This window comes from [Clostridium] citroniae WAL-17108 (assembly GCF_000233455.1).
GTDB classification, from domain to species: domain Bacteria; phylum Bacillota; class Clostridia; order Lachnospirales; family Lachnospiraceae; genus Enterocloster; species Enterocloster citroniae.
Genome location: NZ_JH376434.1, coordinates 57,672 through 102,786 on the forward strand (window position 1 = coordinate 57,672; position 45,115 = coordinate 102,786).

The 45,115-nt window shown below is 48.8% G+C and carries 43 protein-coding genes (1 of these 43 running past the window's edge); 32 read left to right on the forward strand and 11 right to left on the reverse strand.

Annotation, left to right across the window (positions count from 1 at the left end; all coding sequences use genetic code 11):
• The 10 genes from HMPREF9469_RS29370 to HMPREF9469_RS29415 form a co-directional block, all read left to right on the forward strand.
• On the forward strand, nucleotides 1-1,102 hold the 3' portion of the coding sequence (locus HMPREF9469_RS29370; protein ID WP_040417781.1) for a hypothetical protein. The gene continues 179 nt to the left of window position 1, outside the view; only the last 1,102 of its 1,281 coding nucleotides appear in the window; its start codon lies off the left edge, out of view; it ends in the stop codon at nucleotides 1,100-1,102.
• 47 nt (nucleotides 1,103-1,149) lie between these two features.
• Nucleotides 1,150-1,329, forward strand: coding sequence for a Flp1 family type IVb pilin (locus HMPREF9469_RS29375; protein WP_007871233.1), 180 nt, complete (start codon nucleotides 1,150-1,152; stop codon nucleotides 1,327-1,329).
• Nucleotides 1,329-3,353 (forward strand): DUF5702 domain-containing protein, encoded by a 2,025-nt coding sequence (locus HMPREF9469_RS29380; protein WP_007871235.1) that lies wholly within the window; start codon nucleotides 1,329-1,331, stop codon nucleotides 3,351-3,353. Before HMPREF9469_RS29375 ends, HMPREF9469_RS29380 begins: the two co-directional genes overlap by 1 nt.
• A 193-nt stretch (nucleotides 3,354-3,546) precedes the next feature.
• Nucleotides 3,547-4,263 (forward strand): hypothetical protein, encoded by a 717-nt coding sequence (locus HMPREF9469_RS29385; RefSeq protein WP_227161383.1) that lies wholly within the window; start codon nucleotides 3,547-3,549, stop codon nucleotides 4,261-4,263.
• Between the two features lie 2 nt (nucleotides 4,264-4,265).
• Entirely contained in the window at nucleotides 4,266-4,790 is a 525-nt protein-coding gene (locus HMPREF9469_RS29390) for a hypothetical protein (protein ID WP_007871239.1), read from the forward strand.
• Nucleotides 4,787-5,185 (forward strand): hypothetical protein, encoded by a 399-nt coding sequence (locus tag HMPREF9469_RS29395; protein ID WP_007871241.1) that lies wholly within the window; start codon nucleotides 4,787-4,789, stop codon nucleotides 5,183-5,185. The genes HMPREF9469_RS29390 and HMPREF9469_RS29395 overlap by 4 nt, the downstream gene beginning before the upstream one ends.
• Entirely contained in the window at nucleotides 5,175-6,797 is a 1,623-nt protein-coding gene (locus tag HMPREF9469_RS29400; RefSeq protein ID WP_007871243.1) for a DUF6382 domain-containing protein, read from the forward strand. Before HMPREF9469_RS29395 ends, HMPREF9469_RS29400 begins: the two co-directional genes overlap by 11 nt.
• A 181-nt stretch (nucleotides 6,798-6,978) precedes the next feature.
• A complete protein-coding gene (locus HMPREF9469_RS29405) occupies nucleotides 6,979-7,599 on the forward strand; it encodes a rhomboid family intramembrane serine protease (protein ID WP_007871244.1) in 621 nt (206 codons plus the stop codon).
• Nucleotides 7,600-7,641: 42 nt separating this feature from the next.
• Nucleotides 7,642-8,058, forward strand: coding sequence for an HIT family protein (locus HMPREF9469_RS29410; RefSeq protein WP_007871245.1), 417 nt, complete (start codon nucleotides 7,642-7,644; stop codon nucleotides 8,056-8,058).
• A 13-nt stretch (nucleotides 8,059-8,071) separates the two neighbouring features.
• Nucleotides 8,072-8,620 carry an RNA polymerase sigma factor gene (locus HMPREF9469_RS29415; protein ID WP_040417761.1) on the forward strand — a complete coding sequence of 183 codons (549 nt, stop codon included), beginning with the start codon at nucleotides 8,072-8,074 and terminating at the stop codon, nucleotides 8,618-8,620.
• Here the strand turns inward: HMPREF9469_RS29415 and HMPREF9469_RS29420 are convergent.
• Nucleotides 8,617-9,687 carry an undecaprenyldiphospho-muramoylpentapeptide beta-N-acetylglucosaminyltransferase gene (locus HMPREF9469_RS29420; RefSeq protein ID WP_007871247.1) on the reverse strand — a complete coding sequence of 357 codons (1,071 nt, stop codon included), beginning with the start codon at nucleotides 9,685-9,687 and terminating at the stop codon, nucleotides 8,617-8,619. The genes HMPREF9469_RS29415 and HMPREF9469_RS29420 overlap by 4 nt on opposite strands.
• Before the next feature lie 138 nt (nucleotides 9,688-9,825).
• Between HMPREF9469_RS29420 and HMPREF9469_RS29425 the strand changes: the two genes are divergently transcribed.
• Nucleotides 9,826-10,653 (forward strand): hypothetical protein, encoded by an 828-nt coding sequence (locus tag HMPREF9469_RS29425; RefSeq protein WP_007871248.1) that lies wholly within the window; start codon nucleotides 9,826-9,828, stop codon nucleotides 10,651-10,653.
• A 15-nt stretch (nucleotides 10,654-10,668) separates the two neighbouring features.
• Nucleotides 10,669-11,187 (forward strand): DUF6147 family protein, encoded by a 519-nt coding sequence (locus HMPREF9469_RS29430; protein WP_007871249.1) that lies wholly within the window; start codon nucleotides 10,669-10,671, stop codon nucleotides 11,185-11,187.
• A 64-nt stretch (nucleotides 11,188-11,251) separates the two neighbouring features.
• Here the strand turns inward: HMPREF9469_RS29430 and HMPREF9469_RS29435 are convergent, their stop codons facing one another.
• Nucleotides 11,252-11,494 carry a TIGR03905 family TSCPD domain-containing protein gene (locus HMPREF9469_RS29435; protein ID WP_007871250.1) on the reverse strand — a complete coding sequence of 81 codons (243 nt, stop codon included), beginning with the start codon at nucleotides 11,492-11,494 and terminating at the stop codon, nucleotides 11,252-11,254.
• Nucleotides 11,495-11,834: 340 nt separating this feature from the next.
• Between HMPREF9469_RS29435 and HMPREF9469_RS29440 the strand changes: the two genes are divergently transcribed.
• The 4 genes from HMPREF9469_RS29440 to HMPREF9469_RS29455 all read left to right on the forward strand — a co-directional run bounded on the left by HMPREF9469_RS29440 (nucleotide 11,835) and on the right by HMPREF9469_RS29455 (nucleotide 16,082).
• Complete coding sequence (locus HMPREF9469_RS29440) at nucleotides 11,835-12,527, forward strand: 5'-methylthioadenosine/adenosylhomocysteine nucleosidase (RefSeq protein WP_007871253.1); 693 nt, start codon at nucleotides 11,835-11,837, stop codon at nucleotides 12,525-12,527.
• A gap of 123 nt (nucleotides 12,528-12,650) precedes the next feature.
• Entirely contained in the window at nucleotides 12,651-13,505 is an 855-nt protein-coding gene (locus HMPREF9469_RS29445) for a hypothetical protein (RefSeq protein ID WP_007871254.1), read from the forward strand.
• Between the two features lie 344 nt (nucleotides 13,506-13,849).
• Entirely contained in the window at nucleotides 13,850-14,599 is a 750-nt protein-coding gene (locus tag HMPREF9469_RS29450) for a hypothetical protein (RefSeq protein ID WP_007871257.1), read from the forward strand.
• A 133-nt stretch (nucleotides 14,600-14,732) separates the two neighbouring features.
• On the forward strand, nucleotides 14,733-16,082 hold the full coding sequence (locus HMPREF9469_RS29455) for a glucose-6-phosphate isomerase (protein WP_007871259.1): 1,350 nt from the start codon (nucleotides 14,733-14,735) through the stop codon (nucleotides 16,080-16,082).
• A 117-nt stretch (nucleotides 16,083-16,199) separates the two neighbouring features.
• Here HMPREF9469_RS29455 and HMPREF9469_RS29460 read toward each other — a convergent pair whose 3' ends face one another.
• The 4 genes from HMPREF9469_RS29460 to HMPREF9469_RS29475 all read right to left on the reverse strand — a co-directional run bounded on the left by HMPREF9469_RS29460 (nucleotide 16,200) and on the right by HMPREF9469_RS29475 (nucleotide 19,708).
• Nucleotides 16,200-17,573, reverse strand: coding sequence for an MATE family efflux transporter (locus HMPREF9469_RS29460; RefSeq protein WP_007871261.1), 1,374 nt, complete (start codon nucleotides 17,571-17,573; stop codon nucleotides 16,200-16,202).
• Nucleotides 17,574-17,621: 48 nt separating this feature from the next.
• Nucleotides 17,622-18,467, reverse strand: a complete 846-nt coding sequence (locus HMPREF9469_RS29465; RefSeq protein ID WP_007871263.1) for a MerR family transcriptional regulator — start codon at nucleotides 18,465-18,467, stop codon at nucleotides 17,622-17,624.
• Nucleotides 18,468-18,470: 3 nt separating this feature from the next.
• Entirely contained in the window at nucleotides 18,471-18,737 is a 267-nt protein-coding gene (locus tag HMPREF9469_RS29470; protein WP_007871264.1) for a hypothetical protein, read from the reverse strand.
• A 92-nt stretch (nucleotides 18,738-18,829) separates the two neighbouring features.
• Complete coding sequence (locus HMPREF9469_RS29475) at nucleotides 18,830-19,708, reverse strand: helix-turn-helix transcriptional regulator (RefSeq protein ID WP_007871266.1); 879 nt, start codon at nucleotides 19,706-19,708, stop codon at nucleotides 18,830-18,832.
• A gap of 191 nt (nucleotides 19,709-19,899) precedes the next feature.
• On the opposite strand from HMPREF9469_RS29475, the gene HMPREF9469_RS29480 reads away from it, so the two are divergent.
• The 3 genes from HMPREF9469_RS29480 (at nucleotide 19,900) to HMPREF9469_RS29490 (ending at nucleotide 23,600) form a co-directional block, all read left to right on the forward strand.
• Entirely contained in the window at nucleotides 19,900-21,309 is a 1,410-nt protein-coding gene (locus HMPREF9469_RS29480) for a family 4 glycosyl hydrolase (protein ID WP_007871267.1), read from the forward strand.
• A gap of 251 nt (nucleotides 21,310-21,560) precedes the next feature.
• Nucleotides 21,561-22,331 (forward strand): SDR family NAD(P)-dependent oxidoreductase, encoded by a 771-nt coding sequence (locus tag HMPREF9469_RS29485; RefSeq protein WP_007871269.1) that lies wholly within the window; start codon nucleotides 21,561-21,563, stop codon nucleotides 22,329-22,331.
• Nucleotides 22,332-22,502: 171 nt separating this feature from the next.
• Nucleotides 22,503-23,600, forward strand: a complete 1,098-nt coding sequence (locus HMPREF9469_RS29490) for a hypothetical protein (RefSeq protein ID WP_007871271.1) — start codon at nucleotides 22,503-22,505, stop codon at nucleotides 23,598-23,600.
• 144 nt (nucleotides 23,601-23,744) lie between these two features.
• On the opposite strand, the gene HMPREF9469_RS29495 is transcribed toward HMPREF9469_RS29490, so the two are convergent.
• Nucleotides 23,745-23,930 (reverse strand): hypothetical protein, encoded by a 186-nt coding sequence (locus tag HMPREF9469_RS29495; protein ID WP_007871273.1) that lies wholly within the window; start codon nucleotides 23,928-23,930, stop codon nucleotides 23,745-23,747.
• Between the two features lie 176 nt (nucleotides 23,931-24,106).
• Here HMPREF9469_RS29495 and HMPREF9469_RS29500 point away from each other — a divergent pair, with 176 nt between their 5' ends.
• From HMPREF9469_RS29500 to HMPREF9469_RS29525, 6 genes are all read left to right on the forward strand, one after another.
• On the forward strand, nucleotides 24,107-24,298 hold the full coding sequence (locus HMPREF9469_RS29500) for a hypothetical protein (protein WP_007871275.1): 192 nt from the start codon (nucleotides 24,107-24,109) through the stop codon (nucleotides 24,296-24,298).
• A gap of 37 nt (nucleotides 24,299-24,335) precedes the next feature.
• Nucleotides 24,336-25,727 carry an ABC transporter substrate-binding protein gene (locus HMPREF9469_RS29505; RefSeq protein ID WP_007871277.1) on the forward strand — a complete coding sequence of 464 codons (1,392 nt, stop codon included), beginning with the start codon at nucleotides 24,336-24,338 and terminating at the stop codon, nucleotides 25,725-25,727.
• Between the two features lie 31 nt (nucleotides 25,728-25,758).
• Complete coding sequence (locus tag HMPREF9469_RS29510) at nucleotides 25,759-26,733, forward strand: carbohydrate ABC transporter permease (protein WP_007871280.1); 975 nt, start codon at nucleotides 25,759-25,761, stop codon at nucleotides 26,731-26,733.
• Nucleotides 26,730-27,569 carry a carbohydrate ABC transporter permease gene (locus HMPREF9469_RS29515; protein WP_007871284.1) on the forward strand — a complete coding sequence of 280 codons (840 nt, stop codon included), beginning with the start codon at nucleotides 26,730-26,732 and terminating at the stop codon, nucleotides 27,567-27,569. The genes HMPREF9469_RS29510 and HMPREF9469_RS29515 overlap by 4 nt, the downstream gene beginning before the upstream one ends.
• 70 nt (nucleotides 27,570-27,639) lie before the next feature.
• A complete protein-coding gene (locus tag HMPREF9469_RS29520) occupies nucleotides 27,640-29,637 on the forward strand; it encodes a right-handed parallel beta-helix repeat-containing protein (protein ID WP_007871286.1) in 1,998 nt (665 codons plus the stop codon).
• Nucleotides 29,637-30,581: an AEC family transporter gene (locus HMPREF9469_RS29525; protein WP_007871288.1), complete on the forward strand. Its 945-nt coding sequence runs from the start codon at nucleotides 29,637-29,639 to the stop codon at nucleotides 30,579-30,581. The genes HMPREF9469_RS29520 and HMPREF9469_RS29525 overlap by 1 nt, the downstream gene beginning before the upstream one ends.
• A 96-nt stretch (nucleotides 30,582-30,677) precedes the next feature.
• Here the strand turns inward: HMPREF9469_RS29525 and HMPREF9469_RS33230 are convergent, their stop codons facing one another.
• Entirely contained in the window at nucleotides 30,678-31,274 is a 597-nt protein-coding gene (locus HMPREF9469_RS33230) for a class II aldolase/adducin family protein (protein WP_007871290.1), read from the reverse strand.
• Between the two features lie 33 nt (nucleotides 31,275-31,307).
• Nucleotides 31,308-32,594, reverse strand: coding sequence for a 3-oxo-tetronate kinase (gene otnK, locus HMPREF9469_RS29535; protein ID WP_007871291.1), 1,287 nt, complete (start codon nucleotides 32,592-32,594; stop codon nucleotides 31,308-31,310).
• 254 nt (nucleotides 32,595-32,848) lie between these two features.
• Between otnK and HMPREF9469_RS29540 the strand changes: the two genes are divergently transcribed.
• The 4 genes from HMPREF9469_RS29540 to HMPREF9469_RS29555 all read left to right on the forward strand — a co-directional run bounded on the left by HMPREF9469_RS29540 (nucleotide 32,849) and on the right by HMPREF9469_RS29555 (nucleotide 38,508).
• On the forward strand, nucleotides 32,849-34,759 hold the full coding sequence (locus HMPREF9469_RS29540) for a sigma 54-interacting transcriptional regulator (protein ID WP_007871295.1): 1,911 nt from the start codon (nucleotides 32,849-32,851) through the stop codon (nucleotides 34,757-34,759).
• Between the two features lie 212 nt (nucleotides 34,760-34,971).
• Complete coding sequence (locus HMPREF9469_RS29545; protein WP_007871298.1) at nucleotides 34,972-35,928, forward strand: 2-keto-3-deoxygluconate permease; 957 nt, start codon at nucleotides 34,972-34,974, stop codon at nucleotides 35,926-35,928.
• 11 nt (nucleotides 35,929-35,939) lie between these two features.
• Nucleotides 35,940-37,097 (forward strand): amidohydrolase family protein, encoded by a 1,158-nt coding sequence (locus HMPREF9469_RS29550; RefSeq protein ID WP_007871301.1) that lies wholly within the window; start codon nucleotides 35,940-35,942, stop codon nucleotides 37,095-37,097.
• 40 nt (nucleotides 37,098-37,137) lie between these two features.
• On the forward strand, nucleotides 37,138-38,508 hold the full coding sequence (locus tag HMPREF9469_RS29555; RefSeq protein WP_007871304.1) for a hypothetical protein: 1,371 nt from the start codon (nucleotides 37,138-37,140) through the stop codon (nucleotides 38,506-38,508).
• A gap of 112 nt (nucleotides 38,509-38,620) precedes the next feature.
• On the opposite strand, the gene HMPREF9469_RS29560 is transcribed toward HMPREF9469_RS29555, so the two are convergent.
• The gene (locus HMPREF9469_RS29560) at nucleotides 38,621-41,104 is read right to left on the reverse strand and encodes an alpha-L-arabinofuranosidase C-terminal domain-containing protein (RefSeq protein WP_007871308.1); all 2,484 of its coding nucleotides are present in this window, start codon (nucleotides 41,102-41,104) and stop codon (nucleotides 38,621-38,623) included.
• 527 nt (nucleotides 41,105-41,631) lie between these two features.
• Here HMPREF9469_RS29560 and HMPREF9469_RS29565 point away from each other — a divergent pair.
• The 3 genes from HMPREF9469_RS29565 to HMPREF9469_RS29575 are packed head-to-tail and all read left to right on the forward strand — an operon-like array spanning nucleotide 41,632 to nucleotide 44,509.
• Nucleotides 41,632-41,946 carry an AEC family transporter gene (locus HMPREF9469_RS29565; protein WP_147329403.1) on the forward strand — a complete coding sequence of 105 codons (315 nt, stop codon included), beginning with the start codon at nucleotides 41,632-41,634 and terminating at the stop codon, nucleotides 41,944-41,946.
• 11 nt (nucleotides 41,947-41,957) lie between these two features.
• Complete coding sequence (locus HMPREF9469_RS29570) at nucleotides 41,958-42,572, forward strand: YesL family protein (protein ID WP_007871313.1); 615 nt, start codon at nucleotides 41,958-41,960, stop codon at nucleotides 42,570-42,572.
• Complete coding sequence (locus tag HMPREF9469_RS29575; RefSeq protein WP_007871315.1) at nucleotides 42,569-44,509, forward strand: sigma 54-interacting transcriptional regulator; 1,941 nt, start codon at nucleotides 42,569-42,571, stop codon at nucleotides 44,507-44,509. The genes HMPREF9469_RS29570 and HMPREF9469_RS29575 overlap by 4 nt, the downstream gene beginning before the upstream one ends.
• 335 nt (nucleotides 44,510-44,844) lie before the next feature.
• On the opposite strand, the gene HMPREF9469_RS29580 is transcribed toward HMPREF9469_RS29575, so the two are convergent.
• Nucleotides 44,845-45,115: transposase (locus HMPREF9469_RS29580; RefSeq protein ID WP_007871316.1), on the reverse strand; the 271-nt coding region annotated here is incomplete at its 5' end.

Here is a 45,115-nt window from a genome sequence, read left to right on the forward strand (position 1 = left end):
CAACTCTTATGGGCAGGGGGATACGCCATATCAGCTTCTGGTAAGGGGACTTGAAGCGGATGAGGTGGCGCTGGATCTCAACCTGTCGGAACGCACTTATACAAGGGAAGAAGCCCACAGGGTTTATGAAGCCATTATGGAGCAGCTTCCCGGGTATATACTGGCTGATAACGGTTCGCTGAAGGATGTAAGGAGCAACTTGGATCTGATCACATCCCTGAATCAATACGGCGTCCGTCTCAGATGGGAGTCCGACAGTCCGGAGCTTGTTAATTCCTTTGGGGAAGTAAATAATGAGAGCCTGGATGATGAGGGGAACCAGGTATGCCTGAGAGTCCGCATGACAGAGGGGCGGTGGCCGGAAGAATACGCTGTATCCATAGAAGTAAAACCGCCTTTGCTCACAGAGCAGGAACAGGTCCGCAAGGCCTTCTTAAATTTACTGTATGATGAGGATGAACGTCAAAATACCCGGGAGACAATGAAATTGCCGGATTCATTCCAGGGCAGGAGCCTGAGCTACAGCAGCAGGAAGGAATCCTCCTTTTTCTCTATGACAGGCCTGGGGGCAGCGGCAGCATGCATGTTCAGTTTAAAAGAGAAAAGGGATATCAAAAAAAAGGAAGAAGTAAGGAAGCAGCAGATGACGCTGGACTATCCGGAAATCCTGTCCCGTCTCATCATATTTCTGGGTGCCGGAATGAGTATAAGGACGGCATGGGATAAGATCGCATTCGAGTATCAGGACATGGTTGCATCGGGAAGAAGAACGCCGAGGCATGTATACAGGGAAATGTATGAGACCAGCTGCCAGATCAGGAGCGGTGTATCTGAGGGGAAGGCGTTTGTGGAATTTGGCAGACGGTGCGGCCTGCAGTCCTATATTAAGCTCAGCGGACTTTTGGAGCAGAACAGGAAGAATGGTTCAAAGAACCTGAGGGATACATTAAAGCTGGAGATGGCAGAGGCATTTGAGCAGAGAAAACACCAGGCAAGAAGACTGGGGGAGGAGGCCGGAACCAGGCTGTTGCTGCCGCTGTTCATGCTGTTATCTGTTGTAATGATCATGATCGCGGTGCCCGCATTAATGGAATTTGGGTAGGGCATATGGGGAATGAGAACAGTTCATAGGAGGAGAGAGGTGAGTGTATGGAACTTAGAGAGCAGCTGAGGGCATTTTTCAGGGAAGAGCAGGGAGTTGGAGTGATCGAGCTGGTGCTTGTACTGGTGGTGCTCATCGGTCTTGTGATCATTTTTAAGAAACAGATCATAACGCTTTTGGAAAATATTTTTAAGGAGGTCAACAGCCAGTCGAAAGAGGTGTATTAATGGGGGAGAAGGGTGAGATCACCGTATTTCTCGCCATGATCCTGGTAAGTGTCTGCGCCCTGCTGTGCGGGATGGCGGAATCCGTCCGGACAGCAGGGGCCAGATGCTATCTCAGGATGGCGGTGGATTCGTCCATGGATTCCCTTATGGCTCAGTACCACAGGGAATTGTGGAAGCAATACAGGATCCTGGGGTTAGAGTATGACAGTCCCCAGACCCTGGAATGGGAGCTGGGGGAATTTCTTACCCCTTATATGAACGCACAGAACTGGTATCCCATGAAGATATCCTGCACGGAGGCAAAGGATATCATTGCCCTTACAGAGGGAGAGGGACGGTATCTGGAACAGGAAATCCTGGACTATATGAAATATGGCCTGCTGGATACGGATTGGGATGAGCTGGATGAATCAGGGGCGGATGCACTCTTTAAGACATGGAAAGAGGGAGGAAGTGTAAGCCGGGTATCCGGCCTCTATACAGCCCATTCCAAAGAAGCGGTCCAGCTGGAGAAGGCTCTGGAAAAGATAGATGACGGACTGAAATCCCAGAGTGAATGCTGGTCCCGGGCCGGACAAGCGTTGGAATGGCTGGATGGTTCCGGATTTATTTCCCAGGCGGAGCGCATGTGCAGGGAGCTGGAAAAGCTGCCCGCACTGGTGGGAGTTTATGAAAAAAAGGCGGATCAGCTGGCTGAACGCTTGGGGGAAAGCCGCAAACAGTTTGAGAATGAGAGACAGGAATTAAGTTCCGGGGTTCAGGCTGCATTTGAGGATGAGATCGCTCAGTATGAATCCTACGTATCCCATGACGGGCAGCGCCGCCGGGAGGTGGTGCGTCTCAGGGAATACGGACCTGACCGGATCCAGTGGATCAGAGGAGCCATTTCCATGGCCGGGGATGTGATGGACTATATAGACAGCTGGGAGCCGGAGGATGAAGATGACGAACTGGATGAGGCGGCGCTGTGGCGGCCTGTGGCGGCTCATTGGAGCGGATACGCCATGCTTTCCCTGGGAATTGAGTTTGGAGTTAAGGATAAAGAAAAGGAGGATTTCCTGGAGCAGGTGGGGAGACTGGTATCAGGAGGGATCCTGGAGCTGGTCCTGCCGGAAGGGACGGTGGTTTCAGGCAGGAAGCTTTCGCTGGACACAGTGCCCTCAGCATCAGTAATGAGGGAAGATGAAGCCGGCAGGGAGGGACTTTTGATCGGGGCAGAAAACCTGCTGCAGCGCCTTCTGGTAGGTGAATATGATATACGGTTTTTCAAGGGCTTTCAAAAGGAAATGCAGGACCAGGGATTTTATGAACTGGAATATATTGTCCATGGGGCAGACGGGGACAGGGAGAACCTGGCCGGAGTTATCTCGCGTCTGGTGGCATTAAGGGAAGGCATGAACCTGATCCACATTTTCTCCGATCCCGGTAAGCGCCAGGAAGCGCGTAGTCTGGCGCTGGCTATTGTGGGAGGAAGCGGTGTGCTTCCCCTTGTCTCGCTGACTGCATTTTTAATCATGTCCGTATGGGCGTTGGGGGAAGCTCTCATGGATGTGAGATGCCTGTTAGACGGCGGAAAAGTACCTGTGTTAAAAACCAGGGAGGACTGGAGACTGAGCTTGGATGAGCTGCTTTCCATAGGTAAGAACAGAGGTCTGGGAGATATGGGATCATGGGATGGAAAAACAGGAGGACTGAGTTATAAGGGATATATGCGTATTCTTATATTCGGCAGTTACAAAGCGGATCTGGTGTACCGCATGATGGATGTCATGGAGATTAATATAGGAAAGAAGCAGAGCGGGTTTTCCATGGAGCGCTGTGCATGTAATGTGGAAATGAAAGCCACGGTCAGTGGAAAACATGTATTTTTTTCAGCAGGGTTGTGGAAAAGCCAAATGGGGGACAGGGGACCCGGGTATGAAACGCGTATAGGCGTATCAGACAGCTATCTGAACGATCCAAAATCCGGAAAGGAGGCCTATGATGATGCCCTTTTTTCAAGCAGCCTTTTATTCAGCGCATAATTCCTTTAAGAAACAAACAGAATTCGCACCTCTCCAAGTACGAAACAATAGAAGAATCCTTGTATATGAAGCTCTATGCTGTGAAAAAAGGGCATTATCATGGGCCTCCGGTTTTGAGGCCGGAAGTCTTACCCTGGAAGCGGCCATGTGCCTTCCCCTGTTTTTGTTCGTGTGTATCTGCATGATGATGCCTATGAAAATGATAAACCGGCAAAGGCAGATACAGGCCGTGGTGGAATCCGTGGGGGAGGAACTGAGCCAGTATGCGTATGTGGAGTACTGCCTTTTATCAGGGGATGAGGATCAGGTGGATACAGAACGGACGGATGGGGAGGAAGTGACCGCCCTTCTGGCATCCGGGTATGCGGCTATGAAAATCCTGGGACAGATCGACAGAAATTGGGTGGAATCAGTATCATTTGATGGGACCGATATTGGGACAGATGATATGGTGCACATTATGATGAAGTACAGGATGAAGCTTCCTTTTTCCGTATTGGGTCTGGACAGCGTTCCGGTGCAGCATGTGTGCAGCCGCAGGATGTGGAATGGAGCGGACGGAGGACGAAACAAAGATGGGGGAATGTCCGGCGGACAAGAGGATGAAACGGTTTATATTGGCAAAAACTCTACCCGCTTTCACAGGAGGAGGACATGCCATTATCTTTATAATGATCTTAAGGCAGTGGCGGCCGGTGAGGTGGACTCCCTGCGCAACCAGTCGGGGGCAAGGTATGCACCGTGTAAGACATGTAAAACAGGATCGGAGGGGGGGATGGTATATGTCATGCCCTATGGAACCAGTTACCATTTATCAAAGACATGCGCTTCCATTATAGCATATGTTCAGGCGGTTCCCCTTTCACAGGCGGAGCATCTGGGGGCGTGTTCATATTGCGGAGGAGAATAGATATGGATGGAATATCAAATGGGATGAGGGCAGTTGAGATCATGCTCAGAAGCGGCTTCTTTATGGTTTTGGCAGTTACGGCTTTTCAGGACTGCAGAGAGCGCAGGATACGGGTCAGCGTGTTTGTTATATTTGGAACAGCGGGCATTGTACTGAGGGGAGTGGAGCTGTTCCTGGAAATTAATGCCCTTTCCGGGGATTGGGAGTCAGTGGATCTATGGGGATTTGCAGCAAGGCGCATCTTGGACGTAGGAGCGGCAATGGCAGTGGGAGGGGGGATGCTTCTCTTGTCAGCAATGACCCGGGGAGCTATTGGGAGAGGTGATGGATTGTTTTTTTCCGTATCAGGGCTATATCTGGGATTTTTCAGAAATTTTATTCTTTTGATGGGAGGATTAACATGCTGCTTTTTGGTATGCGGTATATTGGTCATAAAGGGAGTTTGTGCAGGGCAGAATGTCCGCAGACGCTCCGTTCCCTTTTTGCCGTTTTTGGTTCCTGGCGGAATCGGGGTGATGTTTCTATGAACCGGCTGGGGGAATGGGTTGAGGGAAGTTTTACAGTGGAAGCAGCATGTATTATGGCCATGGTGCTTCTTTCCTTATCCGTTATGATCCGGCAGGCCGGGTATATGCGGGATGAGACCGTGGGTATGATAAGCCTCCATGAAGCGGTAGAAAAGGGGCGGCATGAAAAAGGATTGGATTTGGATGGGGCGGCATCCGCGGCGGAGGGGTATATGGGGAACCCGATGACATTTTTAGAATATAAGATTGGGCTGAGCCAGCGGGGAATACGGGTGTCGGGCAAAGGACAGGGCGGGCGCTGGAGTTATGAAATCCAGGGAAAGAGGTTCAGGCCGGAGATGTTTTTGCGAAAGATCACCTTGATCGAGGGTCTGGGGGAAGAGGATGGAAATTAGCTACAGGCGTGAGATAAAGTACAATTATCTGGTGGTCACTCCCGATATGGGAGCAGAGGCTGGATATGAGGCAAAAATGCTGGCAGGCAATGAAATCCGGGGGCTGATGCATATGCATATCAGGTATCAGGATGGAACCCCCCTCTACTATTATGATATTACTTCCAGGCAGCCCCTGAGCCGTTTGCTGGAAACCCGTTCCATCACCAGAGATGAGATATGCCAGATTGTGATACAGCTGCATGTAACCCTGATGAGGATGGAGGAATATCTGCTGAGTGACGGGGGGATTTTGTTAAATCAGGATCTGATCTACGTGGAACCGGAACTTTTTGGCATCAGCCTGTGCCTGGTTCCGGGACACAGGGGAGATTTTCCGGAACAGTTAAGCCGTTTTTTACAGTATATTCTCAAATGTGTGAACCACAAAGACCGCGAATGTGTGGTTCTCGCCTACGGCATGTATCAGGAGAGCCTGAAGGACAACTACGGCATAGAGGACATATTAAAATTTATTTCCCTGGACGGAGAAAATAGGGATGGAACATCCTCTCAGGAACTGTCCGGGCAAGGTCAGAGGCAGCCAGAAGGCGGGAACGGATGGGGAAATCAGACAGACTGGGTAAAACAGGAGCGAAAAGGGGAGAAGAACAGCAGGGAGGGGACAGTAGATTTTGGGACAGCAGATTTTGGGACGCCAGACATTGGAATGTCAGATTCTGAATGGTCGGCAGGTTTTGGAAGAGCATCAGGCTTTGGAGGAGCATTGGGTTTTGGAAAGAAGGCAGGGGCAGGATGGGAAGAAAGCCCAGGACAGAAGGAGTGTAATAGAGGATATGAACGGGATAATAGAAAGAAAATTCCAATTGCGAAGCAGGTTATCATTTGGATGTCTGTTGTTGTCCTGATTCCGGCTGCCCTGTGGCTGCTCAGGGGACCAAATGCAGTAAGGGAGCTTCGTTTTATCCTTATCTGTGGGGACGGGGGGCTCCTGTTTGCAATTGCGGCAATGGATTTGGCGTTCTGGCTGGTTGGGGGGAGGAAAAAGGGACGGAACGAACAAATGAGGGAGATACAGCCGGTTCAGGAGGCGGTAAAGCCAAGGAGGCAGAAAGACGAGGCTGATGAAGGGATGTGGAGGATCCTATATGAGGATGAATCAGATCCCTTATCCGGGACAGACCAGAGGACAAGTGGGGAGGATGAAACCATGAATGCCTGCAGTGGAAAGCAGCCCGTGGAATATTCCAATACTTTCCCTGGTCATGACAATGAGGAAACCATGCGCACAACTCTTCTCACAGGCCGCAGGACGGAGGACGAATTGCGGCGATTGACTTCCATAGAAGGCGAAGAGGATGAAATAGTCATCTCATATTACCCCTTTGTCATAGGCAAAAATAAAAATCTGGCGGATTATGTCCTTCAAAAGGATACGGTCAGCCGTTTTCACCTGAGAATCGATAAGGATGGAGGGACATATACGGTCACGGACCTTAATTCCACCAATGGGACCAGGGTCAGAGGAAAACTTTTAGATGCCAATGAGACTGCCGTGATCGAGGTTGGAGATGAGATCATTATTGCTGATATAGGATATATATTTACCTGAATAATCAATTTTATATACAATTCCAATAATTATGATGGAAAATAATGGTAATATTAGCTGCAGATCATAGAAAAAACGTATGGAGGGGGATTATAAATCTAATTAATATGCAATGTACCCACTTAACAAGACAATGAAAGTATGTTAAGATAAGATATCATTGATGATGTGAGGAAAACCGATGGGTGCATACAGGGAAAGGGATAAGGCATATGTTAATATTGCATTAATTGCAGTTAATGTAATGGTCTTTCTTTTGTTTGAATTAATCGGTGACACGGAAGACACTATGTTCATGATGAAGCACGGAGCTGTTTATGAACCTCTGGTTGTCATGCGTGGAGAGTATTACAGGCTACTTACTTCCATGTTCCTGCATTTTGGGGCCAGCCATCTGATGAACAATATGCTGGTCCTATTTGTGTTGGGAGAGAGAATGGAGCAGGTCCTTGGTCATGTGAAATATTTCTTTTTTTACATGGCCAGCGGCATTTTCGCAAATATCATTTCCATAGTTGTTCATATGGAAAAAGGATACGCGGCAGTGTCGGCCGGGGCTTCCGGCGCGATTTTCGGGGTGGTAGGCGGCCTGGTCTATGTGGTTGCAGTTAATCATGGACAGCTGGATGGACTTACTAACAGACAGCTGGGCTTTATGATCCTTCTAACCCTGTACCACGGCTTTACGGCCACGGGTATAGATAACTGGGCACACATAGGAGGGCTGATTTCCGGCTTCATCTTAAGTATTCTTTTGTATCGGAGGCCTCGTGCTGCCAGGGGCTTTTATATGGAAGAATAGAAACAAAGCTGTGCGGATCACAGCAGAAGGAGGACTTTCAATATGACAGATGACAATTGTATTTTTTGTAAAATAGCAAACGGGGTAATTCCATCAACTACCCTGTACGAGGATGAGCAGTTTCGGGTGATCCTGGACCTGGGTCCGGCTTCCAAAGGACATGCACTCATTCTGCCGAAACAGCATTTTGCAGATGTATGTACCCTGGATGAAGAAACTGCTTCAAAGATACTTCCGTTGGGTGCTAAGATTGGCGCTGCAATGAAGAAGTCCCTTGGTTGTACCGGATTTAATCTGGTTCAGAACAATGGAGATTCGGCCGGACAGACTGTATTTCATTTCCATATGCATGTGATTCCCAGGTACGAGAATGGCCCATCGATCGTAAGCTGGACACCCGGCAATGCAACACCGGAAGAACTGGTTCAGACTGCGGAACAAATTAAGAGCGGGCTGTAAAGATTAATAGAGTATGGATAAGAAGATGGATGCTGAAGATAAAAAGAAGTTTGAGGAAATGTATCTGAAATTCCAGTATGTTCTGAGAAAGATAGCCTATCTCAATGAAATTCCTTTTGATTACATTGATGATGTGGTGCACGATACATTTATCTCGTATGCCCGTTATGATTATTCCCTTGATTTGCCGCCGGAAAACCTGAAGATGCTGCTGATCAAGATCCTCAAAAGCCGTTGTATGGATTATCACCGCAGAATGAAGCGGAGAAGCTATGGGGAGTTGGATGAGGAAGCCTACAATACTGAAGACTTTCCGTCCCATGACAAGGCCGCGAACCTATCGGATTTTGTGGTAAGTAAAGAGCGATGTCAGGCACTTTTGGTGGAAATTGAAAAGATGCCTGAAAACTGGCGTCAGGTTGCTGCTTTAAAGTTGATTGAAGGGCGGCCGACCAAAGAAGTATGCGAGATCCTGAACATTACGGAAAAGGCATGCTATTCCCGGGTCAGCCGTATTAGGAAATACCTGGAAACCCTACTGCAAGATGAAAACTGGCCTTAAGATGATTTAACACATGATTCAATGAGGGAAGTAACAGTCTCCACTGCATTGTTGAGACTGCTTTGTTCCATGGCTTGTATATAGGTACTGCGTTGTTGATACAAATCGTCAATGGCCTGATACAAGGTATTATCAGAGATAGCCTCCTCTTCCAGAACCTTGCTGAATCCCTGCTTTGCAAAGGAATTGGCATTGAGGATCTGGTCTCCGCGGCTGGCAGAAGCGGAAAGGGGAATTAAAAGATTGGGTTTGCGCAGTGCCAACAGCTCACAGATAGAGTTAGCTCCGGCTCTGGAGATGACAATATCGGCAGCTGCGAACAGATGCTTTAATGGGGCATCTACATATTCATATTGTACATATCCGGCGGTACCGATCAGACTTTCGTCCAGGTTGCCTTTGCCGCAGATATGTATTACCTGATAGTCGGCGAGAAGGCGGGGAAGGATGCTGCGGACAGCCTGATTGACAGTTACAGATCCAAGGCTTCCGCCGATGATCAGGAGAACAGGCTTATCTGCGCCAAGATGTGCATAGGACAGCCCTGACAGCCGGTCCCCCTGCAACAGTTCCTTGCGGATTGGTGAACCTGTAAGGACGGCTTTGTCTTCCGGAAGATATTTTAAAGTCTCAGGAAAGTTACAGCATACTTTGGCAGCGGAGGGAATGCAGATTTTATTTGCCAGTCCGGGAGTCATGTCTGATTCATGGATAATGGTGGGAATCTTATAGTGTTTGGCAGCCAGCACCACAGGGACTGCCACAAATCCTCCCTTGGAGAAAACCACGTCCGGTTTATAACGCTTTAACAGACGCAGGGCTTCGCCATAGCCTTTGATCACACGGAATGGATCGGAGAAATTTTTAATGTCAAAGTACCTGCGCAGCTTTCCGGAGGATATGCCATTATAAGGTATGCCTGCATTTTCAATGAGTTTACGCTCCATGCCCTGATAGGAGCCGATATAGCTGATTTCGTAGCCAGCTTCCCTGAGAGAGGGGATCAAAGCCAGATTGGGAGTGACGTGTCCGGCAGTACCGCCGCCGGTTAATACTATTTTTTTCATAAAAACCTCCTGAAGGTTATATTATGATGGGGAAAAACCCTGATCATAAACGTCTACTATTATAGTAAGCATTAAATGCAAAAAGTCAACCCTAAAGGCCAAGGGAACTTTAGGAGATTTGGTAAACAGAGGTGTCACGTGGGAGATTATAACAAAGATTCAGAACAGGACAAGTTCATAGACAACCTGCTTCAGGAAATTTCTGGATATTCAGACCAAGATCTTTTGGATGAATTTGAAGCGGCCTGCAATTTAAATGTTCCCCAGCTCAGTTCAGAGCCGTCCCCGGACGAGTTTGAGAAAATTTGGGCAAGGATCCAGGAGGAACGCGCTGAGGCAGAGAATTCAGATGAAAGGACAGAACCCGCGGATTCAAGGCACAATAAGATTATTAAAGGCAGGTTTGGCTGGAAACGCCTGGCTGCCATTGGGCTGATTGCTTGTTTGATGGCTGGCGGCGGTTGTATGGTGGCAATGGGGACGAAGTCTTATTTTTATCGGGAGCGGAAGGATACGCTGGCAGGTGATGGGGTTATATTTAATAATGATATGAATAAGGTGGCTGTTAATGGGGAAGAAGAGGCATATGCTTTGGTTGAAAAAGAATTAAATATTAAACCCCTTAAGATAAATTATATGCCTGTGGATATGACCTTTGCGGATGTTCAAATAGGAGAGGGATATGTGTTCATAGTATTTTTTTATGAAGATAACACGGTATATTTAATTGAATCTAAATATGGAAAAGAGGTTTCATATAACTATAAATCCGATTCTAAAATTGTCAATGATGATGATGTCTATAATAAATGGTTAGGACAAGATATAACAATGAAAAGAGAAATTCATGCGGATGGTATAGAGACATATGAGGCATCTGTAATAACTGGTGGCGCGTGTTATAGATTAATAGGAACTATGGATAAGACAACTTTTATAAAGATGGTGGAAGGATTATCTTTTTAAACTACGGAGGACAAAATGAAAAGAATACTATATACTTCTATAGCTTCGGTAATGATTGCAATATTTTTCACACTAAATATATTTGCGATGCCTATTAATCCGAATCAATATACTTCTGTTGATGAGGTTTCAGCGTTATTGCCGGTGGGAGTAAAACAAAGTAAGGTAACAGAATCGGCTAGAGCACGTGGCGAATTCTTTCTTAATGCTGATTTAATTATTAAGAATAATGGAGATGGAACAATAGGAGCACTTGCGGTAGGGTATACTAGATTTCCAGTGGATGAAGCATACATAACATTGTATTTAGACAAATGGGATGAAGCATCCGAAAGATGGCGTCAAGTTAATTATTACGAACAGGAATTTTATGCTAAAGATTATCCGGATGGTTTAATAACGCCCACTGTTGATGTCTCTTTTATAAATCAGCCTAAAGGTTATTACTATCGTCTAAGAGGTGTATTTGCCGTAGTTTACAATGGCGAAGTTGAAGCATTCAGCCCAACCACAGACGGCGTTTTACTAGACTAACACAACAAACCCAACCAAAAAAGGCAGGTCCGCGCGACCTGCCTTTCCCATATCCACAAACTTATTACTGTCCCTTATACTGCTTCAAGGCCCTGGCCAGCTGGTCCGGACAGGATGTGGGCCTTGGGCCGCAGTGAATGCCATCCAGCCGTTGGATGGCTTCATCTACATCCATACCTTCAATCAGCCTGGACAGACCCTGGGTATTGCCTGAACAGCCGCCGAAAAACTGGACATTGGTAAGCTTGTTATCGTTTACTTCAAAGGATATCTCCCGTGAACAGACTCCTTGAGTTTTATATCGCATGTGTATTGCCTCCTGAAAATCAATTATGTATATCAGATTATGCCTTATGAACTGTGGAATGTCAAGTGTGAATAAGCTTGGCCCTTGAAAAACTGTACACTTTCGGTATAATAAAGGAGAGGTGCCCATCAGGGGACAAGTATTGTACTGCATAAGTTTCGGTAATGACCACATCTGCTATCCAACCGGGATCAGATCTGTTAAGGTGGTTTGTGAATTGCTATGCCGTTTCTGTACAGAAACAATTCCGGCAGGGATATCATGCATGTGAATTTATGCATGTGGATTTATGCATGTGGATTATGAAAACTTACGCACTATAGTACCAGAAGGAGGTTTTATGTTAGGTATCATTGGAGCCATGGATGAGGAAGTGGCTAAGATTAAGGAACAGCTTACAGATGTAGAGGTGGAGACAAGGGCTGCCATGGACTTTTATAAGGGCAGGCTGGGAGGAAAGGACGTGGTCGTGGTCCGGTCCGGTATTGGAAAGGTCAATGCCGCTATGTGTACCCAGATATTGGCGGATATATATAAGGTGGAGGGCGTTGTAAATACCGGAATAGCCGGTTCGCTGAAGGCGGAGATCGATATAGGGGATATTGTGCTTTCCAGCGATGCGCTGCAGCATGATATGGATGCAACCGGATTTGGATATGCAGTGGGACAGATCCCACGTGTGGATACCCTGTCGTTTAAGGCGGATGAGAGACTGATACAGCTTGCCCAGGAATGCTGCGCTAAGGTGAATCCAGATATCCATACCTTTGTGGGGCGCATTGTCACCGGAGACCAGTTTGTCTCAGGAAAAGAGAAAAAGCAGTGGCTGGTGGATACATTTGCAGGGTTTTGTACGGAAATGGAGGGAGCGGCCATTGCCCAGGCATGCTATCTGAATTCCATACCGTTTTTGATTGTAAGGGCTATATCAGATAAGGCGGATGACAGCGCCACTGTAGATTATCCGGTATTTGAAGCCAAGGCAATCACACATTCCGTAAACCTGCTGACGGAAATGATCCGTTCCTTCTAAAATTATGTGGACCTCTGGGATGCAATTCCGGGAGGTCCCTTTTTTGCTTAAAGCATGTTTACTGTTGTGGACCTATAGTATAGTATTGGTGAAAATATTGGAACAAAAGGGGAACCGTTTACTATGGACAAAAAGAAAAGAAAGAATCTGATCATTGCAGGAGTGGCAGGTGTTATTCTGTTAGCTGCCATTGTGGCCGTTTTACTCCTCCATGTATTCCGCCTGATCACAGGTGAAATAAAATCAGATACCAGGTCTGACCAATATCTGGAACAGATGATAGGCGCAGCGTCCGCCGGGGACCGGAATGCCATGGACGCCCTGTGTTTGTCCCAGGGGGTATCAAAGAAGAGTATGGAAAAGGACATGCAGACTCTTTTGGAAGTGTGGGACGGTGAACAGGAATTTACTTATAAGAAAACAGGATATAATAGGAAGACAACAATTTCTAACGGTAAAAGGATAAAGACAATAACAGCTAATTATAAGATCACCACAGCAAGCGGGGAAAAGATGTCGGTCGTCCTCCGGCATGTTGAAGGAGATAACGGGGACAGCGGTCTTACGAATTTTGTTATCAGAACTGAGGAGTCATTAAAGCCAATTGGAACATTGGGAAGCATGGGAAAATGGAATGTAGTCCAGTGGTTTCTGTTTGTTTTTTCCATGGCAGTGTTTGGGGCAGCAGTGGTGTCTGCGGCCGATTGTTATAGGAATAAAATCAGATACCGGTGGGGGTGGATTGCCCTGATCATGCTTGTTTATGTTGCTCCGGGCTTTTCCTTGATGCTGGAGGATAGGAGAAAAGTACTGCGTTTTACATGTTCCGTTGCCTTGATGGGATTGAGTAAATATGTAGTCTACCCTGAGAATGGAGTGATGTTCAGCTTGTGTTTGCCCGCGGGTATGGGAATTTACTGGGTTATGAGAAAGCACCTTTTGGAAGAAAGATCCAATCAGGGGAACATTCACCTGTGAGATGCGGTGCCCGGCCAATCGGCCTAATCCGGCTGCCCAGGAAATTAGCCTAATCCAGCGGCCGGGACATCCGGTCTCCCCCAAAATCCCCCATCCCATCCCCCTTAAGAGAGGCTTAAACCATCAGCTTGTTCAAGAAAAATCTTACCTCTCAGAATCGATTTTTAGGAGAATTTGGCGAACGATTCTAGGGGTTCTCAACTTCCCAAATGAAAATCCGTTGCTATAATAGACCTTACCGGGAAACGCCTGACTGCAGGGGCATTTCCCAAACAACGGCCGCAGCCGTGAATAATATATAGAGTAACTGGAAGGAATCCGGGAAGAAGAAAGGGGATTTTACTATGATTAGCTTTTTACAAACAGGAAAGGCACTATACGTGCTGGCAGCAATCTGTCTGGCGGGGGTATTCAGCCGTCTGATAGCGGGGAGCTTTTACAAACGACTTATTAAAGAAAGTACCAATATGGCATTGACTAAGAACAAGTGTCTGCGTGGTTTGAAACAGAATGCAGAGGATACATATAGAATTAATCAGGGAATGAGCAATACACGTGTTTATCTGGAGCGCCAGATGTATGGCCTTCGCATGGCGGGAATGTCCGTCAGAGGGCTGGACAACCTGTCGGGGCAGCTTACACTTCTCTGCTTCCTGGCTGGCGGAACAGCAGCATTTCTCTCTTATTGGTATAGAAGTGATAATTATTATATAGTACTCTACGGCACCATCGGTATCCTGGCAGGAATGTTCACCATGCTGGTGGACTATGGGGTGAATCTGGAGGCCAAACGCCAGCAGCTTCTTACCTGTATGCAGGATTATATGGAAAATGTGATGTGGCCGAGAATGAACCGTGAAGGCGGCGCAGAGCATGTGCCCGCTGTTACAGCAGAGGAGGAGCACAGGGATCCGGCGCCTGTACGCTCCATTACAAGAGACCGCCGTTCAAATAATAATAACAGGCGCGGGCTGGACCAGACCGCGGCAAGCAGGGAGAGACAGGAGGACAAGTCCAAGGACAACTGGCTGCAGGATTTGAATCCGGAACAAAAACGGATGTTGGGAGAATTGCTAAAGGAGTTCATTTCCTGAAATTAGGTCAGGGGGGTCAGAAAAAAATAGTAATATAAGTCAAAATATGTTATAATTTAAACGATAAGCGGCTTTACCGCAATAGATAGAGGCATGGTTTATCCATGGACATAAGAAAAGGAGAGCGCAAACTATGGGAAAGGAAATAACATTTGATTATTCCAAGGCAGCAGGATTTATTTCTGCAGAGGAGATGGCCAACTTTAAGACCACAGTAATGAGTGCAAAGGAGACCTTGCTCAATAAATCTGGAGCAGGCAACGATTTTCTGGGATGGATTGATTTGCCGGTGGATTATGACAAGGATGAGTTTGCGAAGATTAAGAAAGCGGCAGATAAGATTCAGAATGATTCTGATGTACTGCTGGTAGTGGGTATCGGCGGATCTTATCTGGGTGCCAGGGCAGCCATTGAATTTCTGTCACACAGCTTCTATAATGTGTTACCCAAGAGCGTTCGCAAGACACCTGAGATTTATTTTGTAGGCAACAGCATCAGCAGCAAATATATTCATGATTTAAAGCAGGTATTGGAAGGCAAGGATTTCTCCATCAATATCATTTCCAAGTCAGGCACTACCACGGAACCTGCGATCGCATTCCGCGTATTTAAGGAAATGCTCATTGAAAAATATGGAAAGGAAGAGGCTAACAAGCGCATCTACGCAACCACAGACAAGGCTAAAGGCGCCCTTAAGAATCTGGCGGATGTGGAAGGTTATGAGACATTTGTTGTTCCGGATGATGTAGGCGGGCGATTCAGCGTATTGACGGCAGTAGGCCTTTTACCCATCGCAGTGAGTGGAGCGGATATTGATCAATTGATGGAAGGTGCGGCTTCCGGACGGAAGAAAGCACTTGAAACCCCATATGAGTCCAACCCGGCCCTGCTTTACGCAGCAGTGCGCAACATCCTGCTCCGCAAGGGCAAATCCGTTGAGATTGTAGCCAATTATGAGCCAAGCCTTCACTACGTGTCCGAGTGGTGGAAGCAGCTCTATGGCGAGAGCGAGGGCAAGGACCAGAGAGGCATTCTCCCGGCGGCAGTGGATCTTACCACAGATCTTCACTCCATGGGACAGTTCATCCAGGACGGAGCACGTATCATGTTTGAGACAGTGATCAATGTGGAAGAATCTCCGGTTGGGATTCTCCTGAATAAAGAGGACGTGGATACCGACGGCATGAACTATCTGGCAGGGAAGAGTGTTGACTTCGTGAACAAGAGTGCCATGAACGGCACCATTCTGGCCCATACAGACGGCAATGTACCTAACCTGATGGTTAAGGTACCGGAGCAGAACGAGTTCTATCTGGGAGAACTGTTCTACTTCTTTGAATTCGCCTGCGGTGTGAGCGGTTATATTCTGGGTATTAACCCCTTTAACCAGCCGGGCGTTGAGAGCTATAAGAAAAATATGTTCGCACTTCTGGGTAAACCAGGTTTCGAGGCGCAGAGGGAAGAACTGCTTAAAAGGCTGTGATGGACCGTGTGTTTTAAGTAAATCATTTTAAGATAAAAGGCCGTCCTGTTGATGAGGTAAGTCAGCAGGGCGGCTTTTCGAGTCTTTTTTCGAGTCTTTTTCGGGGAAGGACTGCCGCTAGACCGCATTATCCCCCAACCGTAATCCGGTTACAGCAGCCCGGTCCGTCCGAATCTGCCGCAGAACAAATCCCATGGTATAGACTGCCATAAATCCTGAGACAGCGGGGGCAATGGAGCCGATCACAAACAGGTTGTCGGGGCAATATGTATAGGCCAGCCATATGAGAGGGATTCTCAGGGCCAGCGCCCCAAAGCAGCAGCTGATCATGGTGAACACTGTTTTGGACCGCCCGTTCATGAACCCATTGAGACAGAATACAAAGGATACTGCAAGGTAGTCAAAGCTGCAGGAGTGAAAAAATGGGATGCCTGCAGAGATGATATCAGGATTGGTGTTGAACAATCCGATCATGGTCTGGGGGGAAAGCTGTGCCCACAAAAAGAATAGGGAGGAGGCCAGCACAGAGAAACCAATGCCTGCGGCCAGGGACTGTCTGGCCCGTTCCGGTTTCCCGGCCCCGTAGTTCTGTGCCGTGATGGCGGCCAGGGCGCTTGCAATGGAAGTGGCGGGCAGCATGGCAAATACGTCATATTTGCTGGCAATGCCCACGGCTGCCGCTGCATTCACCCCAAGACGGTTGGTGACCGAGGTCAGGTAGAGAAAGGAGAGGCGGACCATACATTCCTGGGAGGAGATGGGAATCCCCACCATGGCCAGCTCTTTTGCCAGCGACCGGTCAATACGCAGGTTTTTAAGGCTGAATGTAAAGATGAACCTGCTCCTGTTCAGATAGATAATGGAGCAGATCATACTGATGGACTGGGACAAGACAGTGGCCAGGGCGGTTCCCGCCACACCCAGCCCCAGGTATTTTACAAACATGATATCCCCGATGATGTTCAGCACACAGGACAGGGCAACAAAGTACATGGGTCTGCGGGAATCACCGTATCCTCTGAGGACAGCGCTGATCGCATTGTAGCCGCAGATGAAGAAGATGCCGTAAAAGCAGATGGTCACATAGTCATTGGCTTCCTTCATGGAGGCGGCCGGAGTTTTAAGGGCGGTCAGGATCGGACCCTTAAAGGTCAGCATCACAATGGTCAGAAGAATGGCTATGACGGCAAATACGGATAATGTGGTTCCAATGGTTTTGCGGGTCCGGTCCTCGTCCTTCATGCCTGTATATTTCCCTACCATGATCGTGCTGCCCAGGGTAAGGCCGGACACCATGCTGGTGATGATCTGTGTTACCTGGGTTCCGGTGGATACGGCAGCCACACTCTCCGGCGCGCAGTACCAGCCAATGACCATCAGATCCACGGCGCCGTAAAGGGCCTGTATGATGTTGGCTATGAGAAAGGGAACTGAGAATTTCAGCAGCACACGAAATACATTTCCTTCTGTCAGCAGGTTGTCATTTTTCATTATCATCCACTCCTTGTATCATTGCTATAAATAAGATAAACCCTCCAGTTACTGGAGGGTCAATGGATTTTTTAAATAGTTCTGCTCAATGGGGATCTGGATCTCAGTGACATATTGGGAGGCGTCATTGGTAAAACCGGCATCGATCAGCGTGATCTCCACAGAATCACCGCAGCACCGGTATCCGTTTTCAGCCATGTGATCCAAAAGCTTCATATAATAAGGAGCAGCTTCCGTATGGGTGCCTGTAAAGCGGATGGTCAGGTAATCCCCTGCCATCAGGTAATGCTCCTCACCATGGTAATGGTCCTCCTGCTCTAAAAGCACAAAGATACCGGAAAATGATTCAAAATGCCGCCTGACCAGTTCATGGGCCGATATGGAGACCCCCACCTTTCCCAGGAACATTACGGGTTCCAGCGTATTGGTCCGTTCCAACTCCCGAAGGGAGTACTCCAGATCATCGCCCAGGGGAATATTTTTGCGTAAATATGCAACCTGTCGCTGCCCAAAGTGCAGCAGCCGGATCATACCGGGCGGTGTATGGAGGGCATCTTCCAATGACTGGAGACGGTATTCCAGTTTCCGCTCCACCTGCATCAGTTGGCTGATGCGCAACAGAGTTTCCCTGTGCTGCTCTTCCAGGAGTGTCTGCATGACAGACACATCCCTGCTCTCAAAAAACAGAGCGATCTTTTTCAGGGACATGCCAAGGGCGCGCAGGTATTTGATGGTGTTCAGCCGTTCAAACTGGCGGGTAGTATAATAGCGGTATCCGGTCTGGGGGTCCGTGGTCTCCGGGTGCAGGATACCAATGTCATCATAATAGCGGAGCGTACGTATGTTGATTGAAAACAGTTCTGCAACTTCCCCGATGGTAAACAGATCCTTCACGTCTTATTCCTCGATCACCTGTATTTCAAGAAAATCAAAGTCAATGGTTTCGATAAAATTGTCCTGTGTAAAACGTGTTTTATCATGGAGCTGGAAATCCTTTACAGTGGAATCCAGCCACATGGGTTTTTCCAGATTAAATTCATAACAGATGGAGTCCAGGGAGTTAAATACCATCTGTGTCCTGGACAGGGAGTAGTCGGATATACATATGACCGTGTCCTGAAGCAGATGGTTGTCCTTCATTAGTTTTCCCCACATTCTGAACATAAGGCTTCTCCTTTACGGTTGATTCCCCGCCCCATAAGGAGCGGCGTTTGTGATTTAGTATATCATTTTATACCGGGTTTTAAAAGGATTTTTTAAAAAGCATGGTCCACATGCTGGGCGCTGTATGCTTTTCTGTATTTCATGGGCGAGGTCTGGGTATACCTGTGAAATACCCGCTCAAAGTAGGTGATGGAGTCATAACCCAGGAGACAGGACACTTCCGTGATGCTCATGGAGGTGGCGGACAAAAGCTCCCGTGCGCGGCGTACACGGGCCATGTTGATATATTCATTGACCGTAAAGCCGGTGGCTTCCTTGAAGATACGGCTCAAATAGCATTTGTTTACATAAAACTGAGCGGCCACGGTTTCCAGGGACAGGTTCTTACTGTAGTTTTCCGTGATATAGGAGGCTGCATCATCCACAAGCCGGTGCTTGGGCTGGGTGGATACAGGAAGCCTGGATGATATGTGGGAAGGGCTGGAAAAATGCCGCTGGGCATGGATCAGAAGCCGGGATAGCGCCGACATGGCCATGTGCTGAAAGCCGGGCTTTTGTCCGTGCAGTTCGGAGGCCAGGGTATCCATAAGGGATTCCGCCAGAGGACGTCCTTCCTGGTCTAATTCCAGGATGCCTGTATGGGCGCTGAAAAAGCCGGACAGGGACATTTCCCCGGTAAGGGACAGAAAATCCCCAAAGGGGTGCTGGCTCAGGGAGATGAGGATCCGTTCATGGCTGCCGGTCCCGCACTGGCTGGTCTGGTGGATCCGGTTCCTGTCAATGAACACCAGACTTCCGCCTGCCACGTGATAGGTGGTCCTGTCAATGAAGTAGTAGCGCTCTCCTTCCACCAGATAATAGATCTCATAATCATCATGAAGATGCTTGCTGGGCATGGTAAAGCCAGGTTCCCGTAAAATGCGGTCAATGGCAATTCCGGGAATCCTCTCCCGGTAGATCATCTGTTCCATGGACACCTCCGGCTCCGTTCCTATAGAATTACCAGTTATTAAAAAATAATGGATAAACCAATAAGTAAATTTTGTTTGATAAAGCTTGTGATAAATCAATATATCATAAGACAATTATACTAAATTTATCTATAATGTCCAGTATAACATAACACCAGGAACATAACACCAGTGAAAGGACGGTATGTAACATGAGATATGAGGATAAAAGGGTAAATGACATCCGGATCGCATACATAGGAGGCGGCTCCAGGGGATGGGCCAGGACATTTATGACGGATCTGGCCATGGAATCTTCCATAAGCGGCACCATCAGGCTGTATGACATAGATGCGGAGGCTTCCAGGGCCAATGAAATCATTGGTAACCGGCTGTCCCAACGCCCTGAGGCAGCGGGGAAGTGGACATATGAGACTTGCATGAGCCTGGAGGAGGCGCTGACAGGAGCGGATTTTGTAGTCATTTCCATTCTTCCGGGCACTTTTGATGAGATGGCGGTGGATGTCCATATGCCGGAGCGTCTGGGGATCTATCAGTCCGTGGGGGATACCGCGGGCCCGGGAGGTATGATCAGGGCACTGCGCACCATTCCCATGTATGTGGAGTTTGCCAAAGCTATCAGGGATTATGCGCCCCGGGCCTGGGTCATCAATTACACCAACCCCATGTCATTGTGTGTAAAAACATTGTACCATGTATTTCCACAGATCAAGGCGTTCGGCTGCTGCCACGAGGTGTTCGGCACACAGAAAGTCCTGAAGGGATTATTAGAAGATACCATGGGGCTTAAGGGTATTAACAGGAAGGATATCCGTGTAAATGTCCTGGGTATCAACCATTTCACCTGGTTTGACTATGCTTCCTATGAGGGGATCGACCTGTTCCCCATGTACAGGAAGTATGTGGATGAGCATTTTGAAGAGGGGTATGCGGAGCGCGATACCAACTGGGCAAATGCATGCTTTGCCTGCGCCCACAGGGTAAAATTCGACCTGTTCAGGCGGTACGGGCTGATTGCGGCGGCGGGTGACCGCCACCTGGCTGAGTTCATGCCGGGGGATGAGTATCTGAAGGATCCTGAGACCGTGGCGCGCTGGAAGTTCGGCCTGACCTCAGTGGATTGGAGGAAAGAAGACTTGGAAAACCGCATGGAGAAGAGCAGAAAACTTCTGTGCGGAGAGACGGAGATAGACTTAAAGCCCACAGGGGAGGAGGGAATCCTTTTGATCAAGGCGCTGTGCGGCCTGGAGCGGGTGGTGAGCAATGTGAACATACCCAATACAGGACTTCAGATCCCCAACCTTCCGGCCGGCGCGGTGGTGGAAACCAATGCCGTATTTGAGCGGGACGCTATCCGGCCGGTGCTGGCAGGCAGTGTGCCGGAGCCGGTAAAGGCCCTGATCATGCCCGCGGTGGAAAATCATGAAACCATACTGGAGGCTGCCCTGACCTGCAATGAGGAGCTGGTGGTGCAGGCATTTATGAATGATCCCCAGGTAAGGGGCAGGAACTGCAGGGAGGAGGATATCAGGAAATTGGTCCGGGACATGGTGGAAGGAACCATAAAATACCTGCCAAAGGCCTGGGCAGTCCGCAAGTAAAGATTGGAATCAAAAAAATATTGTTAAATAATAATACAATCAAAAAAAGTTTTAGTTAATAAACGGAAAAATAAGGAAAGGTCTTCCACGCTATACCATATAAATTCTGAATATATAAGAAAAACTACGCTGATAAATAATTAATTAACGAAAAAATCCTTATTGACAAATAAATATACGCGTCTATAATGGTAATCACGATGAGTTTTCTGAAAATTATTAATGAGATTGTGATGAGGGAGGATACGTGTATGCAGCATTTAAGAAGAATGGAAGACCGTGTTGTATTGCTCACAGGAGGCGGAGGCGGAATTGCCAGAGGCGTGGCCAGGGCATTTGCTGATGAGGGCGCCAGCATGATACTTACCGACATTTTCCCAGGAGGCATGGAGAAGACAAAGGAAGAGCTGGAGCGTGATTTTGGCACAGATGTGGTGATCTGCGTTGCGGACGGGGCCAGGGAGGATCAGGTAAAGGCTGCCATTGAAAAAGGCGTGGAACATTTCGGCAAGCTGAATGTGCTGATCAACAGCGCCCAGACTTCAGCTTCCGGGTTGACATTGGTGGAGCACACCCAGGAGGACTTTGACAAGGCCATTTATTCCGGACTGTATGCAACCTTTTTTTACATGAAGCATGCATTTCCTTATTTGAAGGAGACCCAAGGATCCGTGATCAATTTTGCATCCGGAGCAGGCATTTCCGGTAAGCCGGGGCAGAGTTCCTATGCGGCGGCAAAGGAGGGGATCCGCGGAATGTCCCGTGTGGCTGCCAATGAATGGGGGCCTTACGATATCAATGTAAATGTGGTCCTGCCTCTTGTGATGACGGATAAGCTGGCCCAGTGGGGACAGGAAAACCCGGAGATGTTTAAGAAGAACCTGGATGCCATCCCGCTGGGCCGGTACGGGGACGCACAGAAGGATATAGGAAAGGTCTGTGTATTCCTTGCAAGCTATGATGCCAAGTACATAACAGGGGATACACTCTTCATACAGGGCGGCGTAGGCATGAAGCCATAAAGGTCAGTCCCACCTGACCACATATCGCAGCAGTTCAGACATATTTCTGTCATATTTGAATTTTTTGTAACATCACTTGCTCCAAGGGGCTATTTGTAGTAAGCTATACATAGTATGGCTTTGCACAAAATTGTAAGATGTTACAAAAGTTCCCATAAGGAGGAAATGCAGGTGGGACCCGCAATTACAGATTATGTAAGGTTTCTGGCAGATGCCAGGGATGCAGTGTACCGTCTGAACTGTGACCAAAATACGGCAGCTCAGCTGGCAGATGAAGAGGAACATCAGGAACAGGAGCTGGAGACAGCGAACCGGGCAGTGGCGGACGCTGTGAACCAGACTGTTAAGAAGCGGCTGGATGAGATTAATTCCAGCTATGATAAAGAGATTGCAAAGGGCCAGGAACGGCTTAAAAAGGCCCGGGCAAAACGGGAGAAGGCTAAGAATAAGGGGATGAAGGAGCGGATCGCTGAGGAGACCAGCGAACTGCGGGAGCATAACCGTGAACTGAAGCTGCAGATGAAGACTTTGTTCCAGAAGGAGCGGGTACCTGGGTTCTGCAACAGCACCTATTATTATGCCCTGTACGATCCCAGGGGCGTGAAGGAGTTCATGTTATTCTTTATGACCATTTTGGTCTGCTTCCTGGCTGTCCCCTGCGGGATCTATTTTCTGTTGCTGCAGCAGCGGCAGATGTGGTATCTGGCAGCGGTGTACTTTCTGGATGTGCTGCTGTTCGGCGGGTTATACGTACTGGTTGGCAATAAGACCCGCCTGCGTTATCAGGACGCTTTAAAACGCGGCCGGGCCATACGCAACACCCTGCGCGCCAACCGGAAGAAGATCAGGGTGATCACCCATACCATCCAGAAGGACGGCAATGAAGACATATATGACCTTGAGAAATATGATGATGAGATAGCGTGCGTGGAACAGGAACTGTCCGAGATCACCACCAGGAAAAAGGATGCCCTGAACACCTTTGAGAGCGTCACAAAGAACATTATCTCAGACGAGATCGTGGCCAGCCACAAGTCCCATCTGGATGACTTAAAGCAGGCTTTGGAGGATACATCCCTGGCTCTCAGGAATCTGGAAAACAGCATTAAGGAACAGAATATCCGGATCACGGACACCTTTGGCCCCTATCTGGGGAAGGAGTTTTTGGAGCCGGACAGGCTATCCGAACTGTCCAGGATAATCCAAAGCGGAACCGCCTCCAATATCACTGAGGCGATCACTGCCTATAATGAAGCAAAGCAGGCGTAACAGACGCCTGGAACTGTATAAGATCAAATATAAAGAAGAACAATAAATTCCCCCTGCAGCAGATGGTCCCGTATCATGGGACGGCCTGCTGCAGGGGGAATGTTTTTGTGTATTCCGAAGTCTGTCCTGTCTATATTCTGTCGCTTATTCCCGGTCGCTGTCCTTCCTGGATGTTTCCTGCTCCTTCCTTAGCTGTTCGATGCCGCGGCGTATCAAATCCAAGGTGGCGGCGGAACGGCTGGGAAAGCGGTTTTCAAAGCGGAAATCATCAATCTGTCTGAGTAGATCATCATCAACAATTATCGTATAACGCGGTTTCTCTGTAGGCATAATCAAGTACCTCCTTAGTTCATATAATACCCAGGTTCATAGGTTCTGTCAAGCAAAAAAGGTTACTAAAAGAGGCAAAAAAGTGTGCCTTAAAAGCCTTGACAGGTTCAGAACCTATGAACTATAATTGAAACAGGTTCATAGGTTCTGAACTATTGAAAAAGGAGGTGATATTCATGGGTACCGGGCTAAAAAAATTGACCTTCGCAGTTACGCCTGATATTGAAGCCGTTTTGGATAAGGAAAAGAAAGAGCGGTTCTACGACCGTTCCAGGTCGGATATGATCCGTGAACTTATCAAGGCCGGTTTAAGGGGTGTAAAGAAAGAGAATGGGACGGCAGACGGGAACCATGAAATAAATACATAGAAACCCGATAAGAACAAATGTAAAGGAGAGGGACATTATGAAACGAAGACTTGCAGCAATGATGATGGCGGTTGTGTTGACAGGCGGCAGCGTGATGGGGTGTGCCGGCAGCGGGGGCTCTGCATCTGCACCGGATCAGGGGACGGCAGAGGCCGTATCGGCCCAGGCGGCAGGGGAAGCTGCACCGGCCGGTTCGGAAGGTGACCAGGAAGCGGATCCTGAGATCAAAAGTGATGTGACGTACACCCTGAGCTTCTGGCACGGTGCCACGGATGATGTGCGCCAGCAGATGTATGATCATGGGATCCAGCGTTTTAATAAGGCATATCCGAATGTTACGGTGGAACAGACCCGCCTGGACAGTGATGCGTACAAGACAAAGATCAAAACCGTCATGGGGGCAGGGGCCACGGATATCCCGGATGTATTTATGAACTGGGGCGGCGATGTGCTTAAGACATACATTGAATATGGATTAGTGGCTGATATTACGGATCTCATCGCACCGTATAAGGATGAATACTATGACTTTGAGTTCGGCATTTCCACCTTTGACGACAGGATCTATGGAATGGGGATCGGAATCGCGCCTTCCGTGATATTTTATAATACGGAGATATTTAACAAATTGAATCTGGAAGTACCTGCAACATGGGAAGAACTGGATGCCGTATGTGCCAGCCTGAAGGACGCAGGCTATGTCCCCTTTGCATTGGGGAATAAGAATAAGTGGCCGGGACTGCTGGAATATACCATGCTGGGTGTGAACCTGGGGGGAGAGGAGATGTCCAAGGGGCTTTCCAACAGGACCGTTTCTTTTGATAATGAGCATTTTATCGAGGCCGGACGCCGCATATCCGCGTTTTCTCAAAAAGGCTACTATCCGGACGGGACCAATGGAATCGACCATAATGCAGGCGGCAGCCGTATGCTGTTCTATAATGAAGTGGCGGCCATGTTTATCATGACCAATGGATTCCTGAGCAATTGTGTGGCTGAGGATGCAGAGTTTTATGAAAAGGTGGGCACCTTCCCATATCCGGCCTGCAATGACTCCGGGGAACTGGGCATTGTTGCCGGTGGAAATGTATTCTCCATCTCATCCCAGTGTGAATATCCGGAGATGGCAGCAGATTTCCTGTATTATCTCACCAATGCGGATTTCAGCCAGGACTATATTGACGCCGGAAACTGCTTTACAGGCGCAAAGGATGTAACGATCAGTGACCCGCTGGTCCAGGAACAGTTTGATAACCTGATCCAGGCCGACTGGACCCAGAATTTCTACGACCAGCAGTTTGTTGCAGAGCTGGGCGAAGCGTTCAAGGACTATACCCAGGCCCTTTACGGAGGTACCATGACACCGGAGGAAGCGGCCGCAGGTCTTGAGAAGGTAGCGGTTGAATGTTACGGAGAACTGAAACAGTAATCCGTTCATGCCTGTAAGTTAAGGAGGCCCTATGTCTGATCATACCAATGCCGCGGGGCTTGACATACCTGTTCAGAAAAAAGGCAGGACCATTTCGGTCAAGCGTATTCTGACCATTTTGGTATTTATAGCTCCAACACTGTTTTTTTATGGATTTTATAATGTTTTTGCCATTGGCAAAACAATCTATTTCAGTTTTTTGGACTGGAATGGTATAATGTCGGAAGGATGGGCCGGGTGGGACAATTGGGTCCGCCTGGTCCACGATCCCAATGTATGGAATGCCCTTAAGAACAACCTGATCTTAATGGTGACATCCATCTGTATCCAGCTTCCTGGAGCATTGATCCTTGCGCTGCTGATCAATTCCAGGCTGAAGGGGGTGCGGATATACAAAGCGCTTTGGTTTTTGCCCGTGCTGCTTTCCACATCAGCCACCGGTATTCTGTGGAATTTGATGTATGACCCGAATTTCGGCCTTTTGCAGGCCGTTCTTCGGGGAATTGGAAAGGGGAATCTGGTAAAGGGCTGGCTGGGAGAACCGGCATATGCGCTGCCGTGCGTTCTCATTGTTATATGCTGGACATTTATCCCCTTTTATATGATCCTTTTAAAAGCGGGGCTGACTAATGTGCCGGGGGAACTGATGGAGTCAGCCAAACTGGACGGGGCCAGCAGCTGGCAGTGTTTCTGGAATGTGACCTTTCCGCTCCTGCTGCCCACCATACGGACAGCCGCCCTGCTGAATATTGTGGGGTCCTTAAAGTATTTTGATCTGATCTGGATCATGACAGGGGGAGGGCCCAGCGGCGCCAGTGAACTGGTCGCCACCTATCTCTATAAGCAGGGGATCCAGGGATGGAATATGGGATATGCCAGCGCCATTGCCAGCTTTTTGTTCCTGTTCTGCGGAACCTTTGCCATTGTGTACTATGGAGCAACCTCGGCCTTTGGAGAGATCGGCGGCGAGCGTTCCAGGAAATCAGGGAGGAGGAAGACAGGTTGAAAGACAATGCAGGTTTACTAAAAGGGATCGTCCGCGCGCTTCAATACGCCCTTTGTCTGATCATAACAGTCATCACCGTGTATCCCTTTATATTTATTATCATGACATCCTTTAAGACACAAAAGGAGTATTTTGGAAGTGCGTGGGGATTTCCAGCCTCCCTTTGCCTGGATAATTTCAGGCTGGTCCTTACCGGGGATTTTTTAAAGTATTTCCTAAACAGCATTATTGTGTGCGTTTCAGCGGTGGTTCTGGTGATCCTCTGTTCCACCATGGTAAGCTTTGCCATATCCAAGCTTCGTTTTAAAGGGGCAGAGCTGTTATTTGCAGTTATTATGATAGGGATGATGATCCCGGTCCATACGACCCTGATACCGATCTATGTGATTTCCAAGGACCTGAATATTTACAATCATCTGATCGCCCTCATCGGCCCATATGTAAGCTTCAGCATTCCCATCTCCACGGTTATCATCACCCAGTTTTTCAGGGATATTCCACACGAGATCGAGGAAGCGGCCATTATAGACGGGTGCGGATCATTTTCACTGTACGGACGCATTATCATGCCCCTGGCCAAACCTGCGGTATCCACGGTTGTCATCTATGACATTCTCCATACCTGGAATGAATTCATTTATGCAATGACGCTGGTGGACAGCAAGAACAGGATGACGCTTCCCGTGGGCCTTAAGAACTTTTACGGGGAGGCGGCAGTAAACATACCAGCTATTATGTGTGCTGTTTTTATCAGTTCACTGCCGGTGATCATTGCCTATTTCTCAGCACAGGAGCAGATATCCAACGGGTTGACCCAGGGGGCGGTGAAGGGGTAGGCGCGCCCGGTAAAGGGCGGATCATCCGGCGGACGGAACAAAACAGATATCATCTGGAGGAGGACTTATTATGGAATATTATGTATCTGCCAAGGGATCTTTGACAGGAGACGGTTCGAGACAGGCGCCTTTTTGCAGGATCACACAGGCAGCGGAAATTGCCCTGCCCGGGGATAAAGTGATCGTAGCACCGGGAATCTACCGGGAGTGTGTGAACCCTAAGCATGGAGGAACCTCTGACCGGGACAGGATCGTATATTGTTCCGAGGTCCCGGGAGCCGCGGTTATCAGCGGCGCTGAGGAGATAAAGGAGTGGACCCATGTAAAGGATGATACATGGATGACAAGGATTCCGGACGGATTCTTCAGCGGTTATAATCCGTACACCACAGAGGTATACGGAGACTGGTACCGGGGGCTGGGAAGAGTCAACCATGTGGGACAGGTGTATTGTAACGGTCAGGCACTCTATGAAGAGGACAGCCTGGACAAACTATATAGTGACGAACCGCTGGAATGGGCGTGGGATAGGGAATATTCCAGGCAGCACAAATGGTACACCGTGCAGGACGGAGACAGTACGGTAATCTACGCCAGGTTTCCGGACGGGACACCGGCGGAGAACCTTGTGGAGATCAATGTGCGGCGCAGAGTATTTTTCCCGGAACAGACCCATACCAATTATATCACGGTTTCCGGATTTGTTTTAAAGCAGGCAGCCACCCAGTGGGCACCGCCCACCGCATTCCAGGACGGACTGATCGGTCCCCACTGGAGCGTGGGGTGGATCATAGAGGACTGCGAGATCTCAGACTCCAGATGTTCAGGCGTCAGTCTGGGAAAGTGCTGGCATCCTTCGGATAACCGCTGGACAAAGGACCGTATTAAATCTGGAACACAGCTGGAGCGGGACCTGGTGCACTACGCGCAGCACACGGGATGGAGCAAGGAGACAGTGGGATCCCACATTGTACGCCGCAACAAGATATTTAACTGCGGACAGACAGGCATTGTGGGTCATCTGGGAGGGATCTTTTCACTGATCGAGGGGAATGAGATCCATCATATTAATACATACGGGGAGTTTTCCGGTTCGGAACTGGGCGGTATTAAACTCCATGGAGCGATCGATACCGTGATACGCCGCAATCATATCCACCACTGCCACAGGGGGATATGGCTGGACTGGCAGACACAGGGGACCAGGGTTTCCTGCAACCTGTTCCACGATAACCACGGGGAGGAGGACACCAGGATCAGTGAGGACCTGTATATTGAGGTGAGCCACGGACCTGCCCTTGTTGACAATAATTTGTTCCTTTCCAGGTTTGCGCTGAGGGAGCGTTCCCAGGGATTGGCCTTTGTCCACAATATCATTGCCGGTCCCATTGACATCGGAAGTTCGGAGGGCAGGTTTACGCCTTATCATTTCCCGCATGAGACTGATATCATGGGCTGCATGACAATTAACAATGGTGATGACCGGTTTTATAATAATATATTTATCCAGCCGGATCTGCCTGAGGAGAAAAGGCAGGTGCGCAACCCGGAGGTGGCCAGGCTGGTGGGTATGAATCCCCAGGTAAATATAGAGGCAGGGCTTCATATTTATGATGACTATCCACTTCACGATGAATATTATTACCAGTTTACAGATGAGGGCACGCCGGAGACCTCATGGGGACGCCGTTATGACTATAATAGCCATCTCCCCATGTATGTCAGCGGGAATGCATATTTTAACGGCGCCAAACCTTATGCAAAGGAACGCCTTAATTATGTGGACAGGGAGAACAGGATCTATTTTGAACTGGTTAAAAGGGAGGGAGCCTATTATTTCCGCACCAATCTCTATGACCATCTGCCTCAGATGGAGACAGAGTTTGTCTCCACGTCAATGTTGGGAAATGCCTTTGAGACCGAACAGCCATATGAGAACCCGGACGGTTCGCCGCTGCGCATAGAGGAAGACTTTCTGGGCATCAGACGGGGACAGCATCCCACACCGGGACCCTTTGAATACACAGGAGAGGGCCGGAATTTTAAAGAACTGAGAGTATTGCCGTAATGGAACATATCATATTCAGCCTCAATTCAGTCATACCTGTATTCATGGTAATGGGAATCGGCTTTTATTTAGGGAAAAAGAAGATATTGACAGGGGATTTTGTGTCACAGGCCACATCCCTGGTGTTTTATACCGCGCTTCCGGCCAAGTTATTCCTGGATGTATCACGCAGTAACTTCAGCGAATGCCTGGATATCAGGTTTACCGCCTATCTGTTGATCTGTACCTGCGTGTCCTTTGCAGTGGCATGGACTTTATGTGTCCTGCTGGTTAAGGACAGGACCGCTGTAAGCGCGGTGGTTCACAGTGCCTTTAGGGGGAATTTTGTGTATTTGGGCCTTCCGATCTGCCAGAGCATTCTGGGCAGGGAGTCTGTGCCGTCCACGATTATGGTGGTCACCTTTGTGCTGCCTTTCTACAATGTACTGGCTACGATCGTATTATCCTACTATGATCCTTTGGGCCGGAAGGTTAGCTGGAAGAAGATGCTTAAGGATATTTTGACCAATCCCATGATCGTGGCCATTCTTGCAGCCCTGCCCTTTTCCCTGATGCACATCAGCCTTCCATCCGCTGTGGACAAGGCCCTGTCTTATCTGGGGCAGCTTTCAACCCCCATGGCTCTTATTCTGATCGGAGCAGGAACCAGGCCCTCCGCCTTTGCAGGCAGGGGGGCATGGATCATGTTTGGGGCTGTCTATAAGGTAGTGGTCACTCCCCTTCTTTTTGCGGTTCCCATGCTGTGGCTGGGATTTAACCCGGAGCAGATGGTGACTGCCTTTGTGATGTTTGCGGTTCCATCAGCCATGAATGTCTATATTGTGACAAAAAAGATGGGGGGAGATGGTGAGCTGGGGGCTGCCGTTATTACGGTTTCCATGCTGCTTTCCGCTGTCACGCTGCCGGCAGGGATATGGTGGTTACGATTTATGGGAATGGCATAAGGGATTTTTGTGAGCCGCAGATCATACGTTCTGCGGCTTCTTTTATGCTTCATGATTTTTTCCTCAGATAAGAAGAAGGATGCGCCTTAAGCTCCGTTACAGGTGATGCAGCCCTGCCCGGTACAGTTCCCAGGCAACCCGGGCGCTCTCTTCCAGCTCCTCCAGGCAGTAGAACGCATCCATTACTGTTTTGCCGGGCACAACCGGACCATGGTTCCTTAACAGATATCCCTGGCTTTCATGGACACGTTCCCTGAATGCGGCAAACAGTGCATCGGAGCCAGGCTTTTCGTAGGGGACCAGTCCAACAGTGCCCAGCTTCATTTTCAGATAAGGAGTATGGTCCGGAATACAATCGTGCTCCGAAAGGTCAGGTACAAATGTCCACAGCACGGAGTAGGTGCTATGGGTATGGATCACGGCTCCAATATCCTCTGATTTCTCATAAAGAGCCAGATGCAGAGGCCATTCCTTGCTGGGCTTTTTACCGGACACAGGTGTTCCGTCCAGGCTGATTGCTGTAAAATCCTCTTCACTCATAGTGCCGAAGCAGGAACCGCTGGCACTGATATAGATAAGGTCATTGTGACGGAAACTCATATTGGCCGAGGAACCGGCCGTCTTTCCCCGCTGAAACAGGCTGTGGGCAGCCCATACAGCGGAGTTCAGTTTATCATGTAATACAGAATCCATTTTTCCCTCCAGATCATTATGTTGGTGTCCTTGTTACTTGGATGTCATTGTAAGGGCGCGGCCAAAGAAATCCTCCTGCCCAAAGTTTCCGCTTTTGAGGATCAGACGGATATCCGGCCGTTCCGCCGGTACCATGATAGGTACTCCGGGAGCCACACTTTCCCCCATCCAATAGGAGGAGAATCCCAGCCCTTTGGTCACTGCGCCGGAGGTCTCTCCCCCCGCGGAGATGATCCTGGTGTAGCCCTGTTCCACGGCACGGACTGCCAGCCGGGCTGTGGTGCCTTCCAGCATGTCTGCTACTTTTTCTATACCTAGTTTTTGGAATTCCTTCACTTTTTCAGGGGTATCGGAGCTGTACACAAGGACCGTATCAGGGCTGCTGCTGTGCGTTTCTATGAACTGCCATGCATCTTCCAGGGTCTGCTTTCCATCCAGCATGGCTGCCGGATCCAGTTTATAACATGGTTTTCCCTGGCTTTGGTACCATGCGATCTGTCCCAGGGTGGCCTTGGAACAGCTTCCTGCCAACAGCAGGGCCTTTCCATCAGTACCGCTCTCGGGTATGTGGCCTTCTGAGGAGAGCCTGCTTGTCCACATTTGCGCCAATGGCTCCAGAAGTCCGCTTCCTCCTGTGAGAAGGGGAAGATGGCCGAAAGCAGCGGCAATCCGGCTGCCGTCTTCAGGTTCTTTATAATCAGGGATCAGGTAGAGGGGGGATCCGAGAACCTGTTCCAATGATCCGGGGGAGAAATGTTCCACTTCTTCCGTGGTAAGGCAGCGGCATTCATAGCGGCTCTGAGGTTCCATCAGCTTATCAATCCTGCAGTCCCACATGGGGGTCAGGGGATGGTTCTTCATATGGCTCTCGTGGAGGGGAACATCGTTGACCAGGAGCATTCCGTGTTCCACCGTTCGCCCATTGACCGGAAGAGCGGGGCAAAGCAATGTGTAAGGGGCCTTCATAAGGTCCATTAAGGCATCGGCTACCGGCCCGATATTGCCTTTGGGGGTGGAATCAAAGGTGGAACAATATTTAAAATAGGTCTGCTTAACGCCCTGAGCCAGCAGAAAGCGGGCGGCCCTAAGACTGTCGGCCACGGCCCGGCTGGTTTCCTGGGTTCTTGATTTTAATGCAATGACAATGGCCTGGGCATCGTCAGGGCGGTCCGGGGAACGATGGCGGTCCGGGCCTTTTTCTAAAGCCGGTTGATCCGGGATTCCGTTGTAAAGGCGGACGCTCATACCTCCTTTTACCAGAAAGGAAGCCGCGTCACTGGCCCCGGTGAAATCATCGGCAATGCATCCTAATACAGCCATGGGTATACCTCCTTTTACCTTGCGGTATTTCATTTATACCTATTATACAGCAATTTTCATGCCAGACGTAATAATAATTTTTTATGTCTTTACATTCCAGGCAAAAACCGCGCCGGTACAGGAATGGGGAAAATGATCCCTCCATTCTGTCTCTTGACTGTAAATGTTGCAGCGTTGTATAATCAAAACAATGCAACATTTTCGCAACACAACATTTTTGCAACATCTATTATGATAAAACATGGGGGTAAACTATGATCCGTCTTTTATTTATTGTCCCGTATCCCGAGTTAAAAGATAAGGTAGAATACGTGGTTGCACATCATCCTGAGAGTCAACGGCTGAATGCGGATATCCGGGTGATGACAGTGGAGGATACGCTGGATGTTCCGGCTGACCAGTATGATGCGATCATTGCAAGGGGGTACTCGGCACTAAAAACATCTGCTAAATACACACAGATCCCTACGATAGGATTATCCATCTCAGGATATGATGTGGTGAGGGCCATTTCCGAATGCTGTGAGACCTACCATCCAAAAAAGATCGCAGTATGCGGATTCAGCGGGCAGATGTATGAGGTAAAGGATATCTGCCGTTTATTTAAGACAAGCGCGGAAGTCTATGCTCCCATCAATCCGGAGGAATTGCCCGCTACTCTGGAAAAAGCCAAAGCAGCGGGATGCGATGCCCTGATCGGCGGGTATTCAGCCAACATCCTGGCGCGGCAGTATAATATCCCGTCTGTTATAATACGGACAGGGGAGGATACGGTTTTGCAGACATTGGATGAGACTCTTCATACAGTGGACCAGATCCGCCAGGAACGGATCATTTCCCAGATGTATAAGACCATCATCTATTCATCCAAGGACGGTTTACTTTATGTGGATTCCGGGGGCGTAATCAAGGTGCGTAACCGGGTGGTGCGTCAGATGAATGGGGATATCAGCCTGATGAACCAGCCCCTAAAGCAGGTTCTTCCCTATCTTCATAAGATGTTCCTTTCCGTTGTTGCCAGCGGGCAGGGGGAAACAGGGCGGATCCTTGCTATTCCCGGAACCAAGGTTACCGTATCTGTGAGTTGTACGCCGGTCATTGCCAACAATGAAATGTCAGGAGTTATTTTCAATCTCTCTGACATTACTATGATCCAGGACCTGGAAAGCCAGATCCGGCGCAAGTTAAGCGAGCGGGGCTTCCAGGCCAAATATACCTTTGATGACATCATTTATCAGAGCAGTATTATTCACAATACCATAGAGAACGCCAAACGGTATGCTGACTCTGATTCCAATGTCATCATTGTGGGGGAGACGGGAACGGGCAAGGAGCTGTTTGCCCAAAGCATCCACAACAGCAGCCAGCGTAAAAATGGACCCTTTGTAGCGATCAACTGCGCGGCCCTGCCTGAGAATCTGCTGGAAAGCGAACTGTTTGGATATGTGGAAGGCGCCTTTACCGGGACAAGCAAAGGCGGGAAAATAGGGCTTTTTGAGCTGGCCCATGGGGGAACTCTTTTTCTGGACGAGATTGGGGAGATATCCCTATCCATTCAGAGTAAGCTTTTAAGAGTACTGCAGGAGAGACAGGTGCGAAGGATCGGTGACAATAAAGTGATTGATGTTAATGTGCGCATTATTTCCGCCACCAATAAGAGTATTGGAAAACTTTCCGAGCAGGGACTGTTCCGGAGAGATCTGATGTACCGTCTGGATGTGCTCCGCCTGTTCCTGCCGCCTCTTAGGATGCGGGAAAATGATGTGGAACTACTGTTTCTTCATCTGTTGAACGTGCACAGCAGGGAGAACCGCCTTCCGGTTCCCCGGCTGGAGACTGGGGCCCTTGCAACCCTTCACAATTATCCATTTATTGGGAATATACGGGAACTTAAGAATATAGTTGAACGTACCTGTGTGTTTAAGACTGGGGATTGTATTACAAAACAAAATCTTCAGGATGCCCTGTACCCACCGGACCTGGACGGGGGGCCGCTTCCTGCGCCTGCTCATTCTCTGCCGGACTCTCTTTCCCTGGATGAACCGGAGAGGCTGCGCACGGCTCTGAAGCAAAGCGGGGGAAGCCGGACGCAGGCGGCCAGGATCCTTGGCATGGACCGCTCTACTCTTTGGAGAAAGATGAAGAAATACGGATTGCAACAATGATGCGTTGCGATTTAAAACAATTGCAACAAATATTGGGGAATATTTAAAATTGGGACCAATGATTTGGGGATAGGAAAAAACGCAGATTTGTATGTATTTTAGCGGAGTTTTTTCCTGCCCCCATGTTTGATTGACTGATTTGGCACATTAATTGCTGTATATGTGGTTAGCATGTGAGACAGAATGCAATAACCACAAAGGAGAGATGAGGTATGAAGATTTGTGCAACAATGAAAAAGTTTCCGGGGGGAATGATGGTAATACCGCTGTTGCTGGGGTGTGTGATCAACACGTTTATACCGCAGGTGTTGGAAATCGGGGGATTTACAACCGGGCTTTTCAAAAACGGAACATCGGCACTGGTAGGACTGTTTATCCTGTGCAGCGGTGCAACCATCAGTTTTAAGCAGGCTGGTATGCCCCTTTACAAGGGTGCTGTCCTGACCGCACTAAAGTATATAATCGGTGTGTTGATCGGCTGGGGGCTGAACAGGGTGTTTGGGCCAGCCGGAATACTGGGGTTGACTCCATTGGCAGTTATTACGGCAGTTACCAACTCTAATGGTGCGATCTATACCGCTCTTGCAAAGGAATTCGGCGATTCCACGGATGTGGGAGCAATCGCGATCCTGTCCTTAAACGATGGACCGTTTTTGACAATGATCGCCCTTGGTGCAACCGGATTGGCAGAAATTCCGCTGATATCCATCATTGCTGTGATTGTACCCCTTTTTATCGGTATGTTTTTGGGAAATGCAGATGAGGAGTTTAAGATGCTTCTGACAAACGGACTTGCTATGCTGCTGCCGTTTAATGGATTTGTACTGGGCGCTAACATGAGCCTTATGTCAATCGTAAAGGCAGGTGCAGGCGGTATTGTCCTGGGACTTGTGACCGTTGTATGTACCGGTGTCCTGACCTATTACATCTACAGTGCGATCCGCCGCAAACCGGATCCCATGGGTATGGCTATTGGAACCACTGGCGGAAATGCAGTTGCAGTGCCGGCCTCTGTTGCAATGGCGGATCCATCCCTGAATCCTGTTGTGGAAGTGGCGACTGCCCAGGTTGCGGCATCTGTAGTTGTCAGCGCGATCCTAACTCCGCTGCTGACAGGGTATTTTTATAAAAAGGCACAAAAAAAACAAGCTGAGACAAGTGATAAGTAAGGAGCCGGATTATGGAACGATTATTAATAAAAGCAGGGACGATCATTAAAGGACAGGATTTAACTGAGGTAAAAAATGGTGCCGTATTAGTGGAAGACGGCAAAATCTCAAAAATTTATGAGCAGGTTACGGACGTAGAGGGACTGGAAGACGCGGTTACTATGGATGTGGGAGATAAGACTCTTATTCCCGGCATGATCGACTGCCACAATCACCTGGCCCTGGACGCCAGGATACCTAATCATCTGGTAAAGATGAGCGACTGTGAGGCGGAGCAGACATTGAGGGCAGTAAAAACCATGCATGACGACCTTCATGCCGGAGTCACTACGGCCAGATGCCTTGGAGACAAATATTACATTGATGTGACCTGCCGCCAGGCCCAGAGGGAAGGAAGGTTGGAGGGGCCAAGGCTGGTAGTCAGCGGAATTGGGATGAGAAGTCTTCACGGCCATGGTTACGTGGGCATGCCTCACTGCGGTGCGGAAGACTTTAGAAAGACATCCAGGGAAAATATTGCCAGAGGGGTGGATTTTCTTAAAGTCTTTATGACAAAGGTGATCAATGCCACACCATTCATCTATCACTTTATCACCCCGGAGGAGCTTCGGGCAGTGGTTGAGGAGGCAAAGAGCGTAAATATAACCACGGCATGCCATTGTTCCGGAGGTCAGGGGCTGGATGACTGCCTTACGGCGGGAATTGACTGTCTGGAGCATGTGTACTACATAACAAAGGAACAGGTAGAGCGGGTCAAGAAGATGGACCGGTGGGTGGTGTATACACCCAGTTATGCGCTGAATGACGATTTGCTGTTCAAGTTTTCGCCACATGACAAGGAGGGAAGCCTGAGAGAAAAAGAAATCATCTGCGGTTGTCTGTCAGAGGCCATTGCAGGCGGATTAAAGTTTGGAATCGGTACAGACGGGCTTCACGGCGGCCTTGCCAGGGAGGCCCAGTACATTGCACAGTTGGGAGCAAGCAACAGGAATGTGCTTGCAGGCGTTACCACCCAGGCAGCTAAGCTCTGTGGAGTGGACCAGATCACAGGTGCGGTCAAGGAAGGACTAGCTGCGGATCTGGTGATTGTGGACGGCAATCCTCTGGAAGATATAAAGGCCCTTTCCAGGGTAGAGCATGTGATCCAGGGTGGAAATGTAATTCGATAATAAAAAACTCACATTCAGGATGTAAAGGAGACTTATCAGTATGGATTATACAAATTTAATCAACAACACAACCGGAAAAACCTCCAAGGTAGGCATTATCGGCGCCACCCGCGGCTATGGCTACACGCTGCTTGCCCAGATCCCCAAGGTAAAGCATATGGATTTAAGGGTTATCTGTTCCCGGCATCCAGAGGAGTGCCTGGAGGTGTTAAAGGAAATCGGGTATGATGAGGACCAGATCATTTTCTGTGAGGGAAAGCCTGAGATCGAACAGGCGCCCAAGGAGGCTATCCTTATAGTCAGTGATTACCGCCTTGTGATGGAATGCGGAATCACTGCCCTTGTGGAGTGTACGGGAAATACGGCGGTCAGCTCTGACGCAGCCCTTGCAGCCCTTCGGGCAGGAGTTAATGTGTATATGGTTTCCAAGGAAACAGACAGTGTGTGCGGCCCCCTTTTGAACCAGGTGGCTGCAGAACATGGTGCGGTGTATGCACTGGTCAATGGCGACCAGCCCCGCAACCTTCTGGACCTCTATTCCTGGGCCATGCTTTTGGGCCTGGAGGTAGTGGCGGCCGGGAAGTCCAGCGAATATGATTTTGTGTGGGACAGGGAGACAGGGGAATTTACCTGCACGGATGGAAGCGGTGTTGTGGAGAAGATACCGCAGATGCAGGACTGCTGGTATTATAATGGCGTGGAAACACTGGATCAGCGCCGCAGCATACTGGAGAAATACACAGGAGTTATCTCCGCTGACCTTTGCGAGATGAACCTGGTTTCCAATATTACCGGACTTGTGCCCTCCTCTCCGTTTTTAAGCTATCCTGTGGCCAAGACCAGCGAACTGGCCAACATTTTCATTCCCGAGGAAGATGGAGGAATCCTTAAGAAGACAGGAGTAGTGGATGTGTTCTACAACCTGAGGGGTAAGGATGAGGCCAGCTTCTGCGGCGGAGAGTTCATTATTGTCAGGTGCGAAAACGAAAAAATGTGGGAGATCCTTAAGAGTAAAGGTCATGTGATGAGCAGAAACGACAAATACGTATGCATCTATTATCCATACCACTATATGGGCCTTGAGACTCCCATATCCATTCTCCTGGGAGACCTTATGGGGATCGGGACCCATCCTGAGTGCCGCCAGGTATCTGTTCTGGCCGGTGTTGCTGAGCGGGATCTGCCAAAGGGCACCCAGCTTACGGTACAGGGCCATCACCATGCAATCGATGGCCTGATTCCTGAACTTTTGGAAAGAACATCCGGCCAGGACCTTGCTCCGTTTTACCTGCTAAACGGAACAACCCTGCTCAGGGATGTAAAAAAGGGCGACCCCATCACCCTTGAGGATGTGGATCTGGCAGGTTTGGAGACATATAAGCTGTATGCCCAGGGTCTGGAAATCAAGTAGAACAGGGAAGATAGAACATATATAACAAAATAAGCTGAGTTAAAACAACCCGGCAGTAAGGTCTAAGAGATCACCTTTAGGAGATCGTACCTTACTGCCGGGTTGTTTTTAATTATGATACTTCCCGCAAAATTGCTTTTTTAAGCCTGAGAACTGAGAATGAATAGGCCGGAGCCTGGTAGGTAAATGTGTCCGCCCCATTGTCAAAGGTGCGGGTTACAGGGGAGACTTTCAGGGGCTCCTCAAGCGAATTTGTATCCTTTGGGCAACCGGTCAACAGCTCTGCCTCGTATATTGCCTGGATGGCGCAGTCCAGGCAGATCTCCACCGCCTCATGGGTCTTGTCAAAATTTACGATCTTTACATAGATATAGGTGTCATCCTCAGACGCAAGTTCAGCAATCATGGGATAGGGAACCATCTCAGCTGTCTGTACCAGCAGGCCGTTGAGGTAGCAGTCAAATCCCCCATGTCTTGTGACTACCTGGAAATGGTTGTATTCCCCGTAGCGTATGGGAAGGGGGATGGTTGAACCGAAGCAGCTGTAATTAAAACGGTTGACGGATGCAAACCGTCCCTGCCCCTGTTTGATGGACCATACATACCGGTCTGTATAAACAGGGTTCCAGGATGTATAAAAGGGATCGGTCTCATCCCTGGAGAACAGCATGGGAGTGCTGTGGGCCCATACGGCGATATCGATCTCCTGGTCCGGTGATAATAGCAGCACCTCCAGATCATAGGTGCAGTGTGATGTTTCTTCCTCCCCAAAGGTGACAAAGGCGGTATGCGGGGGGATATGCCCCATGTTGGGATAACCCTCCAGCTGGTCTGTGTAATCGGAGGTAAGCTCCAGGGAGCCATCCTCATGGTGCGTCACGCTGCCAATGATCCCATGGGAGAAACCAGCAGGGCGCCCGTCCACCTTTACATTCCGTACCCGCGTGCCTTCCTGGTAGGCAATGAGACCATTCAGACCTTCCGGTTCCGGGTAACCGTTTTTAACGTCCGACCGGGTACATAACAGCCTTTGGCCATGGCTTTTGGAAAGCATGGACAGGGCGTGGTAAAAGGGGATTCCGTAGCAGGCATGATTGTTAAAGGCGATCAGGTTGGGATACCATGCAGTATAATCCACGTTCTGGAACAGGGGCGCGTAGGCTGTGAGCCGGACAATGTCCTGATTTTTTTCAGCGTCCATGAGATACATGGTCTCTGCCAGGGCTGACTTCAGGTTGCCGATATCCAGTCCGCTGGTGACCGCATATTCCCCAATGAATATTTCAGGTCCGTTCCTGTGGTAATCACAGTATTTTTTGGCAGCGGTCACAAATGTGTCTGCCGTGCTGTACAGGTGTTCATCCACGATCTGGGTGGGAAGTCCCAGCTTTTCCGTGTGGGTGTTGGATATCAGTTTCAATTGGGGGTAACGCTGGTGGATCGCATGATAAAATTTCTCGTACCTGGAAAAGTATACTTCCCTGTCATTTTCATTTCCGATTTCCAGGTAAGTTAGCTTAAACGGCTCCGGGTGGCCTGCCTGGGCGCGCAGTCTGCCCCACCTGCTGCGGGCAGGGGCGATAGCGTAGTCAATGGCGTCAAAGGCTTCCCGGATCCATTGTTCCAGCTCCTCCCCCTCAAAGAACTCTGGTTTTCTTCCCTGGCAGGTAAGGCCGCAGTTGACCACGTACATGGGTTCTAAGTCCAGATCCTCGCAGATCTGCAGGTATTCATGGTATCCCAGGCCATTGGTGGTGCGGTAATGCCACATCAGGTTGTGGCTGGGGCGTTCCCATACAGGGCCGATCATATGGGGGAAGCGGATCGCGGTTTCCTTGGTAAAGCCTTCCACAATACATCCTCCGGGAAAACGCAGGAATCTGGAATGGGTATTCTTAAGCATTTCCATCAGGTCTTTTCTCATTCCGTGTCCCTTGTAGGTATCCCGCGGCATCAGGGAGATAAAGCCGATCATCAGGGTTCCCCCGCTGTCGGATCTCAGTGTGAAACGGGCATCCGGATCCGTCTGGTCAGGGCAGAGGGAAAGATCAAAGCGGGTGTATTCAGGCGCATCTATATCCAGGGATTCCCTGGCATAGACATGGCAGTCTGCGGATTCCAGATTGACGGACAGCTTTACCCTGCCTTTGGCAAACAGGTAAAGATCATAAGATTGCCCCTGAACCAGAGACAGGCCCCGAAAACCGATGTTGGTTACAGAACCTCCTGGTTCAAATGTCAGGCCCAGGGCTGCCAGCCTGTTTGCGTTTAACCTGTCCTCAACATTCAATTCCATGGAGACACCGTGGGCGTACCAGGCCGGAACAGGGGTTTTTTCAATCCCTTCCAGCCAGCGCTCTAAGCCTTCTCCGTTATTAAACTGGTCCCTCCATCCCTCAGGTGTTACAAATCCATAGGTTCCCTTAAGGGGTTCACAACGTTTGGGAAGGATGGAATCTTCAAATGCCCGGTTGCGGAGCATTTCCGGGTAAAGCCCCCCGTCCCCTGAATGGTTGATATCCTCGAAAAAAAGCCCATAAAAGTCCGGCGCTGTGTCAAACAGTGCCTTTTTTGTACAAATCTTGATAGAACTCATTGTGGTCACGCTCCTTACTGTTGGTATGCTGCCTGAAAACAGGTTTTTGTTACGTATGATAAGTAATGAAAGCAAAATCAATGCCAAACGTAAAAAGGCTGTGATACCGGCAGCATTTGCATAAAAACCCCCTTTTGTTTTCATGGCCAAGTGTTACATGGTCTGTTCATTGCGTTCGGGCGTTGCAACGGTTTGAACATGCCGGGATACCCTTTCTCGTATTTATGTGCCTTAAAGGCGGTAAAAACGTGATAGGAAAGGATAGGATCCTTCAGATTTGCATTGGCATGATATTTGCGAGAATATAAACCATAGAACGAGATGAGCAGAACTTAGAGAGAAGTGTATGAGAGATGTATATTATATAGAGAGTGGTCATTGCAATGTGGCAAAAGGTTCTGACATTGCATGAGATGAACCATTGTGATAAAATTCAGAAAGATGTGAGAAAATTTGCTATGAATAATCTGATTTTCAGCCTTTAATCTGTTATACCCGTATTCCTTGTAATGATTGTGGGATATTGTTTGTCAAAATGCAAAATGATAGACCAGTCTTTTGTGGGCCAGATGGGATGGATTATGGCCGGCTCCTTGTATAAGGTGGTCATCACACCGCTGGCATTTGTCATTCCCATGACGTGGCTGGGATTCAGTTCCGAGCAAATTGCAACTGCCTTTGTTTTATTTTCAGTTCCGTCTGCCATGAATGCATATATTGTGACGAAAAAGATGGGCGGGGATGGAGAACCGGGAGCCGCAGTTATTGTGGCTGCCATGTTTTTGCCTGTCCTCACCATGCCTGCCGGCATATGGCTCATCAGGTCAGCGGGCATTATATAGGGAGGTCTGATATGAAACAGTTTTTTAATGTAGATAATATTATTTTCAGAGGAATCAGCAAATGGATGGATTATATATTTGTAAGCTTCCTGTGGTTTGTGTTTTCCATACCCCTGATCACCATGGGAGCTGCCACGGCAGCTCTTTATCATACATCAGGGCAATGTCTTATATCTGACAGGGGGTATATCTTCCGGTCATTCTGGGGCAGTTTTAAGAACAGCTTCAGGCAGTCAACCATGTTGGCAGCAATCCTGGGGGTGTTATTCGGGGCGATCCATTTGGATATGAACCTGGTAAGGGGGCAGGCGGCTATGAAAATGCTCCAGACCCTATTTGTGGCTGCCAGGCTGCTCTTTCTAATGATAGGCGTTTATGTGTTTCCGTATATTTCTAAGTACAGGGTGGGAATGGTTCAGATCATAAAAGATTGCGTCTGTCTTTGCGTACTGAGTCTTCCATGGACTATTCTTCTCACCCTTATACTGACAGCAGCCCTGTGTCTGATATCCATTATACCGGGAGCGATCCTCATTATGCCGTCCTGCGTGGGAGTGTTTTTTAACCTGATCCTGGAGCGGATCTTCAGCAAGTACGGGGATAACGGGGGGAGGGAGGAAGATTGAGGAAAATTACATATTTTGTCCCTTATCCGGAGCTGATACCCGTGGTGAGGTGGCTTATGGACCAGCCGTGTTACCAGGGGATATTTGTCAATGCATCCATCCAATATTTTCCAATAATGTATGACGTGGAGGTGGAAGATGACTGCGATCTGGTAATTGCCAGGGGCTATTCCATCCATGTGATACGGGAACGGTTCAGCGGGGCCATTGTGGAGATCCCCATAACGGGCAGCGATATTGTCAAGGCCATTGCCCAGTGCAGGAAGAATACAAATTGTCAGAAGATAGGGCTGATCGGGGATTATTCAAACATGAAGGATATCCAATCCATGAGCTCTCTTTTTAATATTAATTTTGTGGTCTACGTGATCGACAATCCGGACCAGATCGAGGACATGGTAAAACGTGCCATAGAAGAAGGCTGTGACGCTTTGATCAGCGGCAGCCATGCAAATAAGTGCGTGATTAAAAATGGGTTCAAGGTCTACTCCGGTATTATAGAAAACAGTGAGGAGGCCATTGCACGGGCGCTGAACTCAGCGGCCAGCCTTTTAAAGAATATGGAATATGAGGCCAGCCAGATGGAACTTTTAAGACTGTTGGCTGAAAATGTAACGGACGGTCTTATATTTGTGGATGATAGGGAGCGCATAAGGATAGCCAACGCCAATGTGGGAAGGATATTCCCAAACAGGCGCCCGGTGGCCGGAAAGGGATTCCAGGAGGAGTTTTCTTTTATGACCCGCAATTATCTGAAGGCATGCAGGGAAAAGCAGCATCTGGACAATGAGATCTACCGGACCAGGGATATGAACATTGCGGTGGATTTTACCCCGGTGATGATCGAGGATAATTACAAAGGCATGATCATCACTATCCGCGACATTGGAAGGCTGCAGCAGAGGGAGGCGCAGATCCGCACAAAGCTGAATGAGATGGGCCTTTACGCAAAGTACCAGTTTTCTGATATCATCCATCAAAGTCCTGTGATGGAGCATGTGATCCAACGGGCAAGGAAATTTGCATCGGTCACCTCCAATGTGCTGGTATATGGTGAGACGGGAACAGGTAAGGAGCTGGTGGCACAGAGCATACACAATGCCAGCAAGCGGAAAAACGGCCCCTTTGTGGCCATTAACTGTGCGTCCTTTCCCGAGAACCTGCTGGAGAGCGAGCTGTTTGGCTATGAGGAGGGGGCGTTTACCGGCGCGGTCAAGGGCGGGAAGGCCGGACTGTTTGAACAGGCGCACAACGGCACCCTGTTTTTGGACGAGGTATCGGAGCTGCCTGTCAGTTTCCAGGGAAAACTTCTCCGGGTCCTGCAGGAGCGGGAAGTGCGGCGTGTGGGAGGAAAACGGGTGGTTAAGATTGATGTGAGGATCATTGCAGCCACCAATAAAAACCTGAAGCAGATGATCCAGGAGGGACTTTTCAGGGAGGATCTGCTGTACCGGCTGGATGTCCTGAACCTTTCCATACCGCCTCTCAGGAAACGGAGGGAGGATATCAGGCTTCTGGCTGAGTATTTTCTGCTAAAATACAAAGAGCAGTTTGAGACATGTGCGGACCATTTTACCGGACATGCGGTTGAACTTCTATGCGGTTATCCTTTTAGGGGAAATATACGGGAGCTGCGCAACATTGTGGAACGTCTCAGTGTTACTGTTCAGGACGCAACAGTCCATGCCTCGGATGTGGAGGAATCCCTGGGTCTGAATGACACGGATACGCAGCCGTATCCGATCCAGCATCCAGGCCAGATGCCTCCCGTGTACCAAGATTCCCCGGCGGATCCGATATATGCCAAGGAAATCCGGAAAGAGGAGGTCGTAAGTCTTTTAAAGGAGTGCGGCTATAATAAGAGCGAGGTGGCCAGGCGGTTAGGCATCAACCGGACAACCCTGTGGAGAAAGATGGGGAAAATGGGTCTGTTATAACCAATCTGTTCGTGTTCAAGAAGCAACGTTCAGGGCAACGGAAAAAGGCAACACATCCAGGAGATGGGAGAACGGTTCGTAACGTTCTCCTGTTTTTTGGTTTTGGGAAAAGCATGGATAAACAAGGTTTTTGGGGTTCTTTGCCTCAACGGTAAGGTCATATCCGGGAGTTGGCACATTGTTTGCTTATTATTATGGCATCAAGATAATAAGCCTGCAAATAAAAAGTCAAGCTAAATTTTAAAGAACATTGAAAAATTTATACAGGTTGAAAAGTGGGTATCAAAATAAGACCGCCAGGATATGCCGGTCTAAAAACAGGTTTTACGTGTTGGTTATTCCGATGCCGGAAGAGAAGCAAGATATTCTTTCACTCGCCCATAGTAAATACGTAAAAATTTATTGGCACCTGCGGTCATGTAAACATAGTAAGGTTTACCTTGTGCGCGCTTCTTGTCCATGAATAGATAAACGGGATCATCCGGTTTGGTTTTAATTAGAACATCCATGACCTGGTACAGTGTTTTGCGTAAAGCGGGTGAGCCATGCTTGGAAACATGCACACTCTTCTGAGAATAATCCCCGGAATCGTTCACACCGGGGTCT

Excerpts from the sequence above, each read along its gene's own strand:
- HMPREF9469_RS29375 (WP_007871233.1), top strand. The coding sequence starts at position 1,150 with ATGGAACTTAGAGAGCAGCTGAGGGCATTTTTCAGGGAAGAGCAGGGA.
- HMPREF9469_RS29380 (WP_007871235.1), top strand. The coding sequence starts at position 1,329 with ATGGGGGAGAAGGGTGAGATCACCGTATTTCTCGCCATGATCCTGGTA.
- HMPREF9469_RS29385 (WP_227161383.1), top strand. The coding sequence starts at position 3,547 with ATGAAAATGATAAACCGGCAAAGGCAGATACAGGCCGTGGTGGAATCC.
- HMPREF9469_RS29390 (WP_007871239.1), top strand. The coding sequence starts at position 4,266 with ATGGATGGAATATCAAATGGGATGAGGGCAGTTGAGATCATGCTCAGA.
- HMPREF9469_RS29395 (WP_007871241.1), top strand. The coding sequence starts at position 4,787 with ATGAACCGGCTGGGGGAATGGGTTGAGGGAAGTTTTACAGTGGAAGCA.
- HMPREF9469_RS29400 (WP_007871243.1), top strand. The coding sequence starts at position 5,175 with ATGGAAATTAGCTACAGGCGTGAGATAAAGTACAATTATCTGGTGGTC.
- HMPREF9469_RS29405 (WP_007871244.1), top strand. The coding sequence starts at position 6,979 with ATGGGTGCATACAGGGAAAGGGATAAGGCATATGTTAATATTGCATTA.
- HMPREF9469_RS29410 (WP_007871245.1), top strand. The coding sequence starts at position 7,642 with ATGACAGATGACAATTGTATTTTTTGTAAAATAGCAAACGGGGTAATT.
- HMPREF9469_RS29415 (WP_040417761.1), top strand. The coding sequence starts at position 8,072 with ATGGATAAGAAGATGGATGCTGAAGATAAAAAGAAGTTTGAGGAAATG.
- HMPREF9469_RS29420 (WP_007871247.1), bottom strand. The coding sequence starts at position 9,687 with ATGAAAAAAATAGTATTAACCGGCGGCGGTACTGCCGGACACGTCACT.
- HMPREF9469_RS29430 (WP_007871249.1), top strand. The coding sequence starts at position 10,669 with ATGAAAAGAATACTATATACTTCTATAGCTTCGGTAATGATTGCAATA.
- HMPREF9469_RS29435 (WP_007871250.1), bottom strand. The coding sequence starts at position 11,494 with ATGCGATATAAAACTCAAGGAGTCTGTTCACGGGAGATATCCTTTGAA.
- HMPREF9469_RS29440 (WP_007871253.1), top strand. The coding sequence starts at position 11,835 with ATGTTAGGTATCATTGGAGCCATGGATGAGGAAGTGGCTAAGATTAAG.
- HMPREF9469_RS29445 (WP_007871254.1), top strand. The coding sequence starts at position 12,651 with ATGGACAAAAAGAAAAGAAAGAATCTGATCATTGCAGGAGTGGCAGGT.
- HMPREF9469_RS29450 (WP_007871257.1), top strand. The coding sequence starts at position 13,850 with ATGATTAGCTTTTTACAAACAGGAAAGGCACTATACGTGCTGGCAGCA.
- HMPREF9469_RS29455 (WP_007871259.1), top strand. The coding sequence starts at position 14,733 with ATGGGAAAGGAAATAACATTTGATTATTCCAAGGCAGCAGGATTTATT.
- HMPREF9469_RS29460 (WP_007871261.1), bottom strand. The coding sequence starts at position 17,573 with ATGAAAAATGACAACCTGCTGACAGAAGGAAATGTATTTCGTGTGCTG.
- HMPREF9469_RS29470 (WP_007871264.1), bottom strand. The coding sequence starts at position 18,737 with ATGTTCAGAATGTGGGGAAAACTAATGAAGGACAACCATCTGCTTCAG.
- HMPREF9469_RS29475 (WP_007871266.1), bottom strand. The coding sequence starts at position 19,708 with ATGGAACAGATGATCTACCGGGAGAGGATTCCCGGAATTGCCATTGAC.
- HMPREF9469_RS29480 (WP_007871267.1), top strand. The coding sequence starts at position 19,900 with ATGAGATATGAGGATAAAAGGGTAAATGACATCCGGATCGCATACATA.
- HMPREF9469_RS29485 (WP_007871269.1), top strand. The coding sequence starts at position 21,561 with ATGCAGCATTTAAGAAGAATGGAAGACCGTGTTGTATTGCTCACAGGA.
- HMPREF9469_RS29495 (WP_007871273.1), bottom strand. The coding sequence starts at position 23,930 with ATGCCTACAGAGAAACCGCGTTATACGATAATTGTTGATGATGATCTA.
- HMPREF9469_RS29500 (WP_007871275.1), top strand. The coding sequence starts at position 24,107 with ATGGGTACCGGGCTAAAAAAATTGACCTTCGCAGTTACGCCTGATATT.
- HMPREF9469_RS29505 (WP_007871277.1), top strand. The coding sequence starts at position 24,336 with ATGAAACGAAGACTTGCAGCAATGATGATGGCGGTTGTGTTGACAGGC.
- HMPREF9469_RS29510 (WP_007871280.1), top strand. The coding sequence starts at position 25,759 with ATGTCTGATCATACCAATGCCGCGGGGCTTGACATACCTGTTCAGAAA.
- HMPREF9469_RS29520 (WP_007871286.1), top strand. The coding sequence starts at position 27,640 with ATGGAATATTATGTATCTGCCAAGGGATCTTTGACAGGAGACGGTTCG.
- HMPREF9469_RS29525 (WP_007871288.1), top strand. The coding sequence starts at position 29,637 with ATGGAACATATCATATTCAGCCTCAATTCAGTCATACCTGTATTCATG.
- HMPREF9469_RS33230 (WP_007871290.1), bottom strand. The coding sequence starts at position 31,274 with ATGGATTCTGTATTACATGATAAACTGAACTCCGCTGTATGGGCTGCC.
- otnK (WP_007871291.1), bottom strand. The coding sequence starts at position 32,594 with ATGGCTGTATTAGGATGCATTGCCGATGATTTCACCGGGGCCAGTGAC.
- HMPREF9469_RS29540 (WP_007871295.1), top strand. The coding sequence starts at position 32,849 with ATGATCCGTCTTTTATTTATTGTCCCGTATCCCGAGTTAAAAGATAAG.
- HMPREF9469_RS29545 (WP_007871298.1), top strand. The coding sequence starts at position 34,972 with ATGAAGATTTGTGCAACAATGAAAAAGTTTCCGGGGGGAATGATGGTA.
- HMPREF9469_RS29550 (WP_007871301.1), top strand. The coding sequence starts at position 35,940 with ATGGAACGATTATTAATAAAAGCAGGGACGATCATTAAAGGACAGGAT.
- HMPREF9469_RS29555 (WP_007871304.1), top strand. The coding sequence starts at position 37,138 with ATGGATTATACAAATTTAATCAACAACACAACCGGAAAAACCTCCAAG.
- HMPREF9469_RS29560 (WP_007871308.1), bottom strand. The coding sequence starts at position 41,104 with ATGAGTTCTATCAAGATTTGTACAAAAAAGGCACTGTTTGACACAGCG.
- HMPREF9469_RS29570 (WP_007871313.1), top strand. The coding sequence starts at position 41,958 with ATGAAACAGTTTTTTAATGTAGATAATATTATTTTCAGAGGAATCAGC.